At 59.8% G+C, this 57,671-nt stretch carries 49 protein-coding genes and 3 tRNA genes (2 of these 52 cut by a window edge); 27 read left to right on the top strand and 25 right to left on the bottom strand.

The features are described 5' to 3' along the window. A protein-coding gene (lexA, locus tag ACR0IP_RS02230) for a transcriptional repressor LexA (RefSeq protein ID WP_170373813.1) crosses the window boundary here: on the top strand, nt 1-313 show its 3' end. Its footprint begins 386 nt before the window's first position; only the last 313 of its 699 coding nucleotides appear in the window; its start codon lies off the left edge, out of view; it ends in the stop codon at nt 311-313. Here lexA and ACR0IP_RS02225 read toward each other — a convergent pair. Next, nucleotides 307-2,358 (bottom strand): ComEC/Rec2 family competence protein, encoded by a 2,052-nt coding sequence (locus ACR0IP_RS02225; protein WP_480523543.1) that lies wholly within the window; start codon nt 2,356-2,358, stop codon nt 307-309. The genes lexA and ACR0IP_RS02225 overlap by 7 nt on opposite strands. Nucleotides 2,359-2,436: 78 nt before the next feature. On the opposite strand from ACR0IP_RS02225, the gene gltX reads away from it, so the two are divergent. The 3 genes from gltX to ACR0IP_RS02210 all read left to right on the top strand — a co-directional run bounded on the left by gltX (nt 2,437) and on the right by ACR0IP_RS02210 (nt 6,381). After that, nucleotides 2,437-3,837 carry a glutamate--tRNA ligase gene (gene gltX / locus ACR0IP_RS02220; RefSeq protein ID WP_480523541.1) on the top strand — a complete coding sequence of 467 codons (1,401 nt, stop codon included), beginning with the start codon at nt 2,437-2,439 and terminating at the stop codon, nt 3,835-3,837. A 124-nt stretch (nt 3,838-3,961) separates the two neighbouring features. Continuing rightward, on the top strand, nt 3,962-5,257 hold the full coding sequence (gltA, locus tag ACR0IP_RS02215; protein ID WP_170373816.1) for a citrate synthase: 1,296 nt from the start codon (nt 3,962-3,964) through the stop codon (nt 5,255-5,257). A gap of 230 nt (nt 5,258-5,487) precedes the next feature. Beyond that, nucleotides 5,488-6,381: an autotransporter outer membrane beta-barrel domain-containing protein gene (locus ACR0IP_RS02210; RefSeq protein ID WP_480523539.1), complete on the top strand. Its 894-nt coding sequence runs from the start codon at nt 5,488-5,490 to the stop codon at nt 6,379-6,381. An 8-nt stretch (nt 6,382-6,389) separates the two neighbouring features. Here the strand turns inward: ACR0IP_RS02210 and ACR0IP_RS02205 are convergent, their stop codons facing one another. Further along, entirely contained in the window at nt 6,390-7,457 is a 1,068-nt protein-coding gene (locus ACR0IP_RS02205) for a PA0069 family radical SAM protein (protein WP_480523537.1), read from the bottom strand. Nucleotides 7,458-7,712: 255 nt separating this feature from the next. Between ACR0IP_RS02205 and ACR0IP_RS02200 the strand changes: the two genes are divergently transcribed. Together ACR0IP_RS02200 and ACR0IP_RS02195 are read left to right on the top strand one after the other, a co-directional pair. Then, nucleotides 7,713-8,411: a corrinoid protein gene (locus ACR0IP_RS02200; RefSeq protein WP_170373819.1), complete on the top strand. Its 699-nt coding sequence runs from the start codon at nt 7,713-7,715 to the stop codon at nt 8,409-8,411. A 108-nt stretch (nt 8,412-8,519) separates the two neighbouring features. Further along, nucleotides 8,520-9,179 carry a DUF1638 domain-containing protein gene (locus ACR0IP_RS02195; protein ID WP_480523535.1) on the top strand — a complete coding sequence of 220 codons (660 nt, stop codon included), beginning with the start codon at nt 8,520-8,522 and terminating at the stop codon, nt 9,177-9,179. A gap of 2 nt (nt 9,180-9,181) precedes the next feature. Here ACR0IP_RS02195 and ACR0IP_RS02190 read toward each other — a convergent pair whose 3' ends face one another. Next, nucleotides 9,182-9,592 carry a SufE family protein gene (locus ACR0IP_RS02190; protein WP_170374327.1) on the bottom strand — a complete coding sequence of 137 codons (411 nt, stop codon included), beginning with the start codon at nt 9,590-9,592 and terminating at the stop codon, nt 9,182-9,184. Between the two features lie 138 nt (nt 9,593-9,730). Between ACR0IP_RS02190 and ACR0IP_RS02185 the strand changes: the two genes are divergently transcribed. Next, complete coding sequence (locus tag ACR0IP_RS02185) at nt 9,731-10,258, top strand: hypothetical protein (protein ID WP_170373821.1); 528 nt, start codon at nt 9,731-9,733, stop codon at nt 10,256-10,258. A 4-nt stretch (nt 10,259-10,262) separates the two neighbouring features. Here the strand turns inward: ACR0IP_RS02185 and rnd are convergent, their stop codons facing one another. From rnd to purM, 3 genes are all read right to left on the bottom strand, one after another. Further along, a complete protein-coding gene (gene rnd, locus ACR0IP_RS02180; RefSeq protein ID WP_170373822.1) occupies nt 10,263-11,420 on the bottom strand; it encodes a ribonuclease D in 1,158 nt (385 codons plus the stop codon). A gap of 109 nt (nt 11,421-11,529) precedes the next feature. After that, on the bottom strand, nt 11,530-12,126 hold the full coding sequence (gene purN, locus ACR0IP_RS02175; RefSeq protein WP_170373823.1) for a phosphoribosylglycinamide formyltransferase: 597 nt from the start codon (nt 12,124-12,126) through the stop codon (nt 11,530-11,532). Continuing rightward, nucleotides 12,123-13,169, bottom strand: a complete 1,047-nt coding sequence (gene purM / locus ACR0IP_RS02170; protein WP_480523533.1) for a phosphoribosylformylglycinamidine cyclo-ligase — start codon at nt 13,167-13,169, stop codon at nt 12,123-12,125. The genes purN and purM overlap by 4 nt, the downstream gene beginning before the upstream one ends. Nucleotides 13,170-13,276: 107 nt before the next feature. Between purM and ACR0IP_RS02165 the strand changes: the two genes are divergently transcribed. Further along, nucleotides 13,277-13,353, top strand: a tRNA-Ile gene (locus tag ACR0IP_RS02165). Nucleotides 13,354-13,385: 32 nt separating this feature from the next. Here ACR0IP_RS02165 and ACR0IP_RS02160 read toward each other — a convergent pair. Then, entirely contained in the window at nt 13,386-14,705 is a 1,320-nt protein-coding gene (locus tag ACR0IP_RS02160; protein WP_480523531.1) for an ATP-binding protein, read from the bottom strand. A gap of 44 nt (nt 14,706-14,749) precedes the next feature. Between ACR0IP_RS02160 and ACR0IP_RS02155 the strand changes: the two genes are divergently transcribed. The 3 genes from ACR0IP_RS02155 (at nt 14,750) to ACR0IP_RS02145 (ending at nt 16,022) form a co-directional block, all read left to right on the top strand. Next, nucleotides 14,750-15,664 (top strand): MBL fold metallo-hydrolase, encoded by a 915-nt coding sequence (locus ACR0IP_RS02155; RefSeq protein WP_425082865.1) that lies wholly within the window; start codon nt 14,750-14,752, stop codon nt 15,662-15,664. Nucleotides 15,665-15,739: 75 nt separating this feature from the next. Continuing rightward, a tRNA-Asn gene (locus ACR0IP_RS02150) sits at nt 15,740-15,814 on the top strand. A 133-nt stretch (nt 15,815-15,947) separates the two neighbouring features. Continuing rightward, a tRNA-Asn gene (locus tag ACR0IP_RS02145) sits at nt 15,948-16,022 on the top strand. Nucleotides 16,023-16,033: 11 nt separating this feature from the next. Here ACR0IP_RS02145 and ACR0IP_RS02140 read toward each other — a convergent pair. The 4 genes from ACR0IP_RS02140 to zwf form a co-directional block, all read right to left on the bottom strand. Next, complete coding sequence (locus tag ACR0IP_RS02140; RefSeq protein WP_480523528.1) at nt 16,034-17,653, bottom strand: long-chain-fatty-acid--CoA ligase; 1,620 nt, start codon at nt 17,651-17,653, stop codon at nt 16,034-16,036. A 184-nt stretch (nt 17,654-17,837) separates the two neighbouring features. Beyond that, entirely contained in the window at nt 17,838-19,445 is a 1,608-nt protein-coding gene (pgi, locus tag ACR0IP_RS02135; protein ID WP_170641806.1) for a glucose-6-phosphate isomerase, read from the bottom strand. 3 nt (nt 19,446-19,448) lie between these two features. Then, on the bottom strand, nt 19,449-20,120 hold the full coding sequence (pgl, locus tag ACR0IP_RS02130; RefSeq protein WP_170688734.1) for a 6-phosphogluconolactonase: 672 nt from the start codon (nt 20,118-20,120) through the stop codon (nt 19,449-19,451). After that, complete coding sequence (gene zwf, locus ACR0IP_RS02125) at nt 20,117-21,571, bottom strand: glucose-6-phosphate dehydrogenase (protein WP_170373830.1); 1,455 nt, start codon at nt 21,569-21,571, stop codon at nt 20,117-20,119. The genes pgl and zwf overlap by 4 nt, the downstream gene beginning before the upstream one ends. Nucleotides 21,572-21,761: 190 nt before the next feature. On the opposite strand from zwf, the gene ACR0IP_RS02120 reads away from it, so the two are divergent. After that, nucleotides 21,762-23,330 (top strand): caspase family protein, encoded by a 1,569-nt coding sequence (locus ACR0IP_RS02120; protein ID WP_480523526.1) that lies wholly within the window; start codon nt 21,762-21,764, stop codon nt 23,328-23,330. A gap of 4 nt (nt 23,331-23,334) precedes the next feature. Here ACR0IP_RS02120 and ACR0IP_RS02115 read toward each other — a convergent pair whose 3' ends face one another. Next, nucleotides 23,335-23,604, bottom strand: a complete 270-nt coding sequence (locus tag ACR0IP_RS02115) for an usg protein (RefSeq protein ID WP_170641814.1) — start codon at nt 23,602-23,604, stop codon at nt 23,335-23,337. Nucleotides 23,605-23,797: 193 nt separating this feature from the next. Between ACR0IP_RS02115 and gyrA the strand changes: the two genes are divergently transcribed. Continuing rightward, nucleotides 23,798-26,536 carry a DNA gyrase subunit A gene (gyrA, locus tag ACR0IP_RS02110; protein ID WP_480523524.1) on the top strand — a complete coding sequence of 913 codons (2,739 nt, stop codon included), beginning with the start codon at nt 23,798-23,800 and terminating at the stop codon, nt 26,534-26,536. A 29-nt stretch (nt 26,537-26,565) separates the two neighbouring features. Here gyrA and ACR0IP_RS02105 read toward each other — a convergent pair whose 3' ends face one another. From ACR0IP_RS02105 to ACR0IP_RS02090, 4 genes are all read right to left on the bottom strand, one after another. Continuing rightward, complete coding sequence (locus tag ACR0IP_RS02105) at nt 26,566-27,834, bottom strand: DsbA family protein (protein ID WP_480523522.1); 1,269 nt, start codon at nt 27,832-27,834, stop codon at nt 26,566-26,568. 87 nt (nt 27,835-27,921) lie between these two features. Further along, nucleotides 27,922-29,391, bottom strand: coding sequence for a carboxypeptidase M32 (locus tag ACR0IP_RS02100; RefSeq protein WP_480523520.1), 1,470 nt, complete (start codon nt 29,389-29,391; stop codon nt 27,922-27,924). Between the two features lie 4 nt (nt 29,392-29,395). Further along, entirely contained in the window at nt 29,396-30,541 is a 1,146-nt protein-coding gene (gene ctaA, locus ACR0IP_RS02095) for a heme A synthase (RefSeq protein ID WP_480523519.1), read from the bottom strand. A gap of 62 nt (nt 30,542-30,603) precedes the next feature. Next, nucleotides 30,604-31,347, bottom strand: a complete 744-nt coding sequence (locus ACR0IP_RS02090; RefSeq protein ID WP_480523518.1) for an RNA methyltransferase — start codon at nt 31,345-31,347, stop codon at nt 30,604-30,606. Nucleotides 31,348-31,508: 161 nt separating this feature from the next. On the opposite strand from ACR0IP_RS02090, the gene ACR0IP_RS02085 reads away from it, so the two are divergent. Next, nucleotides 31,509-32,132 carry a thiamine phosphate synthase gene (locus ACR0IP_RS02085; RefSeq protein ID WP_480523517.1) on the top strand — a complete coding sequence of 208 codons (624 nt, stop codon included), beginning with the start codon at nt 31,509-31,511 and terminating at the stop codon, nt 32,130-32,132. Here ACR0IP_RS02085 and ACR0IP_RS02080 read toward each other — a convergent pair. Then, nucleotides 32,125-33,237 carry a HupE/UreJ family protein gene (locus ACR0IP_RS02080; RefSeq protein WP_480523515.1) on the bottom strand — a complete coding sequence of 371 codons (1,113 nt, stop codon included), beginning with the start codon at nt 33,235-33,237 and terminating at the stop codon, nt 32,125-32,127. The two genes, ACR0IP_RS02085 and ACR0IP_RS02080, sit on opposite strands and share 8 nt — an antisense overlap. A gap of 165 nt (nt 33,238-33,402) precedes the next feature. On the opposite strand from ACR0IP_RS02080, the gene ACR0IP_RS02075 reads away from it, so the two are divergent. The 3 genes from ACR0IP_RS02075 (at nt 33,403) to ACR0IP_RS02065 (ending at nt 35,946) form a co-directional block, all read left to right on the top strand. Continuing rightward, entirely contained in the window at nt 33,403-34,296 is an 894-nt protein-coding gene (locus ACR0IP_RS02075) for a PfkB family carbohydrate kinase (protein WP_170659661.1), read from the top strand. Next, nucleotides 34,293-35,204 carry a pseudouridine-5'-phosphate glycosidase gene (locus tag ACR0IP_RS02070; RefSeq protein ID WP_480523512.1) on the top strand — a complete coding sequence of 304 codons (912 nt, stop codon included), beginning with the start codon at nt 34,293-34,295 and terminating at the stop codon, nt 35,202-35,204. The genes ACR0IP_RS02075 and ACR0IP_RS02070 overlap by 4 nt, the downstream gene beginning before the upstream one ends. A gap of 64 nt (nt 35,205-35,268) precedes the next feature. Further along, complete coding sequence (locus ACR0IP_RS02065) at nt 35,269-35,946, top strand: DUF502 domain-containing protein (RefSeq protein WP_170373840.1); 678 nt, start codon at nt 35,269-35,271, stop codon at nt 35,944-35,946. On the opposite strand, the gene ACR0IP_RS02060 is transcribed toward ACR0IP_RS02065, so the two are convergent. Together ACR0IP_RS02060 and ACR0IP_RS02055 are read right to left on the bottom strand one after the other, a co-directional pair. Continuing rightward, nucleotides 35,947-36,972, bottom strand: coding sequence for a patatin-like phospholipase family protein (locus ACR0IP_RS02060; RefSeq protein ID WP_480523510.1), 1,026 nt, complete (start codon nt 36,970-36,972; stop codon nt 35,947-35,949). Nucleotides 36,973-37,036: 64 nt separating this feature from the next. After that, a complete protein-coding gene (locus tag ACR0IP_RS02055; RefSeq protein ID WP_170764464.1) occupies nt 37,037-37,810 on the bottom strand; it encodes a 3-hydroxybutyrate dehydrogenase in 774 nt (257 codons plus the stop codon). Between the two features lie 286 nt (nt 37,811-38,096). On the opposite strand from ACR0IP_RS02055, the gene ACR0IP_RS02050 reads away from it, so the two are divergent. Together ACR0IP_RS02050 and ACR0IP_RS02045 are read left to right on the top strand one after the other, a co-directional pair. Then, complete coding sequence (locus tag ACR0IP_RS02050) at nt 38,097-39,911, top strand: extracellular solute-binding protein (protein WP_480523508.1); 1,815 nt, start codon at nt 38,097-38,099, stop codon at nt 39,909-39,911. Between the two features lie 296 nt (nt 39,912-40,207). Then, complete coding sequence (locus ACR0IP_RS02045; protein WP_170458509.1) at nt 40,208-40,429, top strand: hypothetical protein; 222 nt, start codon at nt 40,208-40,210, stop codon at nt 40,427-40,429. 2 nt (nt 40,430-40,431) lie between these two features. Here ACR0IP_RS02045 and ACR0IP_RS02040 read toward each other — a convergent pair whose 3' ends face one another. Next, entirely contained in the window at nt 40,432-41,055 is a 624-nt protein-coding gene (locus tag ACR0IP_RS02040; protein WP_170373845.1) for a helix-turn-helix domain-containing protein, read from the bottom strand. Between the two features lie 65 nt (nt 41,056-41,120). Between ACR0IP_RS02040 and ACR0IP_RS02035 the strand changes: the two genes are divergently transcribed. The 4 genes from ACR0IP_RS02035 to ACR0IP_RS02020 all read left to right on the top strand — a co-directional run bounded on the left by ACR0IP_RS02035 (nt 41,121) and on the right by ACR0IP_RS02020 (nt 46,310). Next, nucleotides 41,121-42,638, top strand: coding sequence for a class I adenylate-forming enzyme family protein (locus ACR0IP_RS02035; protein WP_480523505.1), 1,518 nt, complete (start codon nt 41,121-41,123; stop codon nt 42,636-42,638). Further along, nucleotides 42,635-43,303: a DsbA family oxidoreductase gene (locus ACR0IP_RS02030; RefSeq protein WP_480523503.1), complete on the top strand. Its 669-nt coding sequence runs from the start codon at nt 42,635-42,637 to the stop codon at nt 43,301-43,303. The genes ACR0IP_RS02035 and ACR0IP_RS02030 overlap by 4 nt, the downstream gene beginning before the upstream one ends. 78 nt (nt 43,304-43,381) lie before the next feature. Then, a complete protein-coding gene (locus tag ACR0IP_RS02025) occupies nt 43,382-44,590 on the top strand; it encodes a multidrug effflux MFS transporter (RefSeq protein ID WP_170373848.1) in 1,209 nt (402 codons plus the stop codon). Nucleotides 44,591-44,651: 61 nt separating this feature from the next. Next, on the top strand, nt 44,652-46,310 hold the full coding sequence (locus tag ACR0IP_RS02020) for a tetratricopeptide repeat protein (RefSeq protein ID WP_480523501.1): 1,659 nt from the start codon (nt 44,652-44,654) through the stop codon (nt 46,308-46,310). A 132-nt stretch (nt 46,311-46,442) separates the two neighbouring features. Here the strand turns inward: ACR0IP_RS02020 and mfd are convergent, their stop codons facing one another. Continuing rightward, nucleotides 46,443-49,904, bottom strand: coding sequence for a transcription-repair coupling factor (gene mfd / locus ACR0IP_RS02015; protein ID WP_480523499.1), 3,462 nt, complete (start codon nt 49,902-49,904; stop codon nt 46,443-46,445). Between the two features lie 21 nt (nt 49,905-49,925). Beyond that, nucleotides 49,926-50,450: a component of SufBCD complex gene (locus ACR0IP_RS02010; RefSeq protein WP_170374333.1), complete on the bottom strand. Its 525-nt coding sequence runs from the start codon at nt 50,448-50,450 to the stop codon at nt 49,926-49,928. A gap of 119 nt (nt 50,451-50,569) precedes the next feature. Here ACR0IP_RS02010 and hemB point away from each other — a divergent pair, with 119 nt between their 5' ends. The 4 genes from hemB (at nt 50,570) to ACR0IP_RS01990 (ending at nt 55,410) form a co-directional block, all read left to right on the top strand. Then, entirely contained in the window at nt 50,570-51,568 is a 999-nt protein-coding gene (gene hemB, locus ACR0IP_RS02005; protein ID WP_170373851.1) for a porphobilinogen synthase, read from the top strand. 142 nt (nt 51,569-51,710) lie between these two features. Next, nucleotides 51,711-52,283, top strand: a complete 573-nt coding sequence (locus ACR0IP_RS02000) for a lipid-binding SYLF domain-containing protein (RefSeq protein WP_170373852.1) — start codon at nt 51,711-51,713, stop codon at nt 52,281-52,283. A 162-nt stretch (nt 52,284-52,445) separates the two neighbouring features. Next, the gene (locus tag ACR0IP_RS01995; RefSeq protein ID WP_480523496.1) at nt 52,446-54,908 is read left to right on the top strand and encodes a penicillin acylase family protein; all 2,463 of its coding nucleotides are present in this window, start codon (nt 52,446-52,448) and stop codon (nt 54,906-54,908) included. Between the two features lie 106 nt (nt 54,909-55,014). Further along, nucleotides 55,015-55,410 (top strand): SgcJ/EcaC family oxidoreductase, encoded by a 396-nt coding sequence (locus tag ACR0IP_RS01990; protein ID WP_170688755.1) that lies wholly within the window; start codon nt 55,015-55,017, stop codon nt 55,408-55,410. Between the two features lie 3 nt (nt 55,411-55,413). Here ACR0IP_RS01990 and hflX read toward each other — a convergent pair whose 3' ends face one another. The 3 genes from hflX to ACR0IP_RS01975 form a co-directional block, all read right to left on the bottom strand. Further along, nucleotides 55,414-56,685, bottom strand: a complete 1,272-nt coding sequence (gene hflX / locus ACR0IP_RS01985) for a GTPase HflX (RefSeq protein WP_480523494.1) — start codon at nt 56,683-56,685, stop codon at nt 55,414-55,416. After that, complete coding sequence (gene hfq / locus ACR0IP_RS01980; RefSeq protein WP_005982826.1) at nt 56,685-56,924, bottom strand: RNA chaperone Hfq; 240 nt, start codon at nt 56,922-56,924, stop codon at nt 56,685-56,687. The genes hflX and hfq overlap by 1 nt, the downstream gene beginning before the upstream one ends. 130 nt (nt 56,925-57,054) lie before the next feature. Next, nucleotides 57,055-57,671, bottom strand: partial view of a TrkH family potassium uptake protein gene (locus tag ACR0IP_RS01975; protein ID WP_170688757.1) — the 3' end only. It continues 922 nt past the right edge of the window; the window shows 617 of its 1,539 coding nt (coding positions 923-1,539); its start codon lies off the right edge, out of view; the stop codon is at nt 57,055-57,057.

The following is a 57,671-nucleotide window of genomic DNA, read 5'->3' as shown; positions in this document are numbered from 1 at the left end:
CCACGTGGCGGTGCCCGGCCCGATGGTCTCGGGTCAAGGGTCGCATTACGCACTTGAGGTCCGCGGAGATTCGATGATCGACGCCGGGATCAACGACGGCGATGTTGTGGTGATCCGCGAAACCTCAACTGCCGACAATGGCGATATCGTTGTTGCTTTGGTCGAGGATCAGGAGGCGACGCTGAAACGGTTCTTCCGCCGTGGCAAAGCCATCGCGCTGGAGGCCGCGAACCCCGCCTATGAAACCCGCGTTCTGCCGCAGGAAAAAGTAAAGGTTCAGGGTCGTCTGGTCGGCTTGATCCGGACCTACTGACCAACGCTTTCTGAGCGGGTCCCCGTTGATTTCGGGGACCACAGCCGATCGCCGGTCATCTCGGCGCTTGACGTGATTTTGCCGCCTGAGATTGACAGGCTTCCGGTCTCATACAGCCGGTCCGGGTCGAAAATGGTGCAATTTCCACTAAGTTTCAGATCGACCGAAGACACAATGATCTGACCGGTTTTGCATTTGTCAAACGCAAGCGCCGCGCGTTTGCCGGTCAGGTGGATCACCTCGGCCCCGGTCAGAGCGATCCTTTGAACCCGATCCGCATGGCCCGGCCACCGACTGGCCGCCTGCTCTTGTGCCAGACCGTCTCCGTCATTCTCAAGCCAGACTGTAGCCACGAACCCGCTGCCCTTTTCTTTGCTGAGCGCGCGGCCGTCAGAGGTCATGACGCCAACCAGTCCGCCGGATTCGGCGATCAGAACCTCAGGCCGGTTGCCCGAGGTCCAAAGCACAAAGGCCAGGACCACCGGAACCACCCCGACCCATCGCGCTCGGCCCTGCCACAAAACCAGCCAAAGCGCCCCCAACGCGATCATGGGCAGAACAAACCATGGCGGACCAACCACATAGCCCTGAGATCCGTCCAACCCGGACACCCACTCCGCGATCATCAAGATCCAACGCAGTCCCAGCCCCATGACCTCAAGCGCGATCCACTCCAGCCCGAAAGGCGCCAACAGCGCCGCGACAACGGCTGCGGGCACGACGATGGACCCCATGACAGGCACGGAAAGCAGATTGGCCAGCAGGCCGTAATGCGACATCGTATTGAAATGCGCCGCTCCGATTGGTGCGGTTGCAAGGCCCGCGATGGCAGAGGACATCAGAAGGCCAATAGCGGCTTTGGACCATTTCGGCCCCGGCATCGGCCGAAAATCACGCAGCGCTCCGAACACAGCGACCAGAGCGGTGGTCGCCGCGAAAGACATTTGAAAGCCGGGGCTGAGCAGGGTTTCGGGGCGAAGGGTCAACACGATCAATGCGGCCACAGCGACAGCCCGTAGTGAAATGGCGCGCCGGTCGATCAGAACTGCTCCGAACATGACGCTGACCATGACAAAGGCCCGCTCGGTCGCAACATTGCCGCCGGATAGCATCAGGTAGATCACAGCCGCGAACAGCGCAAATCCAGCGGCAAGTTTGCGGACGGGCAAACGGAGGGCCAAAACGGGGATTGCAGACAATCCAATGCGGCAGGCCATGAACACAAACCCGGTTAGCAACCCCATATGCAGGCCTGAAATCGCCAGCAGATGCGCAAGATTTGACGCGCGCAGCGCATCGAGCGTGTCTTGCCCCATGCTGCTCCGGTCTCCTGTCGTGACGGCGGCTGCGAACCCTCCGACCTCGTCCGGAAGATAGGCGCGCACATGGTCCGAGATTGCCATGCGAATGGCCGTGACCCGAACACCCTGCACCGCGTCCTGCGGCGGCGCGATGGTCATCACCGGCACCCGGGTGTACCCGACGGCACCAAGCCCTTGAAACCAGGCGTGACGACGGAAATCGTATCCTCCGGGCTCGACAGGGCCTTGCGGCGGGGACAGGTGCGCCGTGGTCATGATCCGTTGTCCCGGCGCGATTGGCCCGACCTCGGAATGAACAGAAAGACGGATGCGCTGCGGACGCCGGTGCTCTGGCACGTCCCCTACCCGCACCTGATCCAACGTCAATCGCAGCGCATCCGAGGCGGAGCGGTCCATGTCGACGACCCTCCCCTCGACAGAGCCATAGTATCGCCACGACAGAACCGGTTCCGCCACCATATGGGCGCGGGCACCCGCCAGCAGAAAGCCAGCCGCCACCAGCGCCCCCCCGATTGCCAACGCGCCCCATCCGGCGGGCAACACACGACCCAAGCCGATCAAAACCAATCCTGCGACGGCCAAACCCAGGTACAAAGGCCCCTCAGGTTCGAACCGCAATCCGAAAAAGAGACCGATCCCAAGGCCTAAGCACACCGGAGACCACGGAAACAAAAACCCGATCTGGTTCAGCAGCGCCAACCGGACCTGTGCGAGAACACGCATGGTTGCCCCCGTCCTTGAGGCTCGTTAGACAGGCGCCAAGCTAAGCCCATCGCGGTTACCAAAAGGTTAATCAACACAATGTCCGATCAGGTCGTCACCCGTTTCGCCCCTTCGCCTACCGGTTTTCTTCACATTGGCGGCGCGCGTACTGCGCTGTTCAACTGGCTCTATGCGCGTGGACGCGGCGGTAAGTTCCTGTTGCGGATCGAGGACACGGATCGGGAACGTTCGACCCCTGAGGCCACGGCGGCGATCCTGCAAGGGATGGAGTGGCTGGGCCTCGACCATGACGGAGATGTCATCAGCCAATTCGAAGGGGCCGCGCGTCATGCCGAAGTGGCGCATCAGCTTCTGGCCGAGGGCAAAGCCTATAAATGTTTCTCGACCCAGGACGAAATCGCGGCTTTCCGTGAGCAGGCGCGGGCCGAGGGTAAATCGACCCTCTTCCGCAGCCCATGGCGCGATGCTGATCCGGCCACGCATCCGGATATGCCCTTCGTGATCCGCATCAAAGCCCCGCAGGACGGCGCCACGGTGATCCGTGATCAGGTCCAGGGTGACGTGACCATCCGGAACGACCAGTTGGACGACATGATTCTTCTGCGCTCGGACGGGACGCCAGTCTATATGCTCGCGGTTGTGGTGGATGACCACGACATGGGGGTGACCCATGTGATCCGGGGCGACGATCACCTGAACAACGCCGCGCGCCAGATGATGATCTACGAGGCAATGGGCTGGGATGTTCCGGTGTGGGCTCATATCCCGCTGATTCACGGGCCGGACGGCAAGAAGCTGTCGAAGCGTCACGGTGCCTTGGGCGCGCAGGAATATCAGGCGATGGGCTACCCCGCCGCAGGGATGCGCAACTATCTGGCCCGCCTCGGCTGGAGCCACGGCGACGACGAGTTCTTTACGGATGAACAGGCCAAAGAATGGTTCGATCTGGGCGGAATCGGCAAAAGCCCGGCGCGGTTCGATCTGAAAAAGCTCGAGAACCTGTGTGGCCAGCATATTGCGATCTCAGATGATGCTGCACTGCGGCGTGAAATCGAAGCCTACTTGGCGGCGGCCGACCTGCCACCTCTCTCGGAGACACAATCCAGTGATCTGGAAAGCGCGATGTATTGTCTCAAGGACCGCGCTCGGACTTTCCCGGAACTGCTTGAAAAAGCGCATTTTGTACTGACCTCGCGCCCCATCGAGTGCGATGAGAAAGCCCAAAAGGCGCTCTCATCTGTATCCGATGGTATACTGAGTGAATTGACGCCGCAGCTGCAAAATGTTAGCTGGTCCCGGAACGAGCTGGAGGAGGCTCTGAATTCCTTTGCAGAAGCAAAGGAGGTCAAGTTCGGTAAGCTGGCAGGTCCGCTTCGGGCGGCATTGGCGGGTCGGGCAGTCACTCCTTCGGTTTTTGACATGATGCTTGTGCTGGGGCGCGATGAAACCCTGGCGCGGCTTTCTGAAGCAGCGGATTAAACCCAATCTTCATATTCGGGTAACGCTGCACCGCTAACACACCCGGGCTGCGCGCCCGCGCGCAGCCATTGCCCGCAGGTCAGGGCAATGAACTGACCTGCGCACAAATGAAGAAGGGACAACCATGACTGATAGCAATAAGACAGCAACTCTGACCGTCCATGGCAAAGAGTATGAGTTGCCCGTTCACTCTCCAACTGCTGGGCCTGATGTTGTCGATATTCGCAAGCTTTACGGTCAGGCAGGTGTGTTCACCTACGATCCCGGCTTTACTTCGACTGCCAGTTGCGACAGCACCATCACCTATATCGACGGCGACAAAGGTGAGCTGCTTCACCGTGGCTACCCGATTGATCAGCTAGCCGAGAAGTCCCACTTCCTCGAAGTCTGCTACCTGCTTCTTTACGGAGAGCTGCCAGTCGCAAAAGATCTCGAAACATTCGAATCCACGATCACGCGTCACACGATGCTGCACGAGCAAATGCAGTATTTCTACCGCGGCTTCCGTCGCGACGCCCACCCGATGGCCATCATGGTTGGTGTCGTCGGCGCGATGTCGGCCTTCTATCACGATTCGACCGACATCTCGGACCCGCATCAGCGCGAGGTTGCCTCACACCGCCTGATCGCAAAGATGCCGACGATTGCCGCTTGGGCCTACAAGTACCACACTGGCCAGCCCTTCGTGTATCCGCGCAACGATCTGGACTATGCGTCGAACTTCCTGCGCATGTGCTTCAGCGTTCCGGCCGAAGAATATGAGGTGAACCCGATCCTCAGCCGTGCGATGGACCGCATCTTCACCCTGCACGCGGATCACGAACAGAACGCCTCGACCTCGACCGTGCGTCTGGCATCGTCTTCGGGAGCGAACCCGTTTGCCTGTATCGCTGCGGGTATCGCCTGCCTCTGGGGTCCGGCGCATGGTGGTGCGAACCAGGCCTGTCTTGAGATGCTGGAAGAGATCGGCACCGTCGATCGCATACCCGAATACATCGCGCGCGCCAAAGACAAGAATGATCCGTTCCGCCTGATGGGCTTCGGTCACCGGGTTTACAAAAACTTCGACCCGCGTGCGAAGGTGATGAAGCAATCGGCTGACGAAGTTTTGGATCTGCTGGGTGTCGAAAACAACCCCAAGCTTCAGGTCGCCAAAGCGCTGGAAAAACAGGCACTGGAAGATCCCTATTTCGCCGAGAAGAAGCTGTTCCCGAACGTGGACTTCTATTCGGGCATCATCCTCGAAGCGATGGGCTTCCCAACCTCGATGTTCACACCGATCTTCGCCCTTTCGCGCACAGTTGGCTGGGTCAGCCAGTGGAAAGAGATGATCGCCGATCCTCAGAACAAGATTGGCCGCCCGCGTCAGCTGTATCTGGGCGAAACACTCCGCGACTACGTGGATATCGAAAAGCGCTGAACCGCGCGTCAAACCAAACAGAACCAAGGCTCCGGACGTTCTCCGGGGCCTTTTTTTGATCCTGAGTTGTTGTAGCGCTGCGTCACTTGCCCCGGCGGTTTTTGCGCCTGCTTCTCTCAGCCTAAGACCATGGATATGGTCTCGTGAAATTGTAGAAACCATGTGTTGCGATGGTATGTCGGTTCCTTCAAATAGCCTTTTTGGCGTTCTTTGCGTTTCCGGCGTCTGGTTTGGCGCAAGGGATTCTTGAGGATTTTTTCAAACAGATCCAGCGCGAAAACGCGGCGGGTTCTCTGGCGATTTTGGGCCTTGCTGGCATCCCTGATGACTCGGCCAGTGCGATCTCACTCCAATCGAACACGGGAAATCGAGAGTATGATTTCAAATCCGCGCAATTGGGCGGGGGCTTTCGACTGAGCGAAGGCGTGCCCATCTACCTTGAAGGCTATATAGGCTATGCGCGCTATGACCCGGTTCTCTTCTTTTCTGGCTCCGGCGAAACCACTACGTTGCCACTCAAATGGACAAGCGCCGCTGTAACAGGCGGTATCGGCTACCAATTTGACTTGGGAGAGCGTTGGAAACTGACGCCCATGGCGCATATCTCGATCGGGCGCACCCAATCTGACACGTCAGTCGCCGCCCAAGTGATAGCAGAGCGGCTTGGCATAGAAGCTGATTTCCTCGAAAGCGGCGGTCTCTGGGCCGGAGGTGCGGGCGGTTCCCTGACGCTGGACTACGCACGCCCTCTGACCAATGACCGAGAGTTCGAGATGAGCCTTCGCTACACGCATATCGAATACTGGCCCATTGGTGACGACGAAGACCTCCTCGTGCAATCGACGGCTGCAAATGCAGTGCTTTGGTCACGGTACCGGTTTCCGACAGGCGGTCGGATGTTTGGCCGACCGGTACGTTGGGTCGGGGATCTGTCTATCTCTTACCTGGCCGGGGATCAGTCGATTGTTCTGGGCACAGATTGGCTGGCCCGCGTCGGCGGCGGGATCGAGGTTGATCTGTCCGACACCTGGGTGCCATGGGTGAGTACCACACGGATCATGGTCCGCTACTATGGCAGCGACACGGTCAACGGGTTCACAGCCGGGATCGGTATCAGTTTCTGACGCGCGACCTAAAACAGGCTCATCTGATCGCCCGGCTGCGCAGGTTTTGCAAAAAGATCGCGACGCAGTTCGTCGGACTTCACCTTCAGACCCAAACGTTTGACGGCCACCTTGAAGCGTTTTGCGATCAATTCAGCATACTCGCCTTCTCCCCGCATCCGGTGACCCCAGCGCGGGTCATAGTCGCGACCTCCATGCATCTCGCGCAGCCGCGCCATGACCTTTTCGGCCCGCGCGGGTTCATGTTCGGCCAGCCAGTCCTGCCACAGCGCCGACACCTCACGGGGCAGACGCAGCATGATCCAGCTTGCAGTGTCGGCACCGGCCTCATGCCCGGCCTCAAGTAGGGTCTCCAGTTCGTGATCCGTCAACCCGGGCACAACGGGCGAGGTCATTACCCGCACCGGCACCCCTGCCCCGGTGAGACGTCGAATGACCTCCAACCGCCGTTTGGGAGAGGGAGCGCGCGGCTCCATCCGGCGGGACAGGCCCGCGTTCAAAGTTGTCAGCGATATCCCGACGCGTACCAGCCCCAGCGCTGCCATGGGCGCAAGAATATCCATATCCCTCTCGATCAGCGTCCCTTTGGTCACGATAGCTATGGGGTGGTTGAAGTCCCGCAGAACCTCAAGACAGGCACGCGTGATCCCGCGTTCTTTTTCAACGGGTTGATAAGGGTCGGTGTTAGTGCCCAAGGCAAGCGGCGCGACTTTGTAGGACCGCGCGGACAATTCCTTGCGCAGTACCTCGGCCGCATTGCCGCGCGCGGTCAAACGGGTCTCAAAATCCAACCCTGCAGACAGCCCTAGATAGGCGTGACTGGGTCGTGCGAAGCAATAAACACAGCCATGTTCGCACCCCCGATACGGGTTGATCGAGCGGTCAAACGGTAGGTCGGGAGAGCGATTATAGGTGATCAAACTTCGTACCACCTCGTCCCGAACCTCGGTTCTCAGAAGCGGTTGTTCTTCTTCGATGTCCCAACCGTCATCCGTTTGGACCGTTGCAAGTTTTTCAAAGCGACCCGCGTCGTTGGATGCGGTCCCCCGAGCGCGGACATTGGGTTGAGGCTGCATATGTTCACTCTTCGTTCTCATCATATTGATACGCGAATACTGAACGCCAGGCAACCACCGACTGTTTTTGCTAACCTGAGCCAGACACAGGATGATCATGCATATTATTCTGTCGCCCGATGCCGATTTTTGACATAAACGTCGGTCCCGAAACCGCCGAGGTCGCAATCGTCACAGTAAATCTGCGACGTTTTGGCCAAAACGAAAAAAATGCCACCCCGGACCAAGGGTCCGCACAGCTCAGGAAAACACCCCATGTCCGACGAAGAAGACATCATCCTGTCCGAACTGAACGACGAAGAGCTTGTTGAACAGATGTTCGACGATCTCTACGACGGCCTGAAAGAAGAGATCGAAGAAGGCACCAACATCCTTCTCGAGCGCGGCTGGACCCCCTACGACATCCTGACCAAAGCTCTGGTCGGCGGCATGACCGTGGTTGGCCACGACTTCCGCGACGGCATCCTGTTCGTGCCCGAGGTTCTGCTGGCCGCCAACGCCATGAAGGGCGGTATGGCGATCCTGAAGCCTCTGCTGGCTGAAACTGGCGCACCGCGCGTTGGCAAGATGGTCATCGGCACCGTGAAGGGCGACATCCACGACATCGGCAAGAACCTTGTTTCGATGATGATGGAAGGCGCAGGTTTCGAAGTTGTCGACATCGGCATCAACAACCCGGTCGAAAACTACTTGGAAGCACTGGAAAACGAACAGCCCGACATCCTGGGCATGTCCGCCCTGCTGACCACCACCATGCCTTACATGAAGGTCGTGATCGACACGCTGGTCGAGCAAGGCGTTCGCGATGACTACATCGTTCTGGTCGGCGGCGCACCGCTGAACGAAGAGTTCGGCAAAGCCATCGGCGCTGACGCATATTGCCGTGACGCGGCTGTGGCTGTTGAGACCGCTAAGGACTTCGTCTCGCGCAAGCACAACCAGCTGGCGGGATAAGAACACCGTTTCTGTTCTGAAAGGGCCGCTCGATTTCGGGCGGCCTTTTTGTTTCAAGCCGCGTTTTCGGGCAAAATCACCCGGACCAGCCAGCCAGAGGACCCCGGAATGTCACAGAACCAGCATCCCGATGACGCCCGTCTAACGACCGATGGATATGACGAAACCGGCAAGGGGCGTATCCTTTTGCTGGCCTGCGGAGCCTTGGCGCGCGAGATTCTGGACCTCAAGAACCGCAACGGCTGGGACCATATGGACCTGACCTGCCTACCCGCGATCCTTCATGTCCACCCTGAGAAGATCACTCAGGCCGTTGAAGATGCGATTGCCAAGCATCGTGATCAGTATGATCAGGTCTTCGTCGTCTACGCGGATTGCGGCACCGGTGGCCTGCTACAGCAGGCCTGCGACCGGCTTGGTGTCGAGATGGTCAAGGGCCCGCATTGCTATTCGTTCTTCGAAGGGAATGAGGCCTTTGCCGCAAAGGGTGAGGACGAGACAACCGCCTTCTACCTGACAGATTTTCTAGCCCGACAGTTCGATGCCTTTGTCTGGAAACCGCTGGGTCTGGATCGCCATCCTCAGCTGCGAGACATGTATTTCGGGAACTACACCAAACTAGTCTATCAGGCCCAAACAGATGATCCCGCGCTGACGGCGCGCGCAAAAGAATGTGCCGAGCGTATGGGTCTGGATTTTGAGCGCCGCCTGACCGGCTATGGCGATCTGGAAACCACGCTGACTGATTGGGCGACAAGAACGCGCTGACGCTACGCTTTCTCCTGCGCGACTTCGCGGATGCGTTCGATCATCGCCCTCAGACCGTTCGATCGCTGCGCAGACAGGTGGTCATTCAGGCCCAGCCGCGCCAGCTCTCCGCCGGCGTCGACCTTGATCACCTCGGCCACTGGCAAGTCGTTGTAAAGCAGACGTAAAACCGCGATCAGGCCACGGACGATCAGCGCATCGCTATCCCCATCGAAACGAAACACGCCGCCGTCGATCATCGGGTGCAGCCACACCTGGCTGGCGCAGCCGTCCACTTTGGTGGCTGGAACTTTGAGCGCGTCGTCCAGCGGCTCCATCGCTTTGCCCTGTTCGATCACATGGCGATAGCGGTCCTCCCAATCTTCAAGGAACTCGAAATCTTCGACAATTTCTTCAAAGGCGGGCGTTGCCATGGCGCGGCGGTCCTTCTGTTTCATTCACAATTGTGACCTATGCCGACGATAGCCCCCTGTCCAGCCCTCGCCGTGGCTTTTCAAGGCAAGGAAATTGCGCTAACCCATTGCGTGAATGACTGTTAAAGCCGTGGGTCCATGCAAAAATCACTGTCTCTTCTTATCATCGCCGCGTTGACCCTGTCTGCCTGCAATAGCTGGCGCAATTCACGGGCGAACCCGTCGAACTGGTTCGGATCCAGCCAGCCCGCCCCGGTCGAAACCGCCCCGGTAGACGAGGCCTATGCCCTGGTGCCAAGACAAAGCGATGGCATCGGCTTGTTTGATCGCCCCGTAGAAGAAGACACCAGCGTTCCAATTGCAAAAATCGACGAGCTGCGGATCGACGCGACGCCTACCGGAGCGATCGTCTATTCCTCGGGCACGGCGCAACGCCAGGGCGCGTTCAACGCCCGTCTGGTGCCCGTGAATTCGGAAGAAAACCAGAAGAACGGCGTGATGGAGTTCACCTTCCTGGTCAATTACCCCAAGGCGCAAACGGCTCAAGGCACTGAGCGTTCGCGAATGGTTTCCGACGCCATCAACGTCTCCCGGCAAGAGCTTGAAGGCATTCGCCTGGTCCGCGTGGTTGGGCAGCAAAACGCCCTGGAATCACGCCGCCGCTAAACGATCAGAGGGGCACGACCTTCACGTTTTGCCCCTTTGCGGCCAGTGCGATCTTGCCTTCGCACAGCTTCAGAGCATCCTCACCGAACACCTCGAACCTCCAACCGGTCATAGAGGGAAGGCCGCGCTCGCCCGCTGCGATCTGGTCCAGTTCGGCGCTGGTGGCGATCAGCTTTGCTGCCACGCCCGAGCTTTCGGTTTTCGATTTCAGCAACACCCGCAACAGATCAGCCAGCGCTGGGTTCACCTTCAGTTTGTCGCGGCTCGTGTCGACCTTGGGCAGCTGTTCGGGCGGACAGTTCACACCCTTTTTGACGGCCGCCAGAATACCTTCCGCAATCGCCCCCTTACGCGCCTCTCGCAGCAGGAGGCGCGAGCCGCCAAGGTCCGACGGCGTTTTGGGTTTGGTCGAGGCCAGCTCGATCAGCGCGTCATCCTTGAACACGCGGTTGCGCGGGATGTTGTTGTCCTGTGCGTGAGATTCGCGGAACTGCGCCAACTCCCGCACAACCGCCAGAAACTTGGCCGAGTTCGTCCGCGTCTTTACGCGCTTCCACGCATCCTCGGGCCGGATGTCATAGGTGCCGGGCTGGGTCAGGATGCGCAGTTCCTCGGACACCCAATGGCTGCGCTTGGTTTTCTCAAGCTCGGCCGCAAGATGTTCGTAAATCTTGCGCAGATGGGTCACATCGGCCAGCGCATAGGTCTTTTGCGCATCTGTCAGAGGACGCCGCGACCAGTCGGTAAAGCGCGAGGTTTTATCCACCCCCTGCTTGCAGATCTTGCGCACCAGCGTCTCATAGCCGACCTGTTCGCCAAAGCCGCAGACCATCGCGGCAACCTGCGTGTCAAACAGCGGGGTTGGGAACACATGCGCATCGACCCAGAAGATCTCAAGGTCCTGACGTGCGGCGTGGAACACCTTGACCACGCCCTCATTCCGGAACAGTTCATAGAGCGGCTCAAGAGAGATACCATCGGCCAACGGGTCGACGAGAACGGCGCTGTCTTCATTCTCGGAGGGGACGGCAAGCTGCACCAGACACAGTTTTGAATAGTAGGTCCGCTCGCGCAGAAATTCGGTATCTACAGTGACATAGGGAAAGGCAGCAGCAGCCGAGCAGAAATCAGCCAGCTCTTGCGTCGTTGTCAGAGTTCTCATGCGCCGTACTATTCTTGTTCTTTGTGTGACTGCCCGTTTTTCTACCGTCCCGAGCGTTATCGGCGACCATAGGACGAATTTCCGCCGGGTGTAAATCACCCAAGGGCGATCAGGGCAGCATAAGAACGGACCTGTTGCCTTCCGCATACCGCCGCAGCACAGGCGGGTAGAGCTGGTGCTCATAGACCAGCACTTTGGCGGCCAGGCTATCGGGGGTGTCCTCGGGTTCAATGGCGACCCTCGCCTGCCCCAGAATTGGGCCATCATCCAGCGCCGCGGTGACCTCATGCACGGTGCAGCCATGTTCAGCATCACCCGCTTCGATCGCGCGGGCGTGGGTGTGCAGGCCCTTGTATTTCGGCAGCAACGATGGGTGAATATTCAACATCCGCCCCTGAAAGCGCGAGACGAAATCGCCAGTCAGAACCCGCATGAACCCGGCCAGACAGACGATATCGGGTTGCGCGGCTTCAAGCGGTTTCAGCAGTTCCGCCTCAAACGCCGCTCGATCCCCTTTGAATGGTCGGTGATCGACCACAGCCGTTTCGATGCCGCGATCCCGCGCCTTTTCCAGCCCGCCGGCCTGCGCGTCGTTGGACAGAACTAGACATGGGCGCGCAGGGTGGTCTCCGGTCATGCTGTCGACCAAAGAGACCATGTTTGACCCGCCACCGGAAATCAGGATCGCGACGCGCTTGTTGCTCACAGCAGTTTGCCCGAATAGGCCACGCCAGCCGTGTCAGTTACGGTGCCGATGCGCGACACGGTCTCACCCGCCTCAGCCAGCAAAGCCGTCAGCGCGTCGGCCTGATCTTCGGCGCAGACCACGATCATGCCGATGCCGCAGTTGAAAGTCTTCAACATCTCAGCTTCGGCAATCCCGCCAGTTTCGGCCATCCAATCGAAGACAGGCAGCAAATCCCATGCGTCCAAATCGATCTGCGCGCCCAGCCCTTCGGGCAGAACACGCGGCAAGTTCTCAGTCAGACCGCCGCCGGTGATATGGGCCAGCGCATGCACACCCCCGGCGCGGATCGCGGCCAGTGCAGGCTTCACATAAAGCCGCGTCGGCGTCAGCAGCGACTCGCCCAACGTGCCGTCGCTAAAGGGCGAGTCGGCCTCCCAGCCCAGCCCGGAAATCTCAACCAGTTTGCGCACCAGAGAGTAGCCGTTGGAATGCACCCCGTTCGAAGCCAGCCCCAGCAGAACGTCGCCCGCCGCTACCCCGTCGGGCAGATCGGCACCACGCTCCATCGCGCCGACCGAGAACCCGGCCAGATCGAAATCACCATCGGGATACATGCCCGGCATCTCGGCGGTTTCACCACCGATCAGAGCACAACCAGACTGAGCGCAGCCTTCGGCAATCCCTTCAATGATCCGCGCGGCGGTATCGGTGTCCAGCTTGCCAGTGGCGAAATAATCGAGAAAGAACAATGGCTCAGCGCCCTGGCAGATCAGGTCGTTGACGCACATGGCCACAAGATCAATGCCAACGCCATCCACAACACCAGTATCAATCGCGATCCGCAGCTTGGTGCCGACACCGTCGGTGGCCCCCACCAAAATGGGATCTTCATAGCCAGCGGCCTTGAGGTCAAACAGCGCGCCGAACCCGCCCAGACCGCTCATGACACCAGGGCGATTGGTGCGTTTGGCGGCAGGCTTGATGCGGTCGACCAGAGCGTTGCCTGCATCAATATCCACACCCGCGTCGGCGTAGGTGATTCCGTTCTTGCCCGCTGTCATGGCCTATCCCTCATGAATTGTTTGCGGGCGGGTTAGTCGATTGTGCGCTTTGATGCAACGGTCAGGCTTGACGCGGGCGATCACCGTGGTACTCAAAGCGCTCAGGCGGGCCTGTAGCTCAATTGGTTAGAGCAGAGCGCTCATAACGCTTTGGTTGCGGGTTCAAGTCCTGCCGGGCCTACCAAAATCCGCTATTTTCATAAGAACGCCGCGCCTCTAGCGCCCGAAGATGATGTCGGCACACAGCCCGCCCAGTCGCTCGCTTTTACCAAGGCGCAAAACGCCGCCATGGGCACGGGCGATGTCGGCTACTATGGCAAGGCCCAGACCAACACCGCTGCCTTGGTTCTGATTACGTGCAGGGTCCAGGCGGGAAAAGGGCTTAACGGCCTCGGTCCGCTGTTCCGGCGGGATGCCCGGTCCATCATCCTCGACCCGGATACGCAGGGATTTGGGTGTAAGCGTCAGGCTGACATCCGCCTTGCTGCCATAGCGCACGGCGTTGCCGATCAGGTTCTCAACCGCCCGGCGCATGGCCGATGGCCGCAACATCACGGTCCCCTGCCCTTCGACTGCTACCAGTTCCGCTTGATGGCCTGCCCGTTTTGCGTCGCTGACGATCTGCGTCAGCAAAGCTTCGGGATCGACCTCTTCGGGCGCGCCTTCTGCGGCACCGCGTGAAAAGTCGAGGAACGCATCCAGAAGCGATTGCATCTCGGTTACGTCCTGCTGCAACGGCGCAGCCTCTTCTTCTGGCAACATAGACAGACCCAGTTTCAGTCGTGTCAGCGGGGTACGCAGGTCATGGCTGACCCCGGACAACATCAACGTTCGCTGCTCCATCTGCCGCTCGATCCTCGCCCGCATGTCGAGAAAAGCGTTTCCCGCGGCCCGAACCTCGACCGCGCCGCCGGGGGAATACGGCACAACCCGTCCGCGACCAAAAGCCTGTGCAGCATCTGCAAGCCGCGTAATGGGCCGGAGCTGGTTGCGCATGTATAGAAACGAAATCGAGGTCATGATGATGGCAAAGAAAACCATCGTCACAATCAACTGATGCGGCGCTGCAGGGGACAGACGCCGTCGATCAAAGGTCAGCTGCAACAGACCTAGATGAGTGGGCATATACAGGCGCGCCTCTTGCCCGCTCGGCAGGGCAACCGCCACAAGGTCAGGCAATTCTGCCATCAGATCTGCCTCAACCTGTGGCGCAATAAAGTCGTACCATCTGCGCCGGCCGATCTCCGGCATCTCATCCGCATCGAGGAACTGCATCTTCATCGACAGAGCGCTCAGATCAGGACGCACAGCGGCCAACGCCTGTTGCCGGGTCTCAGATTCAGCCATGGTCTGAGTGATCAGTCGGACTTCCCGCGCAGCGGCTTGCGTCATTTGCGCGGTCACGTCCTCCAGGTGCTTTTGCAGGAACGCAATGCCCACCACCAGCAGCAAGGCCACCACCGGCAGTACGAGAATCAGCGCAGCCCGGACATACAGGCCGCGTGGCATATAGGGTTTGAGCCATTGCGTGGACATGCGCTAAACCTAGCGGGCTGCCCAGACAAGAGAAAGAGGACAGAATGCAGGCACCTGACGAATTCAACCCGCCAGCTGGCGTGGCGCAGGAGTTGCATCCGGGTTTGCGGCGCATTCTGGCTCCGAATCCTTCGCCGATGACGTATCGGGGCACGAACACCTATCTTCTGGGCACCCGATATCTGGCAGTGATCGACCCCGGACCGCTGAGCAACGCGCATCTGGAGGCGATTCTGGACGCGTTGTCCCCCGATCAGAGAATCAGCCATATCCTCGTGACCCACACCCATCTGGATCATTCGCCTCTGGCTGCCCCGCTCGCCGCCCGCACGAGTGCCCCTATTCTGGCCTTTGGAGGCCCCGAAGCCGGGCGCAGTGCGGTCATGTCCGACCTCGCCCAAAGTGGCATGGTGCAAGGCGGCGAAGGCATCGACACCGCATTCCGGCCGGATATCGAGCTGGCGGACGGAGAACGCATCACGGGTGACGACTGGCAGCTCGAGGTCATCCACACCCCTGGTCATCTGGGCAATCACATCGCGCTGGCTTGGGGCGATATCTGCTTTACGGCAGATCACGTGATGGGTTGGGCCAGCTCGCTCGTCTCTCCCCCTGACGGAGACCTCACCGACTTCATGGCGGCCTGTCATCGACTGCAACAGCGCGACTGGTCCGTCTTTCACGCGGGTCACGGCGCGCCGATCGAAAACCCTGCTGAGCGGTTGGAGTGGTTGATTCAGCATAGGCTAGGACGAGAAGCGCAGATCCTGGCGGCGCTGGCAGATCGGCAAGGCTCGGCCCGTCAATTGGCCGAGCGTATCTACACCGACACCCCGAAAGCCCTGCTGCCCGCAGCCGAGCGTAACGTCCTGGCGCATTTGATTGATTTGGCGGGAAAATCCAAAGTCACCTACAATGGCCCGCTTGCTTCAGATGCGGTTTTCCGGCGACTTTCGTGAGCGCGTGAAAAAATTCAGATTTCTCGCGCTTCCCCTCTGGACGTCAAAAATCGGGGTTGTTATACGCCCCTCAGTTCCGGCGTAGCTCAGCGGTAGAGCAGTTGACTGTTAATCAATTGGTCGTAGGTTCGATCCCTACCGCCGGAGCCAATCTTCTCAGCAAAATCTGGTGAAATTGGTCATGGTCCAGACGGGCCAGAACTGCGCTTTGCTGATCGGCAGAAAAAACTTTTCATCCCCCACTGGACGCCGTGAAAACAGCTTGCTATACGGCGCGAACCGTTCCGGCGTAGCTCAGCGGTAGAGCAGTTGACTGTTAATCAATTGGTCGTAGGTTCGATCCCTACCGCCGGAGCCAATTCCCCCAGATCACCCCGTCAATGCGTCGGCAAACTGCGTGCGCAAGGTCCGTTTCAGCACCTTTCCCGTGGCGTTCAACGGCAGAGCGTCGATAAATACAACCTTGTCCGGCACTTGCCATTTGGCGATCTTGCCATCGAAGAAGGACAGCAGTTCGTCCTCTGACGGCTCCTCTCCCTCGGCCTTCACGGCGACCAGAATCGGGCGCTCATCCCATTTGGGGTGCGCCACACCAACCACGGCGGCTGTGGCGAGTTTTGGATGGGCGACCGCGATGTTTTCCAACTCGACCGAGCTGATCCATTCGCCGCCCGATTTGATGATATCCTTGGACCGATCGCGGATCGTCATGTAGCCGTCGGCATCCAGAGTTGCGACATCGCCGGTGGCGAACCAGCCGTCCTGCAAAAGCGCCTCGTCCTGCATCTGGAAATAGCTGTCCAGTACCCACGGGCCGCGCACCATCAGGTCGCCCTGGGTTTCGCCGTCACGGGGCAAATCATTGCCGTCGTCATCCACGATCTTCAACTCAACCCCATAAGGAGGGCGCCCCTGGCTTTCGCGCAGGCGGTGCTGCTCGTCGATCGGCAGGTCGCGATGTTTGGCAATCGGGACATTGGTTGTGCCCAGCGGGCTCATCTCACTCATGCCCCACGCGTGGACGGTATCGACGTCGTAGACCTCACGGAAGGTTTCGATCATCGAGGGTGGGCAAGCGGCACCTCCGATCACGGTGCGATCAAGGCTGGCGAGTTTGCTGCCGGATTGCGCGGCATGGGCCAGAAGGCCCTGCCAGATCGTGGGAACACCCATTGCGACCGTCACGCCATAGCTGTCAATCAGGTTGACCAGCGCCTCACCATGCAGGCCTGGCCCAGGCAAAACCATGCGCGAGCCGGACATGGCACAGGCATAGGGCGACCCCCAGGCATTGACATGGAACATCGGCACCACAGGCATCACGACATCCATCGCCGAATAGCCAATGACGTCTCGCGCATTCGAGGCAAAGCCATGCAGCACGGTCGAGCGATGCGAGTACAGCACCCCCTTGGGATGGCCCGTTGTGCCCGAGGTGTAGCACAGGCCGGACGCCGTGTTTTCATCCAAGTCCGGCCATGCAAAATCGGCATCACCCGTCTCGATCAATTCATCATAGAATTGCAGCCCGTCGATCTGAGCCGCCGCTTCGTCATCCCGGGGGCCCATCAGCACAAAGTGATGAACCTCGCCCAGCCCCTCTTGCAACGCTGCGACCAGAGGGATGAAGGTGGCATCAAAAAACAGAACGCGATCCTGGGCGTGGTTGATGATGTAGGTCAGCTGTTCGGGGAAGAGGCGTGGATTGATCGTGTGACACACGAAACCGGCACCCGAAGTCGCGTAGTAGATCTCAAGGTGGCGGCGGTTGTTCCAGGCCAGGGTTCCGATGCGGTCTTGTGGTTCCAGTCCAAGCTTGGTCAATGCCGATCCCAACCGGCGAGCGTTGCGTGCCACTTCGGACCAATTGGTTTGCGTTACGGTGCCGTCTGTCTCAACCGACACGATTTCAGTCTGACCGTGGTAGCGCTCGGCGTGATCAATCAGTGACGAGATCAGCAAGGGCTGCGTCATCATCTGTCCCAGCATGGGCATCCTCCCTTTTTTGTTCAGGCCACGCTGTCGGCGGCCATTCCGTGCTTTGAGTGATACGCGAACCTGTGGCCGGGCGATCAATCATGACGGTTCATTGGGAAGAACCCTGCCAAGCAATTATTTGTCTGACAATAAAAAGATTGCGGCCCGAGATTGCCCCGGGCCGCGTTTCACCACGTCAATTGCGGTGACGCAGGGCATAGGCGACCAAGGCCGCAGTCGAGCCGTCCTTGTCGTCCGCGCTTTCTTCTCCGTCCACGATCGGCCCGAGTGAGGTGGCAAGTTCTTTGCCCAGCTCGACGCCCCATTGATCGAAGGAATTGATGCCCAGAAGAACGCCTTCGACGAACACCCGATGTTCATAAAGCGCTATGATCTGACCCAACACAAACGGCGTCAGTTTGGGGTAGATCAAGGTGGTCGAGGGCCGGTTGCCTGGAAAGACCCGATGCCTCGCCTGACGGTCGAGTTCATCGCCCGTCAAGCCTTTGGCCGCCATTCGGGCGCTGGCTTCGTCAAAAGACCTGCCGCGCATCAAAGCCTCGGACTGCGCGAGGCAATTGGCCAGAAGCAGGCGGTGGTGATGGGCCAGTTCAGGCTCATGCCCTTCGGCGGCGACCATGAATTCGCAGGGGATTACGTCGGTGCCCTGATGGATCAGCTGGTAGAAGGCATGCTGGCCATTGGTGCCCGGCTCACCCCAGACAACAGGCCCGGACGGCACTGTCAGCGCGCTGCCATCCATTGCGACCGATTTGCCGTTCGATTCCATCTCAAGCTGCTGGAAATAAGCCGGCAAGCGCAGCAGCCTCTGGTCGTAGGGCAACACCGCTCGACTGGCATGGCCCAGCACCTGACGATGCCAGATTCCGACCAAAGCCAGCATAACCGGAACGTTCTCGGCCCAATCGGCCGAACGGAAATGCATGTCCATCGCTTGCCCGCCCCGCAGGAACGCATCGAACGCGTTCGAGCCGATCGCGACCATAACCGGCAAACCGACAGGACCCCAGACAGAATAACGCCCTCCGACCCAATCTGCGAAACCGAATACGCGGTCCTCGGGGATGCCGAAGTCCTGCGTTTTGTCCAACGCGCTTGAGACGGCGGCGAACTGCTTGGCGGGGTCTCCTCCGCCCTCGCTCATCCATGCCCGCGCGGTGCGGGCGTTGGTCATGGTTTCAATCGTCGTGAAGGTTTTCGAGGCCACGATCACCAGTGTCCGGGTCGGGTCCAACTGCCGCAACGTATCCGCGATATGCGCGCCATCGACGTTCGAGACATAGTGCAGACGCGGCCCATCATGGTAGGGCGACAGCGCATGGGTCGCCATCACCGGCCCCAGATCCGAGCCTCCGATACCGATATTCACCACATCGGTAAAGCTGCCCCCTGCCCCGGCAGCGGTGCCTCCGCGCACCTCCTCGGCGAAGACACGCATCCGCTGCAAGGTGTCCAAAACGTCCGGCATCACATCCTGACCATCGACCCGCACCGCGTCGCCGTCCAGGTTTCGCAACGCCGTGTGCAACACCGCGCGATCTTCGGTCTCGTTGATTTTCTGGCCAGAAAACATCGCCTCGCGGCGTGCTTCCAGATCGGCTTGGTCACATAGTTGGATCAGAGCATCCCGGATCTCGCCGCCGATCTGCGTTTTTGAGTAGTCGAACAGCATATCGCCGGTTGAGGCGGAGAAATTCTGTGCCCGATCCGCGTCCGCCTCGAACAGGTCGAGAATGCGGGCCTGTTGCGATGCTGCCAGTGCTTTCAATCTATCCAGCTGCATGGCTCACTCCGCCCAATGAACGGTCATGCCGCCCAACACAGCCGCAATTGGGGCCTCTTCGGGGGGTAGAGACATGGCCTTCTCCAGCGCTTCCCGCTTCTCGGCGCCGTAGATGATCAGATGTTTCGACAAGGCCCCATCTAGGACCGGAGCCGTCAGGGTGATACGCGGTTCCGGTTGCACATCCGTCCTCGCCACGGCCAGTGTCGGCGCGTTGCTGTCCAGCGCCTCAGCCAGCCCCTGCATTCCTGGAAACAGTGAGGCTGTGTGCATATCGCCTCCCATCCCCAACACCAGTACCGACAAAGGCAGAACCGGTGCGATCAATGACTCGATCTCAGGCAGAGCGTCCTCGGGTGCGGCCCCCGGGACGTAGAGCGGCACGTATTGCGCCACCGAGGCGCGGTTGGTCAGAAGGCGTTCGCGGATCAGACGCTCGTTCGAGCGGTCACTGTCCGCAGGCACACAGCGTTCGTCGGTCGGCAGCACGCGTATCCGCGCCCAGTCCAGATCTGCGGCACAGAGGACATCGAAAACCGGCCCCGGAGTCGTTCCGCCCGGCACCGCCAGGGCCACCGTGTCGTCATGCAACAAAGCGGCCTCTAATTCTCCGGCCAATGCGTTGGCCACGTCGATCGCCAACATGTCGCGGTCGGCATATTCCTGAATATTCATGGCTTGATTCCTTGCCAGTGGCGACCGTCTCGTTTCATCAGCAGCTCGGCGTCGCCCGGCCCTGTGCTGCCACTGTCATAGGGTTTGGGGACATCGCCCCGCGCCTGCCATCCGGCGATGATCGGATCGGTCCAGGCCCAGGCGGCCTCGACCTCATCACCACGCATGAACAGGGTCTGGTTGCCCCGGATCACGTCCATGATCAGCCGTTCATAGGCATCGGGCGGGTCCTGATTTTCCGGACCGAGCGCCTCGGCAAAGCTCATATCTAGCGGGACGTCGATCAGACGCATTCCACCTTGCCCCGGCTCTTTGATGGTCACCTTCAAGGTGATCCCCTCATTCGGTTGCAACCGGATCGACAAGGCATTGGCGTGTCGCCCTGCTGCCTCGCCAAATATCGAATGCGGCGCGTCCTTGAATTGCACGTTGATCACCGAGGACCGCGCCACCAGCTGCTTACCGGTGCGCAGGTAGAACGGCGTCCCGGCCCATCGCCAGTTGCTGATATGCGCCTTCAAGGCCACGTAACTTTCCGTGGTCGAGCGGGGATTGCCGACAACCTCGCGATAGCCTGACCCTTCAGCCTCGGCGGCGAACTGCCCGCGTACAATGTGGTGCGGCTCAACCGGATCAAGCGCGCGGATGACCTTGAGCTTTTCGTCGCGTACAGCGTCCGGATCGAACTTGGCGGGTGGTTCCATCGCGATAAGGCAGAGCAATTGCATCAGGTGGTTCTGCACCATGTCGCGCATGGCTCCAGCGCGCTCGTAATAGTCTTCGCGCCCTTTGACGCCCACCGTTTCGGCCACGGTGATCTGGATGTGATCCACGTATTGGCTGTTCCAAAGCGGCTCAAACAGCATGTTGCCAAACCGCACGGCCATCAGGTTCTGGACGGTTTCTTTCCCCAGATAATGGTCGATCCGATAAATCTGCCCTTCGTCGAAATGCGCCGCCAGCGTCGCATTCAAATCCCGTGCGCTGTCCAGATCGTGGCCAAAGGGTTTCTCTACCACGATCCGAGTATCCTCGGTCGCAAGCGCATGCGCGCGGATACGTTCGGCCAGAGGGGCAAACAGGCTGGGACCGACCGAGAAATAGAACGCCCGCACGCGGTCCGGGGTCAGTTTGCCTGCAAGCTCATCCCACCCGCCGGTTGAAAGCGCATCAAGCCTGACATAGTCGAGACGCTGCAGGAAACCCTGCAGGTTCTCAACCTCGCCCGACCGTCTGGGCGCATAGCTCCGCAACGACTCGGCCACGAGGGTCCGGAATGCATCCGTCGAAAGCTCACTGCGCGCAGCCGCAATGATGCGCGCGCTTTCGGGCCATTGCCCCGCGCAGAACCTGCGAAACAAAGCGGGCAGGATCTTGCGCTGCGCAAGATCTCCGGTGCCGCCGAAAATGACCAGATCGAAAGGATCGACGGGAATGACGCGTGAAACCATGAGTTGTCCTTAACCTGCCCCTAAGGTCATGTCCAATGTTAGCGCAATCATTAGCACTTCTTTTTTCCGTCGCATGACCTGAAAACCGCCTCTTATTCGATGGGTACAGCCAAAGTAATCCAAATCACTGAGGGACGCGGCGGTTTTCCGCTATAGATGTAACAGGATCATTCCAGTTTGGGTTGTTGAGATGAACAAGTTTCTGTTTTTTCTGTTTGCATGTTTCGCCGCCCCGCTTTGGGCGCAAGAGCGTTTGGCCCTTGTGATCGGCAATGATCAATACAACTCGGTCGTTGATTTGAAGAAAGCTGTCGCCGACGCCGAGGCGGTTTCCGACAAGCTGGAAAATCTGGGCTTTGAAACCATCCAAGGTCTCAACCTCGACCGGCGCGGTATGAACCAGAAAATCGCGGACTTCACCGCTCGGCTCGAGGCTGGCGACACCGCTTTTGTGTTCTTTGCCGGTCACGGCGTTGAGATCGACGGAGAGAATTATCTGCTGCCCACCGATATTGTCGCGCCCTCGTCCGGCGAGACCGATTTCGTGAAGTCCGAATCCATCGCCCTGTCGAACCTTTTGGACCGCGTCCGCGCCACCGGTGCGCGCACTTCCATCGCGATCATAGACGCCTGCCGCGACAATCCGTTTGAAACCGTTTCCGGGCGCAGCGTCGGGCGTACTCGCGGCCTGGGGCGTATCAACGCGCCTGAGGGTATGTTCGTGATCTTCTCCGCCGGGGCTGGCCAGATGGCGCTGGACCGCCTGAGCGATGATGAACCCGCGCAGAACTCGGTCTTCACCCGCGCATTGCTGCCGCGACTGTCAGAACCGGGTCTTGAGCTGCGCAGCATGGTCTCAGACCTGCGGCGCGAGGTGCGCGATCTGTCCCGCACCGTTCAGCATACGCAGATCCCGGCCTACTATGATGAGCTTTTGGGTGAGTTCTATTTCACCCCAGCTGTCGCAACAGTCCCGCGGAACGCACCAACGCCCCCGACGGATGACATGCGCGCGGATCTAGAGCTTGCCCGCTCGGTCGGAACAGTGACTGCGCTGGACGCCTTTCTTGAGAAGTATGAGGAACAGTCCGAGAACTACTCCTACGAGGTAGCTCTGCAATTGCGCGACAGCCTTGCCTCGGTTGAGCTGCCAATCGAGACAGAGCGCACTCCGGCCCCCGAAGCCCCAGACACCCCGGTCATTTCAGATTCGCGCGAAGTGATGCGCGCCACGCAATCGGCCTTGAACGCACTGGGCTGCAGTGCCGGAGGCGCAGATGGTGTCGCCGGACCACGCACAAGACAGGCCTTTGCACGCTACCGCGACGCGAGCGCGTCGCAATTGGGGGCAGATGATTTGGGAACTCAGCACGCGCTGGAGGAGTTGCAGGGTAAAAGCGGCACGATCTGCAAGGTCGTCGCTGCACCGTCCCCCACACCGGCCCCTGCGCCGTCTGTGTCGGCGAGTGTGACGATGGCTGGCACCTGGCAGTTCAAGGCCACTTGCGCGGTGGTCGTCAAAGTGACCGGAACAGTGCGCTACTCTCATGCCGGTGGCAACAAATACACCGGAAGCCTCACCGACTCGTTGGGTCAAAAAGCCAACACGGTGATCTATGTGAATGACCAACAGATCAGCGGCACCGACTATTTCCCCGGCATCACCGTTCAATGGCGCGGTCGTCTGGCTGAAGATGGCAACAGCTTCACCAGCTCGGGCTCAACCGGGTGTTCGGTCTACGCGTGGCGGGCGGGATAAGGCGTCAGTTCACGCGGAACTCACCCACCATATTGCGCCACTCCCCCGGCGCGATCATCTTGCGATGGGTGAATTTGACCGAGTGCAAAGGCCCCTCAATCTCTCGTTGCCAAAAGTCGATGAATTCGAACAGTTTCGGATGATCCGGCGCCAGATCATATTCCTGCCAGATGAACGTGTTCAGGACATGGATATAGTCGGGCATACGGTAGAAGAATTCCGCCGTCGTCAGACCGTATCCCTTCAGCATTAATTCGGTTTCGCTTTGCTGCATTCAGACCTCCGATTTCATTCAGGGTCTCTCCATGATAGCAGCAAAACCACCTAACAGTTGTATAACAAGATGTTACCCGAGTGTTACTTTGGATTTTCACGCGCGGATTCGTTGCTTGCTTGCACCTTATGTGCTGGGTCTGATAGAGTAGAACCACAAAATATAGAGTCTGCACAAGAAACGAGCAGTTTACGTGAGCGATACGCCAGAAACACCTGAAAACATGGATGAAACCCCGCCCGAGCGCCCTGTCTATGACGGCCCGACGGTCTCCATCGAATCCGAGATGCGCACGTCTTATCTGGACTATGCCATGTCGGTCATCGTTTCCCGCGCGATCCCCGATCTGCGCGATGGCCTGAAACCCGTGCATCGGCGGATTTTGTACGCGATGCACGAGACCGGTAACACGCACGAAAAGGCGTATCGCAAGTCGGCCCGTCCGGTCGGCGATGTGATGGGTAAATACCACCCGCATGGCGACAGCGCGATCTACGACGCTTTGGTGCGGATGGCGCAGGATTTCTCGATGTCGCTGCCGCTGCTAGACGGACAGGGCAACTTTGGCTCCATGGACGGCGATAACCCGGCGGCTATGCGCTATACCGAAGTGCGCATGGACAAGCCCGCCGCGTCCCTGCTGGCCGATATCGAGAAAGAGACCGTCGATTTTCAGGATAACTATGACGGCAAGGACAAAGAGCCGACCGTCCTGCCCGCCCGCTTCCCGAACATGCTGGTCAATGGTGCCGGTGGCATCGCCGTGGGTATGGCAACGAACATCCCGCCGCACAATCTGGGTGAAGTGGTCGACGCTACGTTGGCGCTGATTGACGATCCGGATCTGACCTCCGAGCAGTTGATCGAATACGTCCCCGGTCCAGATTTTCCGACTGGCGGCGTGATGCTGGGCCGATCCGGCGCGCGCAAAGCCTATCTGGAAGGTCGCGGCAGCGTCATCATCCGCGCCAAGACCCGAGTCGAGGAACTGCGCAAGGATCGCTACGCCATTGTCGTGGATGAGATCCCCTATCAGGTGAACAAAGCCTCGATGATCGAAAAGATTGCAGAAGCGGTGCGCGAGAAACGCATCGAAGGCGTAGCGCATGTGCAGGACGAATCCGACCGCAACGGCGTGCGCGTGGTCGTTGAACTGAAGCGCGACGCAACGCCCGAGGTGGTATTGAACCAGCTTTATCGTTTCTCGCCGATGCAGACGTCGTTTGGCTGCAACATGCTGGCCCTGAATGGTGGCCGACCCGAGCAACTGACCCTGCGCCGGTTCCTGACATCCTTCATCGACTTCCGCGAAGATGTGGTCGCCCGCCGCACCGCCTATGATCTGCGCAAGGCGCGTGAGCGTAGCCATATCCTGTGTGGTCTAGCGGTGGCCGTGTCGAACGTGGACGAAGTTGTTGCTACCATCCGGTCGTCAGCCGACGCGGCCGAGGCGCGCGAAAAGTTGATGACCCGCCGTTGGCCTGCGGCTGAGATCGAAGGCTATCTGCGCCTGATCGACGATCCTCTGTCCAAGATGAACGACGACGGCACCTATAACCTGACCGAAGTTCAGGCCCGCGCTATCCTTGAGTTGCGCCTGCAGCGCCTGACCCAACTGGGCGTCAAAGAGGTCACGGATGAGCTGGAGCAACTGGCCGCCAAGATCAAGGAATACCTCGATATTCTGTCCTCGCGCGAGCGCATCATGTCGATCATTGGGGACGAACTGCGCGAAGTGCGCGATCAGTTCGCTGTCCCGCGTCGCACCGAGATCGTCGACTGGTCAGGCGACATGGAAGACGAGGACCTGATCGAGCGGGAAGACATGGTCGTGACTGTCACCTCGGGTGGTTACATCAAGCGCACGCCGCTGGCCGATTTCCGGGCGCAGAAGCGTGGCGGTAAGGGCCTGTCGGGGATGCAGACCAAGGAAGAGGACGTGGTCACCACCCTCTTCGTGGCCAACACCCATACGCAGCTGCTGTTTTTCACGACCGACGGGATGGTCTACAAGCTCAAGACGTGGCGCCTGCCGCAATCGGGACGGACCGGCAAGGGCAAGGCGATCGTCAACATCCTGCCGATCCCGACCGGAGTCTCCATCGCTGCGATCATGCCCGTGGATGTACCGGATGAGGAATGGGAGAACCTTCAGGTCGTCTTCGCCACTAGCGCAGGCACAGTGCGGCGTAACCGCCTGTCGGACTTCACCAATGTGAAGCGCAACGGCAAGATCGCCATGAAGTTCGAGGATGAGCATGCCGAGACGAAGCTGATCAACGCGCGCATCTGCTCGGAAGAGGATGATGTGATGCTGGTCACCAAATCCGGCCGTGCAATCCGCTTCCCGACGACCGATGTGCGGGTGTTCAACAGCCGCTCCTCGGTCGGTGTGCGTGGTGTGCGCCTCTCCGGCAATGACGAAGTGGTTTCGATGTCCGTCATCCGCCATTTCGATGCGACCTCGGATGAGCGGGCCGCATATCTCAAGATGCGCCGTCTGATGGCTGGCGTCACCGATGAGGCCGAGGGCGATGAGGATGAAGGCAATGCCGACAGCGTTCTGCCTCAGGAACGTTATGCCGAGATGTCGGCCGCGGAGAACCTGATCCTGACTATCACAGCGGGCGGTGCAGGCAAACTGAGCTCCAGCCATGACTACCCTGTCCGTGGGCGCGGCGGCATGGGCGTTGCCGCAATGGACAAGGCGATGCGCGGCGGCGAACTTGTCGCCTCGTTCCCGGTCGAGATTGATGACCAGATCATGCTGGCCACTTCAAAAGGTCAGTCGATCCGCGTGCCGGTCGATGGCATTTCCTTCCGGTCCCGCAGCGCCGGCGGCGTGCGGGTATTCAACACCGGTAAAGGCGAAGAGGTCGTCAGCGTCGCCTGGATCGCCGATCAGGGCGATGAGGACGAGGCCGAAGAATAATCTTTCGGCTAGAGCACATGAAACAGGCGCTAACCGGACCCGGGCAGCGCCTGTTTTGATTCAGTGCCCAATAGATCAGCCACAGCCCAGAGCCGATCCTGACCCCAAATGCTCTGACCGTCGACGTGGAAGCTGGGAACACCCCAAAGGCCAACGTCTTGCAGCCTGTTTTGGTTCTGCTCAACCCGCCGACGCCAAGTCTGTGATTTCAGCTCATCGCGCGCTTTGGCCCAATCCAGACCGGCGGCCCTGACAATATGGGATAGCCCCCTATCACTCGCCGCGTCCGCACCCTCGGACCAGACCGAGCGCATGAAAGCAGAACAAAACGTGGCCATCCGACCTTCGGATTCGGCGTAGTCGAACAACGCATAACCGCGCTCGACCCCCGCGCCCAGAGGGTCGCAGATACGGCCAAACGGGATACCCAGCCGCCGTGCCTCACGCGTGCAATCCTGAAGGATGTATCGGGATTTCGCCTTTGGCACTGGCAAGCCGCGCATCAGCATCGGCAGCACCGGACGCAGGATCAGTTCAGCCTTGTAGTGTTCTGCCAAGTGCTGGACCCGGCCAAAAGCCAGAAAAGAATACGGGCTGCGGAAGGAGAAAAAGAACTCCAGAGTTTTTGGGGTGTCCCCTTGGTGGTCAAACACCGGCTCTGGGGGCGGCACCAGAAGGGGGCCGGTGCCCAGCCCGGCGCTTTGTAACCTGTCTTCAAGATAGTGCAGTCGGTCCACACCCCAGTAAAATTCACCGCCATAGTAAAACGTGCCACCCAGGTAGTGTCCCATCGCGCGCAACGCCTGATCCCCGGCGCGCATAGGAGCGGCGGGATCACTCTGTTTGCCCGCAGGTAAATCCCGCCCAGCCCATTGGGCGGCGCTAATGGCTTTGAGATGTTGCGCGAAATCCGGCTCTCCAAGATGGGCGGCCAGATGAGCGTTGACCTCTGGCGGCAAGCCAGCCGCCTTTGGCGCGTCCAAACCCAGCTTTTGCGCCAAGCGCGTTGCATCTTTGAGCGCGTTCTCGCGATGCGCTTTCGGATCAGGAACCGCCTCTGCTGGCGGGCCTGAGATCAAATGCGGGCGCAGCGCAAGGTCATAGCGCGCCTCGAATGCTGGCAAAACCCGAGCCGTCAGTGAGCAATACGGGTCTGATGCATCGTGGAAATAGTGAACCTCGTGCCGTGCACCACGCGCCCTTCGGCCCAGATCATGCATGCCTCGACGCGCGTTTTGCAGCCCTCGGCCGGTGATGATCTCGGCGAGCCGGGGTTTTACCAAAGATGTGAAGGGCACAGTCGTCTCCGCCGGGGTCAGATGCCCTACCCTAGCCAATCCCGCGCAGAACACCACGTGGGCACACGGCAACGTGAGCAGCCCTCGTTACAGCCGGTAGAGCGCACCGAATTTCTGCTCGAGATAACTCAGCAGCGGGTCCGGCCCAGGTTCAACACCGCTTGCACGCTCAATGACCTCACGCGGGGCGTAGAGCCCACCATATTGCTGGACATTCTCACGCAGCCATGTGGTCGCGCCCGAGGTATCACCTTCGGCCAACTGGCCATCCAGTCCCGGCACGGCGCTGCGCAGCGCCTGATAGAGACACCCAGCATAGACGTTGCCCAGCGAGTAGGTCGGGAAATAGCCGAACAGACCCACGGACCAGTGGACATCCTGCAAACACCCGTTCGAGGGCTTGTCGACCGCATAACCGAAATCCGCCTTGAAGCGGTCATTCCACGCGGCCTCGAGGTCCGAGACCTGCAGGTCCCCGGCCATCAACGCGCGTTCCAGATCGAACCGCAGCATAATGTGCAGGTTATATTGCACCTCATCCGCCTCGGTCCGAATATAGCCGTTTTGGACATGGTTCACGGTCGCGTAAAATGCGTCAGCATCCGCGATCCCGAAATCCCCGAACGCGTCGCGCATCTGGGTGAAAAGCCAACCGGTGAAGGCGCGCGAGCGGCCAAGCTGGTTTTCATAGATCCGGCTTTGGCTTTCATGCACCCCCATCGACACGCCCTGCCCCAGAGGCGTCAGCGCGTAATCGGGGTTGATGCCCTGTTCATAGGCGGCATGGCCGACCTCGTGAATGGTGGAGTAAAAGCAGTTGAACGGATCGGTTGCGCTGGTTCGGGTCGTGATCCGCACGTCCGAGCCACTGCCCGAGCTGAAGGGATGCACCGCCTTGTCGACGCGGCCTCGGTTCAGATCATAGCCGAAGGCAAGCGCGAGTTTTTGTGACAGGCGCATCTGTTCGGTTTCGTCGAACGAACCCTCCAGCGCCTTGGGGGCGGGTCGATCCAGAACCGCCGCCCGCAATGCCACCAAGCGGGGGCGCATCTGATCGAAGATCTCGGCAATCTGGGCGCCTGTCGTATAGGGCTCATAATCCTCGACCATGGCGTCGTAGACGTCACCACCTTGCGCCAATGCGGCCCCTTCCTCGCGTTTCAGCGCAACGACTTCTTCCAGCACGGGCAGAAAGGCCGAGACGTCCTCATCCGCGCGCGCCTGCGCCCATTTGCCTTGCGCGGCAGAGGTGACCCGAGCAAGCGCCTTGGCCAGATCGGCGGGAACTTTGATGGTGCGTTCATATGACCGGCGGATTTCACGCAGCTGGGCCTGACCCGAGGCATCACTCGCGTCGGCCTGGTCGAGCCATTCGGCCACGCGCGGGTCGGACTTGCGAGCGTGCAAAACGGATTCGATCGCGGCCATTTCCTCGGCCCGTTGCGGGGCGGCTCCGCGCGGCATCATGGTTTCCTGATCCCAGCCGAGCCGGCCGGCAATCTGACCAAGGGCCGAGGTTTCACGTTGAAAGGCCATCAGGTCATCAAAGGCACTCATCGGGTCACGCTCCACGGATTGAGGTTGCAATGGGATAGCCGCTCAGGAAGCGCGCACGCAGGATCAGGGTCCAGACCACGACGGCCATGAACTGGTGGAAAATGGCGATCTGCCACGGGGCTGCGTAAACGACCGTGACGATCCCGACCACCACTTGTAAAGACAGGGCCGCAAAGGCTGCGTTGAAGGCGAAACGGGTCTGCTGGTGGGCGCTGGCCTGTCCACGACGCCAGACGATGATGGCGAAGATGAACAGCAGATATCCCGCGCAACGGTGGATGAATTGCACCAGACCGGGGCTTTCGAAGAAATTGCGCCACATAGGTTCCAGCATAGTCGCATCTGGCGGCAAGAGCTGCCCACCGATCAGAGGCCAGTCGGTGTAGGACCGCCCGGCGTCGATCCCGGCGACCAGAGCACCGATGAGGATTTGCAAAAAGGTGAAATGCAGCAAGCCGGTCGAAAGCGAGAACAGCTTCGCGTCTTTCGCGCGGCGCGACTGCATCAGGTCGCGCTCGTCCCGGCCCAGCTCAAAGATATACCACGCGAGGAACCCAAGGATCACAAAAGCCAAGCCGAGATGCGTCGCCAGACGATAGCTTGCAACGGCCGTCATGCCTTCGCCCTGAGTCACACCCGAGGCGACCATCCACCAGCCGACCGCGCCCTGAATGCCACCCAAAGCGCCGGGGATCAGCAGTTTGCCGGTCCAACCCGTCGGGATTTTGCGCGCGATCAGGAAGCCAAAGAAACCAATCGCCCAAACCAAGCCGATCACGCGGCCCAGTTGGCGGTGGCCCCATTCCCACCAGTAGATGAATTTGAAATCGTTCAGCTCCATCCACTGGTTCTGTATGCGCCACTGGTCGATTTCCTTGTACTTGTCGAATTCGGATTGCCAGTCGGCCTCGGTCATCGGCGGGATGGCCCCAGTGATCGGCCGCCATTCGGTAATTGACAACCCACTATCGGTCAGCCGGGTTAGGCCCCCAACGGCGATCATCACAACGACCAGAGCGAACAGGATCATCAGCCACGCCCGGATCGCCTTGCGTGCCCCGCCCCGGCCCTTGTCGATCATACCAGGTTGAACGGCCTGTTGTTTTTCGGTGTCTGAGACTTCTTCGAAGATGCTGCGCTTGGCGCTCATGCTGTCCTCATATGTCCTGGATTTGGTCGCAAGCTAGGGCCAGTGGGGGGCAAGGTCCAGCCTTACCCTTTGTCTTTCCAACGGACCATCTGACGCATGACACCGTGCAGCATCTGTACATCCGCCCGCGTCATCCGCATCCGCGACCACAGGTTGCGCAGATTGGTCTTCATACCTTCGGCCTTTTCCGGCGGGTAGAAGAAACCCGCCTCTTCCAGCCGATCTTCATAGTGTTCGACCAGCTTCTCGACCTCGATCCCTGTCGCCCAGTCGCCCTTGCCCAGGTCGGTGGCCTCATGCACTACGTCACCGGTCTGACGCATCCACTCATAGGCGGTCAGCAGCACGCATTGCCCAAGGTTGAGCGAGGCATATTCCGGGTTCACAGGCACCGAGATGATGGCATTGGCCTTGGCGATATCCTCATTCTCAAGCCCCGCGCGTTCGGGGCCAAAGAGAACCGCCACCTTTTCGCCCGCGGCAACCTTTTCAGACGCGATCTGCATGGCGCGTTCCGGGCTGTAGACCGGCTTGGTCAACCCGCGTTGCCGTGCGGTGGTCGCAAACACAAAGGTCGTGTCAGACAGCGACCCCGCCAGATCGTCAAACAATTGCGCCTCATCCAGAAGCCGACCTGCACCGCTGGACATCGCCACCGCCTTCGGGTTCGGCCACCCGTCCCGAGGGGCCACGATCCGCATCCGGTCCAGTCCGAAATTCCACATCGCCCGCGCGGCGGCCCCGATGTTTTCGCCCATTTGCGGGCGCACGAGTACAAAGGAAGGCTGAGAGGTTTCACTAGGCATGTCTGTCTCCGAAAGCTCCGCTTGCTCTAATCACCCAGTCTCATCAGGGCAACCCGATCCTCTTCTTCTGTTCCCAAATACCCGCTCGGCAGGCATAAAAGTTTGCTTCCCGCGCTCAATCCGCTAAACCGCGCCAAAGAATGAAAGCGAAGGACGCGCTAATGGACACCCCCGAGCAGCCTCAGATCTATCTGATCACACCGCCGACCATCACGCTTAGCACCTTCCCCGACCAATTGGCGCGGGTTCTGGACGGGGCCGAGATTGCTTGCATCCGACTGGCCTTGGCTGGGAATGACGAAGACACGATTGCCCGCGCCGCAGATGCCTGCCGCGAGGTTGCCCATGCGCGCGACGTGGCCATCGTGATCTCCAACCACGTTCTGCTGGCGCAACGGCTGGGGTTGGACGGTGTGCATCTGGACGATGCGGCGCGCTCGGTTCGGGCTGCACGAAAGGAGCTTGGCGCAGATGCGATTGTCGGCAGTTTTTGTGGGTCCTCCAGCCATGACGGCATGACGGCTGGCGAAGCCGGCGTCGACTATGTCGCCTTCGGTCCGGTCGGAGCGTCTTCTCTGGGCGACGGCACTCTTGCCGAAAAGGATCTGTTCCAATGGTGGTCGGAAATGATCGAGGTCCCGGTCGTGGCGGAGGGCGGCCTGACCCCAGACTTGATCCGCAGCCTGTCCCCGCATACGGATTTCTTCGGCATCGGCGATGAAATCTGGTCGGCCGAGGACGCTTCGGCCGCTCTGAACGACCTGTTGTCCCAAATGGCTAGCTAAGTATCAGGGGCTCGGCCAACCAATAGACGGCAATTCCCGCAATCAGGATCGAGGCCAGAACCGATATCCGGCCTCGCATTCGCTCGGAAGCGCCGGAAATCAGCGCCGAGATCACAAAACTTACGGCAGCTATGGCGTAGAGCGCTACCAGTACTCCGCCCGCATAGCCGAATATCGCGGGCGGCAAATGATCCGGTGGCACCCCAATTCTCGCCAGCGAGGTGCTGAGCGCTATCCCACACAACAATCCGGCACCAAAAACAGCGAGCAAGCGGAAAACGGTCAGACGCCTGAGAACCAAATTCCACAGCGCCAAAACGAGGGTTGCAGCCGCAAGCGCCTGAGAGGCCACCGCAGAGGGCAACGCAACCGCGCCATAGACCGAAAGCGCCAGACCGAAGATCAGTCCTAGGGACACAAACAACATCTGCGCCAACAGCGGACGCAGGCTGAGAGTCAAAAAGACCAGCGACAGCACAAGGGCGATCTCGTGGTAGCCATGCGGAAGGATGCGGGTCAGCCCCTTGGGCAGAAACACCTGCAGCACCTGTTGCGGGCCGAGCGCGGCACCGCCTTGCAAAGGGATCAGAGGGCTGACCTCTCCGGCGACCAGATAGCCCGTGTAGGGTGCGTCGACACGCTGTTGTTTAACGACGGCAGGCCCGTGCCCCTCGGGCCATGTCAGGCGCAAACTCGACGCGCCTTCCGGCAGCGGCGCGGCCAGCAACAGCTTTGACAAACGCGGAGTATCAGGATCACCGACGATGGGAATGCGCACGCCCTCATAGGACAGGCTGACCGGGCCAGCGAGTTCGACCCTCAGCGTCCCGGACCAGTCTTTGACAAACGACCGGACCTCAGGCTCCAGCTCTGAGGAGACCCTTCGGCGCAACTCTCTGTACCGCGCGTCATCGGCAAAATCCGGGCGGGTTTCGGGGTCGATCCCGGACAGGAACATCTCGGCATTCAGCGTGACCTCTAGGAACAGAGTGTCTTCCTTCGTCCAGAACTCGACAATCGTCGGAATGGTCTGAGCCTTCGCGGACCACGTCGAAAGCACCAGAAAGACAGACAAAATCAGGAGAAAACGGAAAATACCGTTCATCTGCGACGCTCATCAATAAAACCATCAATCATACAGGTCGAGTGTCCCGCCGAACGCATCGGATCGCAAGTCGAAACGACTGCGGGCGAGATCACAGAGGCCTTATCTCTATTACCGCTGACGTTCTGGCTTGCACGGCCCTCGGCGCTGCGGCATGACAACACCATGACTCAGAACAGTGAAATCCTGTGCATCGGCTCGGTCCTGTGGGACGTGATCGGACGCTCGGCCAGTGCAATGCGGCAAGGATCGGACGTGCCGGGGCGGATCACCCGCCTGCCCGGCGGCGTCGCCATGAACATCGCCATGACGCTGGTGCGGTTTGGCATGACCCCAACCTTGCTGACCGCCATTGGCCGCGACCCGGAAGGCGATGAGCTTGTCCACGCTTGCGCCCGACTGGGCATGGTCACCGACCATATCTACCGCTCGCAAGACCTGCCGACCGATCGCTACATGGCGGTCGAAGGGGCCAACGGCCTGATCGCGGCCATCGCTGACGCCCACTCGCTTGAGGCTTCGGGGGCGAAAATCCTTCGCCCGTTGATGCACGGACCGCTGGGCTATGAGAACACACCGTTCGAAGGACCCATTGCGCTGGACGGCAACCTGACGCTGGACCTGTTGGAAGAAATCGCGCAAAGCCCCGCCTTCGCCAAGGCGGACCTGCGGGTTGCACCGGCCTCACCCGGCAAAGCCGAGCGACTGCTGCCCTTCCTAAAACATGCCCGCGCAACTCTCTATGTGAACCTTGAGGAGGCTGGCCTACTGTGTCAGCGCGAGTTCACCGATTCACAATCCGCCGCCAAAGGCCTGCTGGACCGGGGCGCGCTGCGCGTTCTCGTCACCGATGGTGGCAATTCGGCCACCGTGGGCTCAGCCTCGGGCGTTCTGACCCAAACACCTCCGTCCGTGCTTGTGACCCGCGTGACCGGCGCGGGCGACACATTCATGGCCGCCCATATCGCTTCAGAATCAGACGGCGCCGATGCGCAAACGGCTTTGACCCGCGCGCTCCACGCCGCTGCAACCTACGTTTCAGGAGAAACTCCGCTGTGATCCCTATCCACTACTCTGCCGAGGTCCGCGCCGCCAAAGACGCAGGCCACCCCATCGTGGCGCTGGAAAGCACCATCATCACGCACGGCATGCCCTACCCCCAGAACGTCGAGGTCGCCGCGAAGGTAGAACAGGACATCCGCGATGCAGGAGCTGTGCCAGCCACCATGGCTGTGATCGAAGGCGTGCTGCATGTCGGCCTTGAACCCGACCAGCTGCAGGCCTTGGGCCAGGCTCAGGGCGTTGCGAAAATCTCGCGCGCTGATATGGCGGCGTGCATCTCGACCGGCGGGACCGGAGCCACAACCGTGGCCGCAACAATGATCGCCGCGCAATATGCGGGGATCGAGGTGTTTGCGACCGGCGGGATCGGAGGCGTCCATCAGGGGGCCGAGACCACGTTTGATATCTCAGCCGACCTGCATGAGCTGGGCCAAACCCCGGTGACAGTCGTGGCCGCTGGTGCCAAAGCGATCCTCGATCTGGCAAAAACGCTGGAAGTACTGGAAACGCTGGGCGTTCCGGTCATCGCCTATGGTCAGGACGCCTTTCCCGCCTTCTGGTCCGCGCAATCCCCATATGCCGCACCGCTGCGCATGGACAGTGCTGAGGCCATCGCAAAATCTCATGCGACGCGCCGCGCGCTGGGCCTACCGGGCGGTCAGCTGGTCGCGAACCCAATCCCGGCCGCAGACCAGATCCCGGCCGAGGAGCTGGCCCCGATCATCGCCGCTGCCCAGGCGGATGCAGATGCTCATCGGATCACCGGAAAGGCCGTCACGCCCTATCTGCTGCAACGGATCTTTGAAAAGACCGAGGGCCGTTCACTCACCGCGAACATCGCCTTGGTGCGCAACAACGCACGATTGGCGGCGAATATTGCTAAGGCACTGGTAAACGGCGCGTAAACCTGCCCTATTGCACCGGCGCATCGGACTGCTTAGGTAGTTTCTCAAACCACTCGGACCTGTAATGAACACACCGTTTGACGAAGAGCCACATCGCCGCCCCGGCTTGTTCTCGCGCCTGCGCGGTTCTTTTCTGACGGGTATCGTTGTCATTGCGCCTGTCTGGCTGACAATCTGGCTGATCTGGTCCGTCGTGGGCTGGATCGACAGCGCCGTTCTGCCGCTGGTGCCACAGCAGTTCCGCCCCGAAGAATATGTGGGCATCAACCTGCGCGGCGTCGGGGTCATCATCTTCCTGGTGTTCACCATTCTGGTCGGCTGGGTCGCCAAAGGCATCTTGGGCCGGTCCTTCATCTCATTCACCGAGAGCCTCGTCGATCGGATGCCGATCGTCCGTTCGATCTATTCCGGGATCAAACAGATCTCGGAGACGGTGTTCGCGCAGACCGAGCGCTCTTTCGAGAAAGCCTGCCTCGTGCAATATCCGCGGCGTGGCATCTGGGCCATCGGGTTCGTATCGACCACAGCAAGGGGTGAGGTTAGCAATCGCGCCGAAACAGGTGGCAACCTCCTGAGCATCTTCATCCCGACAACGCCAAACCCAACCTCCGGCTTTCTGCTTTTCTTTCCGGAAGAGGATGTGATCCTGCTGGACATGTCGATTGAAGAGGCCGCAAAGCTCGTAATCTCGGCCGGTCTGGTCTATCCCAACGAAAAAGACCCGACGCAGCCGCCCGAGTGATCAGCCAAACATTGCGGGTAGATCAACGGTACTGTGCTGCCCAAGATCATCCTTGTGACGCGTCAGAAACCCATCTGCCGCGTCGCGACCCGCGTGCTTCAACTTGTGCAGTACTACCGGATTGGGCACCGTTTTGGTCGCCACGGACAAGCTGTTCATCAGCTCATTATCCGCAATCATGTGCACCAAAACGCGGCTCATCTCACCGGCTTTCAGCTTGCCTTCTTCCAGCAGCCGCTGAACGAAATTGATCGCCCTCAGCTCGCGGAACAGGGATGAGTTAAAGCTTATCTCATTGATCCGGTTCTGGATTTGCTGCGGCGTGACCGGCAACTCGTCCCGTTCCAGAGGGTTGATATTCACGATCACTACATCATCTGGCAGGTCACCCTCGAACAAAGGGTACAGAGCCGGGTTGCCGGTATAGCCGCCATCCCAATAGGCTTCGGTCCTGTCGGTTTCAGGGTCGTAAATCTCAACCGCTTTGAACAGCGTGGGCAAACAGGCCGAGGCCAGAATCGCATTTGTCGAGATCTCATCGCCCGTGAACACGCGGATCTTGCCGCTACGCACGCAAGTCGCGCACACAAACAGACGTGGCCCCTGATCAGCGCAAACCTCATCAAAGTTGAACCGATCCACCACGGATTCCAGCGGGTTCGAATAGAACGGACCATAGGCATAGGGGGACACCATCCGGGACCACGCATCTCCAATGGAGTAAGGCAGCGAATACTCCATCGCCTGCGCGATGCTCGCAGGCTCCAGCCCCCGGAACCAGTTGGCAATTCGCATATCGCCAAGCGCCCCCATGCGTTTCCACAATCCGTCCAGCCGCGCCCGCGCGCCCTCGCGCCCATTTGCAACCATGCCCGACTTGAACGCAGCCCCGTTCAATGCCCCGGCTGAGGTTCCGGTGATCGCCGCAACCTCAATATCCTCTTCATCGAGGAGGCGGTCGAGGACACCCCAAGTGAACGCCCCATGCGCCCCACCACCCTGCAAAGCCAGATTGATCCGTTTCATGGTTTCGCCTCTTCATCTGGCCAAAAATATCCCGGGGGTTTGGGGGCAGAGCCCCCGTGAAAGCTCACAAGGCCGTCCAGCCACCATCGACCGAGATCGTCGTGCCGGTGATCTGCGCAGCCGCATCAGAGCAGAGGAACTGAACCGTCCCGCCCAATTGCTCGACCGTGGCGAACTCCTTGGACGGTTGCCGCTCCAGCATGACGTTCTTGATCACGTCCTCACGGCTCATGTTATATTCCTTCATCGTGTCGGGGATCTGCGCCTCGACCAGAGGGGTCAGCACATAGCCCGGACAAACTGCATTGCAGGTGATCGGCTCTTGCGCGGTTTCCAATGCAACGGCTTTGGTCATGCCAACAACACCATGCTTGGCCGCCACATAGGCCGCTTTAAACGGAGAGGCCGTCAAACCATGGGCTGAGGCGATGTTCACGACGCGCCCCCACCCACTCGCGCGCATCAACGGCAAGGCGGCTGCGGTCGTATGGAAGGCCGAGTTCATGTTGATCGCAATGATCGCGTCCCATTTGTCGATCGGGAACTGGTCAATTGGCGACACATGTTGAATACCCGCATTGTTCACTAGAATATCGCAGGTGCCAGCCTTTTCGATCAGGGCGCGACATTCGTCGCCCTTGGACATATCGGCCTGAATGTAGCGCGCGCTTGTACCGGTCTCTTTCGAAATCTCTTCCGCCAACGCGTTATCTTCATCGCGATCTGTGAACGAGTTCAGAACCACATCAGCCCCGGCCTTCGCCAGCTCGCGCGCGATTCCTAGACCGATGCCCGAATTTGATCCCGTGATGATTGCCGTTTTTCCCGAAAGGCTCATGACTGCATTTCCTCTGAGTTCACCTGAAACGCAGAGTGCCATGCTGCACCTGCAAAGAAAACGGGGAACTGCAGAATGAGTGGCTACAAATCTGCCAAAAAAAACGCCCGCACGAAGCGGGCGTTAAGTTATTGAGGCAGGTTTCATACAGGCAAGAAACCTATCGAGCAGTGAGACCTTTATAAGCAATTCTGTGCTTTCGTCCAAGCTAAAAGTTTGAAAACAAGAAAAATCATCGCTACGATGAATCCCAACAAAATAAGGCCAGAGCAGGATTGTTTCCAAAATGAGCCCGTATTTTTCACACCCGCTTCGTGGTTTGGCAGCGGGAATCGCCCTGCTTTTTGCGTCCTCACTGGCACAGGCAGAATCGACTCATGGCATAGCTATGTATGGCGACCCGGCCTTACCACCGGATTTTGTGTCTCTACCCTATGCGAACCCAGAGGCGCCCAAAGGTGGCAAAGTCGTTTTCGGAAATACCGGCGGCTTTAACAGTTTGAACCCGTTTGTGCAAAAAGGCACCCCACCGTGGCAGTTAAGATTTTGGACCCATGAGAGCCTCATGGGCCGCTCCTGGGACGAACCTTTCACTCTTTACGGGCTGTTAGCCGAATCGGTTGAGACTGCGCCAGACCGCTCTTGGGTGGAATTCACCCTCCGGGATGAGGCTCGATTCTCCGACGGCACCCCGGTAACAGTTGACGACGTGATCTGGTCTTTTCAAACCCTCGGGACCGAAGGGCATCTGCGCTATCGCGGTCTCTGGTCCAAGATCGACAGTATCGAACAGACCGGTCCGCGCTCGGTCCGCATCAGCTTTAACGAAGCTGACCGTGAACTTGCATTGATCGTGGGGCTACGTCCTATCCTTCAGAAAGCCCAATGGGAGGGGAAGGATTTTGCCGACGCGCAGTTGCACGATGTCCCCATCGGCAGCGGCCCCTATGTGGTCGAAGACTATGAGGCCGGGCGCTTTGTGAACCTGCGCAGAAATTCGGACTATTGGGGAGCTGATGTTCCATTTCGCCGTGGCACGATGAATTTCGATGACATCCGGATCGAATTCTACGGCGATGCTACCGTCCTATTCGAAGCCTTCAAAGCCGGAGAGCTTTCGGCCGTGCGCGAGTTCAATGCCGACAAATGGGACACGCAGTACAGCTTCCCCGCCGTTCAACGTGGCGATGTGATCAAGACCGAGATCCCGCATGGTAAGCCCTCGGGCATGACCGGGCTGGTGATGAACACCCGCAAAGCTCCGTTCGACGACTGGCGCGTGCGTGAAGCCCTGATGCTGGCCTTCAACTTCGAATTCATCAACGACACGATCACCGGCGGCGCGCAGTCGCGGATCTCATCCTATTTCTCAGGCTCGGATCTGGCGATGCGACCGGGACCAGCGAGAGGTCGCGTGGCGGAACTTTTGACGCCTTATAGCGCAGACCTTATCCCGGGAACGCTGGAAGGCTACGCCCCACCCGAGGGCGACGGCTCGGCCCGAAACCGCGCGAACCTGAGGCAAGCGGCGAAACTGCTGGCCGAGGCTGGCTGGACCATACAGGACGGCGTACTGCGCAATGCAGCGGGTGAGTCGTTCCAGATCACCGTTCTGCTGCAACAGGGCGATGGTGAGATGCAGACAGCGGTCGAGATCTACACCCGTGCGTTGGAACGTCTGGGCATTCAGGTCACGACCGAACGTGTCGACAATGCCCAATATACCGGACGTGTGTCTGAGCTGGATTTCGATATGACCCCGTTCCGCCGCGCCCTGTCCCTGTCTCCGGGCAATGAACAGCGCCTCTATTGGGGCAGCGAGGCCGCCGATGCGCCGGGCACGCGCAACCTGATGGGCGTCGCGTCACAGGCTGTGGACGGGATGATCGACGCCATGCTGGCTTCGGAAAGTCGCGAGGATTTCGTGGCCGCCACCCGTGCCCTCGACCGGGTTCTGACGGCGGGCCGATACGTGATCCCGATCTGGAGCTTCGACGTCGGCCGCATCGCCCATGTCAGCGCTCTGAAATACCCCGAGACCCTGCCGATCTACGGCGATGGCCCGCAATACATGCCCGAGGTCTGGTGGTACGCCGATTAGAACCACGCGCATAGGGTGTGACGCACCGGACCTGGCACCTTATGCACGTGGAAATCGGCAAAAACTGGCACATTCCGCGATGAACAAAATCATGAGCTCATAGCGCAAAGCGCCCCTATATATGGGCATTTCACCGGATTTTGCGTCAAACCCGCCGCGCAAACCTGACTCTGATCGGCATAATTCTGATCAGGCCAGGGGTGCGACATCTTGTCATGTCTTACGCAACGTTAACTCCTCCGTACCCTGCTCGTAGGGGAGAGCCGTCCTGAAACCCGAAGAAGGAAAGCTCGCAGATGCTGAACTGGACCGATCTGACACAAGACTGGAACGCGTGCTACGCCCGCGCGAAACGCCGTTTTCCCAACCTGAGGGACCAGGACATGCCGCGCGTCGGCAAGGATCGCAAACAGTTCGAAGCCTATCTGGCCGAACGCCATCACCTGACTGTCAATGAAGCCCACGAAGAGGTCGAAGATTTTCTGTTCACGGAATCGCTGAACCGTGAACTGAACTGACCTTAGGCGAGCGACGTCACCCAGAGGATGGTCGCATCCTCGTCGCTAACCGAAATCACATTATGCCCCATGCTGCCGTCGTAATAGGCGCTGTCGCCCCGGCGCATCTCTACAGGTTCGTAGAATTCGGTATACAACCGCACGACGCCGGTCAGGACATACATGAACTCCTCTCCGTCATGGCGCACCCAACCTTCGAACTCATCCATCGAACGGGCGCGGACGCGGGCGCGATAGGGGAGCATCTGCTTTTTGGTCAGGGTTTCGGCTAGAAGTTCATGTTCATAGGTGGCCGTGGCATGTGCGGCCCCCTCACCCGACCGTGTCACGGCCATACGACCAATCACCTGCTCACGCTGCGGCGGGGTAAATAGCTGAGGCACCGAGATCTCCAACCCGATGGCCAGCTTTTTCAGCGCATCGTAAGTGGGCGACATCTGACCGTTTTCAATCTTGCTGAGCGTCGAACGCGCGAGACCGGCCTGCGAGGCCGCCTGCTCCAGCGTCCAGTTGCGCGCCTTGCGCAATTCACGCACGCGGGCGCCCAGGTCCAAAGGCTCGGGTTCCGTGTGTTCGCCTGCATCGCGGGCAATGCGGATCAGGGATTTGGGATCTTGGGTACTCATGCCTTCGTCTATAGGATGCACAAGCCGCGCTTGCAACGCGCCATGGGCCGGGTTAGCCAGTTGCCATGCTGTCAATCTTCGATCAGGGGCCACCGACGCCCTGCCCGACCCCGTTCAATCTGGCCGCTCATGTGCTGGGCAAGGCGGATGAGTTGGCCGACAAAACCGCCCTGTCCGTTCTGCGCCAAAACGGGTCCGAAGACTGGAGTTATCGCGCATTGAAAGCCGCCGTTCTGGGAACGGGTCAGGGCCTGTTGCAGGCCGGACTTCACCCCGGAGACATCGTGTTGATGCGTCTTGGAAACACAGTCGAGTTTCCCATCGCCTATCTTGGGGCCATCGCTGTCGGCATCGTACCCGTTCCGACCTCATCGCAACTGACCGAACCGGAAACCGCCCGGATCATCGCCGAGCTTTCCCCAGCCGCCATCTTGCGCGACCCTTCAGTGGATTGCGCCCAGCATCCACGTCAGATCCATCTGGACGAACTGATCGCCATGCATGACCTGCCGCCCGCGGCGTTCGATATGGGCGCCCCCGAACGCCTGGCCTATGTGGTCTATACCTCTGGCACGTCGGGCAAGCCCCGAGCAGTCGCCCATGCTCATCGCGCGATCTGGGCACGTCAGATGATGGTCGATGGCTGGTACGGCCTGACCGAGCAGGATCGCCTGTGCCACGCTGGTGCGTTCAATTGGACTTATACGCTGGGCACCGGGCTTATGGATCCCTGGACGATCGGAGCCTCGGCCCTGATCCCAGAACCCGGCACCGATATGTCTCAGCTGCCGCAAATGCTGCGCCAAAACCGCGCGACGATCTTTGCTGCGGCACCGGGTGTTTTTCGAAAAATGCTGTCCGGTACGGATCGGGTTGAGCTGCCCGATTTGCGCCACGGCCTATGCGCCGGGGAAAAGCTGTCTCGGTCGCTGCATGCCCAGTGGGAAACGGCCACCGGAACGGAGCTCTACGAAGCGTTCGGCATGTCCGAATGTTCAACCTTTATCTCGTCCAGCCCGACCCATCCTGCGCGCGGAGATTCCCTCGGGCAACCTCAACCGGGCCGCCGCGTTGCAATCCTCGGGCCGGAGGGGCCTGTGCCGCAAGGGAGCGAAGGGACCATTGCCATTCACCGCTCTGACCCCGGCTTGATGCTGACCTATCTGAACGCACCCGACGAGGCGGCCGCCCGACTGCAAGGCGACTGGTTTCTGACCGGCGATCAGGGCGCCATGGCCGTCGATGGGCAGATCACCTATCTGGGGCGCGACGATGACATGATGAACGCAGGCGGCTACCGCGTCTCGCCGGTTGAGGTCGAATCCGTCCTGTCCCGCTTTCCCGGCATCATTCAGGTCGGGGCCGCAGCCGTCGAGGTTAAACAGGACACATTTGTGATAGCGGCCTTCTACTCCGGCCCCGAGAGACTGGACGAAGACGCTCTGCACGCCTATGTCCAAGCCAATCTGGCGCGTTACAAACAGCCGCGTGCCTTCGTTCACCTTCCCGAGTTGCCAACCGGCGGCAACGGCAAACTCCTGCGCCGCGCGTTGCCGGCCTATTTCAAGGCGTCCACCCCATGAGCCAAACAGACAATCAGACCGTCAAGCTTGATATCCTGTCCGATCCGATCTGCCCCTGGTGCTACATAGGCAAATCCCATCTGGACAAAGCCTTGGCAAAACTGCCGGATCATCCGTTTATGATCGAATGGCACCCGTTCCAGCTGAACCCCGACATGCCCGATGCCGGCATGGATCGGCGCGAATATCTGGAACAAAAATTCGGCGGCAAGGACGGTGCGGTGCGCGCCTATGCGCCCGTGGTAGAACATGCCGAGAATGCGGGCCTCAAGATCGACTTTGAGGGGATGAAGCGCACACCAAACACTCTGGATGCTCATCGCCTGATCCACTGGGCTGGGATCGAGGGCAAGCAGAACGCCGTTGTCGATGCTCTGTTCGACGCCTATTTCGTTCAAGCGCGTGATATCGGCGACCCGGAGGTCCTGTCTGACATCGCTGATAGCGCTGGTATGGACGCGGCGGTGGTGATGAAATTGCTCAAATCCGACGCCGACCGCGAGGATATCCGCAACCGCGACACTCACTCACGCGAGATGGGCGTCAGCTCGGTCCCGACCTTCATTGTTGCCAATCAACATGCCGTTCCGGGCGCGCAACCTCCTGAAATGTGGGAGAAAGTGATCGGAGAAATCATGTCTCAACTTGAGGCTTCCTCTGCATAGAAGCACAGAGCTCTGTGCGAAATTCCGATCTGGCGCAACCTGATCTGCCGTGATAGCGCGATCAGGTAAGGAGTTTCCATGACCAACCGCATGTCTCGTGGAGAGTTCATTGCGCTGATCGCAATGATGTTCTCGACCATCGCCTTTTCTATCGACTCAATGCTGCCCGCCCTGCCCGAGATCGGCGCGCAGCTCAGCCCGGATGACCTCAATCGCGCACAGCTGATCCTGACGTCTTTCGTGCTTGGGATGGGGATTGGTACGTTTTTTACCGGCCCTCTGTCGGATGCGTTTGGCCGCAAGCCGGTCATCTATGGTGGCGTCGCGCTTTATATTGCGGCCTCGGCCGTGGCCTGGGCCAGTTCCTCGCTTGAACTCGTTCTGGCCGCCCGAGTGGCGCAGGGACTGGGTGCTGCGGGTCCACGTGTTGTGGCTATGGCGGTCATCCGCGATTTGTACTCGGGCCGGATCATGGCGCGCATCATCTCGATCGCGATGTTGCTGTTCACGCTTGTACCCGCCGTGGCGCCCATGTTGGGGGCCGGAGTGATCGCGCTGTTCGGCTGGCGCGGTATTTTTGTTTCGTTCATTCTGTTCGCCGTGATCGTCTGCGTCTGGATGGGAACCCGCTTGCCCGAGTCGCTGGCAGTCGAGAACCGTCGCCCCTTCCGCCTGCCGCTAATGGTCGCCGCAACGAAAGAGATGTTCGCCCATCCAACTGTCCGCCTGTCGATCATGGTGCAAACCCTGTGCATGGGGATTTTGTTCACCATGCTGACCATGGTTCAGCCCGTCTATGACGTAATCCACGACCGGGCGGAGAGCTTTCCGTTCTGGTTCGGGTTCGTCGCTCTGATGTCCGGTTCGGCCAGTGTATTGAATGCGGCCCTCGTTGTGCGCGTCGGGATGCGCCGCATGGTGACTTGGGCGCTGGGGGCGCAGATCGGCATCACGGCTTTGGTCATCGTGACCAATTCCTTCCCGCTGTCGCCCGACGCCTCGTTTGGCCTGTTCGTGGCCTGGCAAACCACCGTATTCTTCATGGCCGGCGTCACCATGGGCAATCTCAACGCCATCGCGATGGAGCCGATGGGGCATATCGCCGGAATGGCGGCCTCGGTCATCGGATCGGTCTCGACTGTGCTCGCCGCGGCCATTGCAGCCCCGGTCGGACTGCTGTTCGACGGCTCGATCCTGCCATTGACCACGGGCATTCTAACCATGTGTATCCTGGCCTTTGGCCTGATGATCCACATGGGCCGTATCGAAAACAGACTGCTCGCCTGAGGATTTTCAGCCCGGATCAAACGCGCTACGCTGTCCCGACCAACATGGCGGAGGGTCAGTTATGAGTGAGTATTACGATCTGGGCACCTATTCCTGCCCTGTTTCAACATCGTCCGCTGAAGCCCAGCTCTGGTTTGACCGAGGGCTGGTCTGGACCTATGGCTACAACCATGATGAGGCCGTCGCCTGCTTTGAAAAAGCCGCCGAACATGACCCGAACTGCGCCATGGCGCATTGGGGCATCGCCTACGCAGCCGGCCCGAACTACAACCTGCCGTGGGACTTGCAAGACGACCGGGGACGGCAGAAAGCACTGACAAAGGCCTTTGAAGCCACGCAAAAGGCGCTGAGCCTAACCGATAGCTGTACCGAGGTTGAAAAGGCTCTGATCCTCGCCCTGCCGTCCCGCTATCCGCAGCGCGACACGACCGAGGGCATGCATGAGTGGGACTATGATTTTGCCGACGCGATGCGCGCGGCCTTCAAGGCTCAGCCAGATCACCTAGACTTGCGTACAATCTATGTTGAGGCGCTGCTCAACCTGACGCCGTGGCAAATGTGGGACCTGTCAACTGGTCAACCCGCCGAAGGTGCCGCCACGCTTGAGGCGCAAGAGGCGCTGGAATGGGCCATGCAGAACGACCCCGACGCCATGTCTCATCCCGGCCTTCTGCACCTCTATGTCCACCTGATGGAGATGTCCCCAACCCCCGAAAAGGCCCTCAAAGCGGGCGATGTCCTACGCACTCTCGTCCCCGATGCAGGCCACCTTGTTCATATGCCGACGCATATAGATATCCTCTGCGGCCACTATCAGAACGTGGTGCATTGGAACCAGAAAGCCTCGGAAGCGGACCTGAAGTACTATGAGCGTGAAGGGGCGTTCAACATATACACCGGCTACCGCCAGCACGACTATCATTTCACCATCTATGGCGCGATGTTTCTGGGTCAGATCGAACCGGCCCTGCGGGCCAACCAAGGTATCTGGGACACGACCCCCGAAGAGATGTTACGCATTGAGAGCCCGCCCATGGCGGATTTCTTTGAAAGCTACATGTCCATGGGGCCTCACATCCTGATCCGCTTTGGCCGATGGGAGGAGGCAAAAGCGCTGGTGCCACCGGAAGACCCCGACCTGTACCGCACGCTGACGGCAACCACCCACTACGCCCGCGCGCTTGCTTTCGCCGCGACCGGCGATGTGCCCCGCGCCGAGGCCGAGGAACAGCTGTTCCTCAAAGCCAAAACCCTTGTGCCCGAGGCTCGGCGATTGCACAACAACCGCGTCATCGACCTGCTGGAGATCGCAACCGAAATGCTGCGCGGTGAGATCGAATACCGAAAGGAAAACTTCGGTCTCGCCTTCGCCCACCTGCGCCGATCTGTCGAATTGGACGACACGTTGCCCTACGACGAGCCTTGGGGATGGATGCAACCCACCCGCCACGCGTTGGGCGCGCTGCTCTTCGAACAGGGCCATTTGACCGAGGCGGAAGCCGTATACCGAGAAGATCTGGGCCTTGGCGGAACCCTCAGCCGCGCCTCGATCCATCCGGACAATATCTGGAGCTTGAAGGGCCTGCACGATTGCTTGAAAGCACGCGGCGATACGATTGAGCTACCTCAGATCAAACAGAGGCTGGATTTGGCCCTGGCAAGGGCCGACCGCGCAGTCGCTGCATCTTGTTTCTGCGCCCAGTCCGCCATGCAGACCTGAGTCGCGCTGCGCGCGATGCCTCCGGCGGAGGTATTTTTAGCCAGATGAAGTCTGGATCGCCTGCTTCATCTGGCCGGAAATATCCCGGGGGAGTCGCGGCTTACCGCGGCGGGGGCAGCGCCCCCTTCCCCGCTATCCGCTTGTTTTAGCCTTTTTTCTTTCGGCCACTACTTTTTCAGCGAGGTCGCGGGCAATCGCAAACGCGCCTTTGATCTTGTCGCTATCTTTCTTCCAGTCGCGCCGCACAACGATTTTGTTGTCTTTGACCTTCGCCATGCCGCGCTGGTTCTGGATGAACTCGACCAACCCTTGGGGCGAGGCGAATTTGTCATTGTGAAACTGAATCGTCGCGCCTTTCGGCCCTCCATCCAATTTCGCAATACCTGCACGCTTACACATGGCCTTGATACGGACGACCAGCATCAGGGTGTTCACCTCTTTTGGCAGCGCCCCGAAGCGGTCAATCAGTTCCGCGGCAAAGCCCTCAAGTTCAACCTTGGTCGAGAGCGAGGACAAACGGCGATAAAGGCCTAGGCGGACATCAAGGTCGGGCACATAATCCTCGGGGATCAGAACCGGTACGCCCAGATTGATCTGCGGCGCCCATTGGTCATCGGCGTCCGAGAGCCCCTCCATCTCACCGGCTTTGATCTTGGCAATCGCCTCTTCCAGCATCGACTGGTAGAGTTCATAACCCACATCGCGCATCTGGCCGGATTGTTCTTCGCCCAACAAATTACCGGCCCCACGAATGTCGAGGTCCTGACTGGCAAGCGTGAATCCGGCTCCCAGCGTATCAAGCGAGCCCAGAACGCGCAGACGCTTTTCGGCGGTGGCGGTCAGCTTCTGGCGGGGTTTCGTGGTCAGATAGGCATAGGCGCGGGTTTTCGACCGCCCGACCCGGCCTCGGATCTGATAGAGCTGCGCGAGGCCGAACATATCCGCCCGATGCACGACCATCGTATTCGCAGTTGGGATATCCAGACCGCTCTCGACAATCGTCGTCGCCAGAAGCACGTCATATTTGCCGTCATAGAACGCGTTCATTCGGTCGTCGAGTTCACCCGCTGCCATCTGCCCATGAGCGACGACGTAAGTCAGCTCTGGTAATTGCTCCTTCAGGAACTCTTCGATCTCAGGCAGATCCGAGATGCGCGGCACCACGTAGAAGCTCTGCCCGCCGCGATAGTGTTCGCGCAGCAGGGCCTCGCGGATCGTTACCGCGTCGAACTCGCTGACATAGGTGCGGATGGCCAGACGGTCGATGGGCGGCGTGCCGATGATTGATAGGTCGCGCACGCCAGTTAGTGACAGTTGCAGCGTCCTGGGGATCGGCGTTGCGGTCAGAGTCAGGACGTGGATATCCGAGCGCAGCTGTTTCAGGCGCTCTTTGTGGCCAACGCCGAAATGTTGTTCCTCGTCGATGATCAGCAAGCCGAGGTTGTTGAAACGGATACCTTTTGCCAGCAGAGCATGAGTGCCGATCACAATATCGACTGTCCCGCGCGCCAGCCCGTCTCGAGTCTGTTGCGCCTCTTTCGCCGAAACAAAACGCGATAGCTGCCGAACCTCCAGAGGGAAACCTCGGAATCGTTCCTTGAACGAGGCCGCGTGCTGACGAGCAAGCAGAGTGGTCGGTGCAACGACGGCTACCTGAACGCCTGACATGGCGGCGACAAAGGCCGCGCGCATGGCGACCTCGGTCTTGCCAAAGCCGACATCCCCACAGATCAGACGATCCATTGGCGCGCCGGAATGCATGTCCTCCATGACTTCCGAGATGGCCCGCAACTGATCGTCCGTTTCCTGATAGGGGAAGCGCGCGCTGAACTCCTCCCACGCGTGGGGCGGTGGGTCCATCACGGGGGCTTTGCGCAGGGCGCGTTCAGCGGCGATGCGGATCAACTTGTCCGCCATCTCGCGGATGCGCTCTTTCAGCTTGGCCTTTTTGGCCTGCCATGCGCCACCGCCCAGACGGTCCAGCAGCCCTTCGTCATGGCCGTATTTCGACAGCAGCTCAATATTCTCGACCGGCAGGTACAGCTTGGCCGCTTCGGCATATTCCAGCAGCAGGCATTCATGTGCCGCACCGGCGGCTGTGACGACCTCCATCCCCATATAGCGACCGATGCCGTGGTCCACATGCACCACCAGATCGCCGGGGCTGAGGGATTGGGTCTCGGTCAGAAAGTTCTCGGCCTTGCGGCGTTTCTTGGGCTGGCGGATCAGGCGATCTCCCAGCACGTCCTGTTCCGCAATCACGGTCAGATCCGCCGTCTCGAACCCATGTTCCAAGGCCCAAACCGCCAGATGGAGGCCCCTTTTGCCGATACGCGTGCCGTCGGTGACCGGGATCGCCTCGGCCAGACCTTCGTCTTCGATCAAGCCGGTCAGACGCTCTCGCGCGCCTTCGGAATAAGACGCGATCAGCACCGGTCCTTTGTCCAGCTTGCCCTTGATGTGATCCGCCAACGCACCGAACAGGCTGATGCTTTCCTGTTGGCGTTCGGGCGCAAAGTTCCGCCCGATCCGCCCGCCCGCGTCGATCACACCGGGTCCGCTGGCCTGTGGCAGAGGGCAGAATTGCAGCACGCGCCGATCGCCAACCGCCTGATCCCACGCCGCATCATCGAGATAGAGCAATCCGGGCGGTGTCGGCTTATAAACCGTATCCATGCGCGAGCGGTTTTCCAGCGCCAGCCGCCGTGTCTCATACTGATCGGCGATCGTGTCCCACCGCGCCAGACGCGCGGGTGAGACCTGATCATCCAGAGAAATCGTCGCCTCCGGCAGATAGTCGAAAAGAGTTTCCAGCTTTTCGTGGAAAAAGGGCAGCCAATGTTCAATGCCCTGATGTTTGCGGCCCGCGCTCACGGCCTCATAGAGCGGATCATCCGTACCCGCCGCACCGAATTCGATGCGATAGTTCTGGCGGAACCGGGTGATGGCAGCCTCGTCCAAAATGACTTCAGAGACGGGGGCAAGCTCGACCACGTCAAGCTTTTCGGTGGTCCGTTGCGAGACCGGATCAAAGCGGCGCGCGCCGTCCAGAACGTCTCCGAACAGGTCCAACCGGACGGGGCCGGATTCGCCCGGAGGGAAGATGTCTATAATCCCGCCCCGGATCGCGTAGTCTCCGGGCTCCATCACGGTGGGGCTTTGGGTAAACCCCATCCGCACCAGGAACTTGCGCAGGGCGTCTTCGTCCACGCGTTGGTTGACGCGAGCGGTAAAGGCGGCCTCGCGCAGAACCTCGCGCGCCGGCACGCGTTGGGTCGCGGCATTCAGTGTGGTCAGCAGCACGAAACGCTCGGGCATCTGATGGGCAAGCGCTGATAGCGTCGCCACCCGCGCTGCGGCAATATCCGCGTTGGGCGAGACCCGGTCATAGGGCAGACAATCCCAACCGGGGAAAACGAAAACCGGCATGTCGGGGGCAAAGAACGCAAGTGCTGCCCGCATCCCCTCCAACCGCTTGTCATCGCGCGCCACATGGCATACCGGCCTTCCCGAACGCGCGATCTCGTTCAGCACAAGCTGCGCGTCATACCCTTCGGGGGCGCCGCCTACTGTCACGTGGTTCGGAGCCTTCATCCATGACCCTTTCAGATTTCGCTATCCCAGAACGCTGATCGAAAAGTTCTGATACATGCCCCACATCGAAGTGGCCAGTATCGAGATCATGCCGATGATCTGCGTATACAGGCGGCATCGTGACAACGTCTTGGCAACGCGCTCCAAAGTCAGTTCGTGCCGCCGCAAACGGCGTGCGTGGAAGATGTTGATGAAGGTCACGATCACCAGGGGGAACAACAGCAGAAACACGGCCTGCGCAAATTCGACCCAATAGTAAAAACCCAGCGTCGCCAATGCAGTAAAGACGAAACAGGCCATTGCCAGCATCACCATGCCCGACACCTCTACATAGTAGATTATGCGGTTGGTGTTGATGCGCACGATGTCCAGCAGGTCGACCTCAAGCTGGCCGCCAACGCGGCGGGCGCGGACCACCATGTCGTAGGGCACCCCCATCGACCAGTGACTGGCCGAAGACCAAGTGACCGCCAGAACAATCCAGAACCACAGATTCGAAAAGCTGCGCATGTCGATTAGTTCGAAAATCGTAGAGTACCAGTCCAAACGCAGCCCTTTATTCACAATCCTCAGGGGGTTCTGTCGCTATGGCGCGTCCATTGATGCCCTTGAGCCCTTGGCGGATTCATGCCACCCAATGCGGCAATGTTCAAGGAGGACGCGCCATGAAACCGACCATCGCCCCTTACCCTCAGACCCGTTTTCGCCGGGCGCGTCAGTCCGATGCGATCCGCGGGCTTGTTCGCGAGCATACGCTGACCACCGATGATCTGATCTGGCCGGTTTTCGTGCGTGATGGAGAAGGCATTGAAGAGCCGGTGCCCTCGATGCCCGGCGTGATGCGGCGGTCGGTCGACCTAATTGCCAAGGCAGCGGTCGAGGCGCAAGCCCTTGGAATCCCCGCGATCTGTATCTTTCCCTACACCGATTCTTCACTCAAGACCGAGGATTGCGCCGAGGCCTGGAGTCCTGACAACCTCTCGAACCGCGCGATCCGCGCGATCAAGGCCGCGGCGCCGGATATCGCGGTCATGACTGATGTTGCGTTGGATCCGTACAACATAAATGGTCATGACGGATATGTAGTGGATGGCGAGATCGTGAATGACCAGACCGTTGAGGCGCTGGTCAAGATGACCCTCGCGCAGGCCGAGGCCGGGGCCGATATCATTGGTCCGTCAGACATGATGGATGGCCGGATCGGCGCGATGCGCTCGGCGCTTGAGGCGGCGGGACATCACAACGTGATGATCCTAAGCTATGCCGCGAAATATGCCAGCGCCTTCTACGGCCCGTTCCGCGATGCGGTTGGTGCCTCTGGCGCCCTGACCGGCGACAAGAAAACCTATCAGATGGACCCTGGAAATTCGAACGAGGCCCTGCGCCTGATCGAGCGCGACCTGACCGAAGGGGCCGATATGGTGATGATCAAGCCGGGCATGCCCTATCTGGATATCTGCCGTCGCGTGAAAGACACGTTTGGTGCGCCCACCTACGCCTATCAGGTCTCGGGCGAATACGCGATGATCCAGGCGGCCGCGCAGAACGGGTGGATCGACGGCGACAAGGTGATGCTGGAGAGTCTGCTGGCTTTCAAACGCGCAGGCTGCGACGGAATCCTGACCTATTTCGCGCCGCAGGTCGCACGGGTTCTTCAAGGCTAAAACCCCGGCACCTCGCGATATTTCGCCGACTGTTTCGCGGGCCGTGGCAGCTTTGTCGTGACATGCAGGGCCAATCGGCGTATTCTTGCACACAAGATCGGGAACACCCGACGTATCAGGCACAGTTACAGAGAAAAAAACCATGAGCAGTTCCACCCTTCCCCGACTGAACCGTCGCGGCTTTGCCTTGGGCATGGCAGGTCTGACCCTGACCGCAGCCTGCGGCAACGGCGTCGGAAACTCGAACGCGGCCACCCTTGATGCCCGTGTCGACGCGACCCTGACCGAGATGTTTGCCCGCTACCCCAACACGGTCGAGATCGCAGAAAAAGCCAATGGCATGCTGGTCATGCCCCTGATCACCGAGGCCGGGTTCGTATTCGGCGGCGGCTATGGTCAGGGCGCACTGCGCATCAATGGAGCCACGGTTGACTATTACTCGGCCGTCAAAGGCACCGCGGGTCTGCAGATCGGCGCGCAGCAATATGCGCACGTTCTGTTCTTCATGACCGAGGACGCGCTTAACGACTTCCGTCGCTCCAGCGGATGGACGGCCGGTGCCGATATCGGCTATGTGGTCAGCGATCAAGGCGACCAGTTGTCGACCGACACGACCACCCTGCTTAGCCCGGTCCTGGCAGCCATCTTCGGCCAGGCGGGCTTGCAGATCGGCGCAACCGTCGAAGGCATCAAATACACCCGCATCATCCCTTGATTTTGCACTACCACGCCCCTCACTGAAGGACCTCGCCCCTTCTTGGGGCGAGGTCTTTTTCATTGCCACGTCAAGGCAGGTTTCCGCAGTGTTCCTCTTTCGGTCGGGGCGGCCTTGAAGTAACCTCTCGCCACGTGAAGAACGAATACAAGTGGGACGTCCATGGCTCTTGTCTTTCGCTGGTTGATACGCATCACCACGGGTCTTGTCCTGCTGGTTCTTGCCGCCATCGGACTGGTCTATTTTCTGGCCAGCCAGTCGCTGCCCGAATACAATAAAACCCTTGAGGTACAGGGAGTCACTGCCCCGGTTGAGGTCATTCGCGATACAGCGAATGTGCCCCATATCCTTGGCGAAACAGATCCGGATGTGTTCTTTGGCTTGGGCTACGCACATGCGCAGGATCGTTTGTGGCAGATGACCGTTATGCGCCGCACCGCCCAGGGCCGTCTGTCCGAAGTATTTGGCTCGCGCACCGTTGCCGTAGACAAGCTGCTGCGTCGGCTTGATCTCTACGGCTTGGCCCATCGCTCGGTCGAGGCGCAGGACGACTACACAAAAGCCGCGTTGCGCGCCTACTCCGCAGGCGTCAACGCCCGCCTCACACAGATCAACGAAGAAGCTTTGGGCCGCGGCGCGCCCGAGATGTTTCTGTTCAACGCCCCGGTCTCACCCTGGCAACCCGGTGACAGCCTCGCCGTGATCAAGCTTATGGGTTTACAGCTGTCAGGCCACCTGAAGGATGAGGTTCTGCGCGCCCGGACCTCGCTGATGTTGGACGATCCCGCGCGGCTGGTCGACATTCTGCCGGATGTGCCCGGAGCCGGTATCGCCGCCCTGCCCGAATATGCCCAGCTGTTTCCCGGCCTGCCGCGCTATGCCACTGGGACGCCGATGCCGGATACGCCGCTGTCGCCGTTCCCCAAACGTGGTTTAGCCGGAGCGTCAAACGCATGGGTTGCCGCGCCGTCCCGCTCCGCCAGTGGTGGAACCCTGTTGGCTAACGACCCGCATCTGGGTTTCACCGCGCCCGGCGTGTGGTATCTGGCCCATCTGGACCTTGCCAAGGGCGGAGTGATCGGCGCGACAATTCCTGGCATTCCCGCCGTGATGAGCGGCCGCAGCGACCGTTTGGGCTGGGGCCTAACCTCCTCCTATTTGGATGATCAGGACCTGCATATCGAGCAGCTCAACCCTGACAATCCCGAGGAATACCTGACCCCGGGCGGGTTCAAGGAATTCCAGAGTCGCCCTTCGATCATCGAAATCAAGGACGAAGCCCCCATCACCCTGACCCTGCGCTGGACGGAAAATGGCCCTGTTCTGCCCGGCAGCCACTATGATCTGGATACGATCACGCCACCGGGGCATGTCGCGTCATTGTCCTGGACCGCTCTCAGCCCGAATGACACGTCCATGAGCGCTTCTATGGCCCTGATGAACGCCAATACCGTACGCGAAGCCATTGACGTCGCAGAGAAATTCATCGCTCCGTCGCAGAACCTGTCCCTGGTCGACACCGATACGATTGGCCTGAAACTGATCGGAGCAATCCCTCAGCGCGACCGCCTGAACCAAAGCAAAGGGCGCATTCCAACGCCCGGCTGGATTGCGGAAAACCGGTGGCAAGGCCGCATGCCCTACGCCACCAACCCCGAGTTCACCTCACCCGCCGGTGGTCTGCTGGGCAACACCAACAATAAGATTATCGACCGTCCTTTTCCCAACCACGTCTCGTTCGAATGGGGCGACACACAGCGCGTTCACCGCTGGGAACGGCTGATGCAATCGCGCGAGGTCCATACCCGCGACAGCTTTATCGAGGCGCAACTGGACACGGTCAGTTTCACCGCGCGCTCGCTGCTGCCGCTGATCGGAGCTGATTTGTGGTTCACCGGTGCCTCGGCCCCCGAAGGCACGCCCGAGCGCCAGCGCCAGATCGCCCTGTCCCTGCTGGCCGACTGGAATGGCGAGATGAACGAACATCTGCCCGAGCCATTGATCTATGCCGCGTGGCTACGCGCCTTGCAGATCCGCCTGATCGGGGATGAACTCGGCCCGTTGGCCAGTGAGTTCAAACATGTCGAACCTCTGTTCATCGAACGGGTTTACCGCGACATTGATGGCGCGTCGGTCTGGTGTGACGTGCGCCAAAGCGCCCCGGTCGAGACCTGCTCGGACATGGCAGAGCTGGCGTTGGACGACGCCCTGATCTGGATCGCCGAGACCTACGGCACCACTCTGGAATCCCTGCGCTGGGGCGATGCCCATCAGGCCACCCATGATCATCCTGTCCTCGGGAATGTTCCGGTCCTGCGCTATTTCGTCAACATTCGCCAATCGACCAGCGGAGGCGACAACACCCTGCTGCGCGGACGGACCTCGGGTGAAGGACCTGACCCATTCCTGAACGTGCATGGTGCTGGCTATCGCGGAGTCTACGATTTCGCCGATCCCGACAGTTCGGTCTTTATCACCGCAACCGGCCAGTCCGGGCATTTCCTGTCACGTTACTATGACGATCAGGCACAGCTGTGGCGGCGCGGAGAATATATCCCGATGTCCCTCGACATTGATCTGGCCCGAGCCGCCGCGGTGGGTGTCACCACCCTCGCCCCGCAATAATCCGCCCATTCGGCGACTCCTCGCCCCTGCTTCTTCTGGGTGCCATGACATGATGTACGGTTTCGTCCTACCATAATGGAGCGAAACCGCATCTAATGGGGGGATCATGGCCAGCATACGGGATACTCTGAACACGCTTGCGCGCGACTATGCCATCGCTTGGAGTTCGGGCGACCCAGACTCGGTCGCAAGCTTTTATGCACCTGACGGGCAGATTATCATCAACCGAGGCGACCCTCTCAAAGGCCGGGACGCCATCGCCGAAATGGCCCGAGGGTTCTATGCCGAGTTCCCCGACCTCGAGGTCCGTTGCGACATGCTCCGATGGGCCGGGTCACATGCGATCTTTGTCTGGACCCTCGAAGGGCACCATGCGGAAACCGGCAATCACGTGGTCACGCGAGGTTGGGAAGAATGGGAGTTGACCGAAGACCACAAAGTACAGTCCTCATTGGGGTGGTTTGACGCCGAGGACTATCAAAGACAAATCGACGGCAAATAGCCTTCAAAGCCCCGCAAACTGCGCCGCCTGTTTGTCGGTCCAAAGTACCGTGATCTCAAACCCGTCTTCCGTCTGTTCCTCGGATCGAACGACATCCTGCCGGAACAGCCACGCGCGCTTGTTCCCTTCGGCAAAGCTCAGCGAGAGAGTGGTTTCGCGCCGGACCCCCTGCAGTTTTGTCTCGATATCAGCCAGCAGAGGCGCGATCCCATCCCCGGTCACGGCCGAGATTGCAAAGATCGACGGATCGCGGTCAGCGCGTGCCAAAACCGCCTCGCGCTCATCGGCGTCCAGCAGATCGGTCTTGTTCCAAACCTCGAGCATGGGTCGCTCATCATCCACACCCAGTGAGGTGAGAATGGCCTGAACGTCATCGGCCTGTGCTTGTGACTCGTCATGGCTGATGTCGCGCACATGCACGATCAAGTCCGCGCCCAGAACTTCCTCAAGCGTTGCCCGGAATGCCGCGACAAGTTCGGTCGGCAGGTTCGAGATGAAACCCACCGTGTCTGAAAGGATCACCTCGGGACCGTCTGGGAGAACTACGCGGCGCATGGTCGGGTCTAGCGTGGCGAACAGCATGTCCTTGGCCATCACCTCAGCCCCGGTCAAACGGTTGAACAGGGTTGATTTGCCCGCGTTGGTATAGCCCACCAGGGCAACAATCGGATACGGCACCTTGGCCCGTGCAGCCCGATGCAGCGTGCGGGTCTTGACCACCTTTTGCAGCTGCCTACGCAAACGCACCAGTTGCTCGTCGATGGCGCGGCGGTCAGCCTCGATTTGAGTTTCACCAGGGCCGCCAACAAAGCCCAAACCGCCCCGCTGGCGTTCCAAGTGGGTCCAGGCCCGGACAAGCCGCGTGCGCTGATAGCTGAGCGCGGCCATCTCGACCTGCAACACACCTTCGCGGGTACGCGCGCGGTCGCTGAAAATTTCAAGGATCAAACCCGTCCGGTCGAGAATCTTGACCTTCCACGCTTTCTCTAGATTGCGTTGCTGAACCGGCGTCACGGGGCCGTCAATCAGAACCAGTTCGACCTCGCTATCGTGCAACCGTTCGGCCAGTTCGTCGATCTTGCCGCTGCCGAAAAGAAGACCCGGCTGGGCGCGCGGCAGGCGCACGATCTCGGACCCAATCACATCCAGATCGGGCAACGCGGCTGCCAGTGCAACCGCTTCTTCCAGCGCGGGTCTGGGGACGCGGCGCTGTTCATCTGATTTGATTTCAGGATGCAGCACCCAAGCCCGGGTGCGCTTCCTTTCATGTTCCATCAAGAGGCGTCTTCGCCCTCATACAGGTTGATCGGCTGCGATGGCATGATGGTTGAAATCGCGTGTTTGTAGACCAACTGCGACTGTCCGTCGCGGCGCAACAATACGCAGAAATTGTCGAACCAAGTGATCACACCCTGCAATTTCACGCCATTGATCAGGAAAATCGTGACCGGGACTTTTGCTTTCCGTACATTGTTCAGGAACGCGTCCTGCAGATTCTGTCTGTCCGAAGCCATATTTTATTAACTCGCCATTGTTCTTGCTACGCGCTGCGGACCAACGCGCTCCCTCTGGCGGAGTATGGAGTGACGCGCTCAGATATTCCAGACGAAAAATCAGGCAGTAACGCCGGGCACGCGCAGTGGTTCAATCCCGCCACAGGGTCGGCGTGATCAGCGCGATGATCGCCAGTGTCTCAAGCCGACCGATAACCATCGCCGCGCAGAGCGTCAATTTCGCCCCGCCCGACAGGTCAACCAGGCGGATCGGAACATCCGTCGCCAGCTCGATCAACGGCCCGGTTGTGCTGAGGGCGGCAACGCTCAGCACCATTGCCTGTTCGAATCCCGACCCCATCAGGGCCAGTAGCAGGTTAAACAGGGCAAGGGTCAGCGCGAACATCATAAGGAATATCCACGCGATGAATGCTCCGTCGCTTTGAATGCGGCGGTTACCGCCGCCGGTGCCGCTGACCGAGGACGGGTGGATCAGCCGGTCAATCTCACGCGCGCCATTGAGGTAGAGCGCAAAGACCCGCAGCAATTTGACCCCACCTGCCGTCGTCGCGACACCGCCACCCACCAGCGCCAGCCCCATCAGAACCAACCCTGGAGTCCCCAGACCTGAAAGCTGCTGGGCATCGTTCCAGTTCGCACTCTCGAACCCAGCTGTGGTCAGGAACGCAAGGCCCGTGAACAGCATACCCCAAATGACATGCAGGGCTTGCAAGGGCTGCAGTTGGCCGCCAATTTCGTTGACCCCTG

The sequence above is a fragment of the Ruegeria sp. AL11 genome (assembly GCF_056540865.1).
The sequence above is the reverse complement of the archived record's forward strand: the minus strand, read 5'-3'. Positions and strand labels throughout refer to the sequence as shown.

What these genes read in the sequence shown, in the direction of transcription:
- ACR0IP_RS02225 (WP_480523543.1), bottom strand. Translation starts at nt 2,358, where the DNA reads ATGCGTGTTCTCGCACAGGTCCGGTTGGCGCTGCTGAACCAGATCGGG.
- gltX (WP_480523541.1), top strand. Translation starts at nt 2,437, where the DNA reads ATGTCCGATCAGGTCGTCACCCGTTTCGCCCCTTCGCCTACCGGTTTT.
- gltA (WP_170373816.1), top strand. Translation starts at nt 3,962, where the DNA reads ATGACTGATAGCAATAAGACAGCAACTCTGACCGTCCATGGCAAAGAG.
- ACR0IP_RS02205 (WP_480523537.1), bottom strand. Translation starts at nt 7,457, where the DNA reads ATGCAGCCTCAACCCAATGTCCGCGCTCGGGGGACCGCATCCAACGAC.
- ACR0IP_RS02200 (WP_170373819.1), top strand. Translation starts at nt 7,713, where the DNA reads ATGTCCGACGAAGAAGACATCATCCTGTCCGAACTGAACGACGAAGAG.
- ACR0IP_RS02195 (WP_480523535.1), top strand. Translation starts at nt 8,520, where the DNA reads ATGTCACAGAACCAGCATCCCGATGACGCCCGTCTAACGACCGATGGA.
- ACR0IP_RS02190 (WP_170374327.1), bottom strand. Translation starts at nt 9,592, where the DNA reads ATGGCAACGCCCGCCTTTGAAGAAATTGTCGAAGATTTCGAGTTCCTT.
- ACR0IP_RS02185 (WP_170373821.1), top strand. Translation starts at nt 9,731, where the DNA reads ATGCAAAAATCACTGTCTCTTCTTATCATCGCCGCGTTGACCCTGTCT.
- rnd (WP_170373822.1), bottom strand. Translation starts at nt 11,420, where the DNA reads ATGAGAACTCTGACAACGACGCAAGAGCTGGCTGATTTCTGCTCGGCT.
- purM (WP_480523533.1), bottom strand. Translation starts at nt 13,169, where the DNA reads ATGACAGCGGGCAAGAACGGAATCACCTACGCCGACGCGGGTGTGGAT.
- ACR0IP_RS02160 (WP_480523531.1), bottom strand. Translation starts at nt 14,705, where the DNA reads ATGTCCACGCAATGGCTCAAACCCTATATGCCACGCGGCCTGTATGTC.
- ACR0IP_RS02155 (WP_425082865.1), top strand. Translation starts at nt 14,750, where the DNA reads ATGCAGGCACCTGACGAATTCAACCCGCCAGCTGGCGTGGCGCAGGAG.
- ACR0IP_RS02140 (WP_480523528.1), bottom strand. Translation starts at nt 17,653, where the DNA reads ATGCTGGGACAGATGATGACGCAGCCCTTGCTGATCTCGTCACTGATT.
- pgi (WP_170641806.1), bottom strand. Translation starts at nt 19,445, where the DNA reads ATGCAGCTGGATAGATTGAAAGCACTGGCAGCATCGCAACAGGCCCGC.
- pgl (WP_170688734.1), bottom strand. Translation starts at nt 20,120, where the DNA reads ATGAATATTCAGGAATATGCCGACCGCGACATGTTGGCGATCGACGTG.
- zwf (WP_170373830.1), bottom strand. Translation starts at nt 21,571, where the DNA reads ATGGTTTCACGCGTCATTCCCGTCGATCCTTTCGATCTGGTCATTTTC.
- ACR0IP_RS02120 (WP_480523526.1), top strand. Translation starts at nt 21,762, where the DNA reads ATGAACAAGTTTCTGTTTTTTCTGTTTGCATGTTTCGCCGCCCCGCTT.
- ACR0IP_RS02115 (WP_170641814.1), bottom strand. Translation starts at nt 23,604, where the DNA reads ATGCAGCAAAGCGAAACCGAATTAATGCTGAAGGGATACGGTCTGACG.
- ACR0IP_RS02100 (WP_480523520.1), bottom strand. Translation starts at nt 29,391, where the DNA reads ATGAGTGCCTTTGATGACCTGATGGCCTTTCAACGTGAAACCTCGGCC.
- ctaA (WP_480523519.1), bottom strand. Translation starts at nt 30,541, where the DNA reads ATGAGCGCCAAGCGCAGCATCTTCGAAGAAGTCTCAGACACCGAAAAA.
- ACR0IP_RS02090 (WP_480523518.1), bottom strand. Translation starts at nt 31,347, where the DNA reads ATGCCTAGTGAAACCTCTCAGCCTTCCTTTGTACTCGTGCGCCCGCAA.
- ACR0IP_RS02085 (WP_480523517.1), top strand. Translation starts at nt 31,509, where the DNA reads ATGGACACCCCCGAGCAGCCTCAGATCTATCTGATCACACCGCCGACC.
- ACR0IP_RS02080 (WP_480523515.1), bottom strand. Translation starts at nt 33,237, where the DNA reads ATGAACGGTATTTTCCGTTTTCTCCTGATTTTGTCTGTCTTTCTGGTG.
- ACR0IP_RS02075 (WP_170659661.1), top strand. Translation starts at nt 33,403, where the DNA reads ATGACTCAGAACAGTGAAATCCTGTGCATCGGCTCGGTCCTGTGGGAC.
- ACR0IP_RS02065 (WP_170373840.1), top strand. Translation starts at nt 35,269, where the DNA reads ATGAACACACCGTTTGACGAAGAGCCACATCGCCGCCCCGGCTTGTTC.
- ACR0IP_RS02060 (WP_480523510.1), bottom strand. Translation starts at nt 36,972, where the DNA reads ATGAAACGGATCAATCTGGCTTTGCAGGGTGGTGGGGCGCATGGGGCG.
- ACR0IP_RS02055 (WP_170764464.1), bottom strand. Translation starts at nt 37,810, where the DNA reads ATGAGCCTTTCGGGAAAAACGGCAATCATCACGGGATCAAATTCGGGC.
- ACR0IP_RS02050 (WP_480523508.1), top strand. Translation starts at nt 38,097, where the DNA reads ATGAGCCCGTATTTTTCACACCCGCTTCGTGGTTTGGCAGCGGGAATC.
- ACR0IP_RS02045 (WP_170458509.1), top strand. Translation starts at nt 40,208, where the DNA reads ATGCTGAACTGGACCGATCTGACACAAGACTGGAACGCGTGCTACGCC.
- ACR0IP_RS02040 (WP_170373845.1), bottom strand. Translation starts at nt 41,055, where the DNA reads ATGAGTACCCAAGATCCCAAATCCCTGATCCGCATTGCCCGCGATGCA.
- ACR0IP_RS02035 (WP_480523505.1), top strand. Translation starts at nt 41,121, where the DNA reads ATGCTGTCAATCTTCGATCAGGGGCCACCGACGCCCTGCCCGACCCCG.
- ACR0IP_RS02030 (WP_480523503.1), top strand. Translation starts at nt 42,635, where the DNA reads ATGAGCCAAACAGACAATCAGACCGTCAAGCTTGATATCCTGTCCGAT.
- ACR0IP_RS02025 (WP_170373848.1), top strand. Translation starts at nt 43,382, where the DNA reads ATGACCAACCGCATGTCTCGTGGAGAGTTCATTGCGCTGATCGCAATG.
- ACR0IP_RS02020 (WP_480523501.1), top strand. Translation starts at nt 44,652, where the DNA reads ATGAGTGAGTATTACGATCTGGGCACCTATTCCTGCCCTGTTTCAACA.
- mfd (WP_480523499.1), bottom strand. Translation starts at nt 49,904, where the DNA reads ATGAAGGCTCCGAACCACGTGACAGTAGGCGGCGCCCCCGAAGGGTAT.
- hemB (WP_170373851.1), top strand. Translation starts at nt 50,570, where the DNA reads ATGAAACCGACCATCGCCCCTTACCCTCAGACCCGTTTTCGCCGGGCG.
- ACR0IP_RS02000 (WP_170373852.1), top strand. Translation starts at nt 51,711, where the DNA reads ATGAGCAGTTCCACCCTTCCCCGACTGAACCGTCGCGGCTTTGCCTTG.
- ACR0IP_RS01995 (WP_480523496.1), top strand. Translation starts at nt 52,446, where the DNA reads ATGGCTCTTGTCTTTCGCTGGTTGATACGCATCACCACGGGTCTTGTC.
- ACR0IP_RS01990 (WP_170688755.1), top strand. Translation starts at nt 55,015, where the DNA reads ATGGCCAGCATACGGGATACTCTGAACACGCTTGCGCGCGACTATGCC.
- hflX (WP_480523494.1), bottom strand. Translation starts at nt 56,685, where the DNA reads ATGGAACATGAAAGGAAGCGCACCCGGGCTTGGGTGCTGCATCCTGAA.
- hfq (WP_005982826.1), bottom strand. Translation starts at nt 56,924, where the DNA reads ATGGCTTCGGACAGACAGAATCTGCAGGACGCGTTCCTGAACAATGTA.